Origin of the sequence: Desulfovibrio sp. Fe33 (genome assembly GCF_028532725.1) — a bacterium.
Classification (GTDB): domain Bacteria; phylum Desulfobacterota; class Desulfovibrionia; order Desulfovibrionales; family Desulfovibrionaceae; genus Pseudodesulfovibrio.
The window spans coordinates 1-57671 of sequence record NZ_JAQKGU010000004.1 but is presented as its reverse complement, the minus strand read 5'-3'; the positions used below and the strand labels follow the sequence as shown (position 1 = coordinate 57671).

Genomic DNA, 57671 nt, shown 5'->3' with positions numbered 1-57671 from the left:
GAATAAGTTTGCTCTTGATGCTCACGACAACCCCCTTTTGAATGGCAAAGTGAAATGGGTGCCGGATTGCAAAAGACATGCACAAATATATTCAATTATTTCAAGCTTAGCATCTCGCAAACCTACGCAAAATCTGTTTGCGTGATTTGCTTGACCCCTCTGTTCCCCACGACAGCAACGGCCCACAGGCTTGCGGGATTTGCTCCCACCATGGGAAAGGCGCAATACGAAAACAAAAATACGGAACCTGGCGAACTTGTAAAGAAAAGGAGATGGGGGCGAGAAAAACCGGAAGGAAATCAGAAAAGGGGTTCGGCGCAACCCGACACGGAAGCATAGGACAGAAGGTCCATCGCCTCCTCAGGAAATCCTGGAAACTCCCGGGGAGCGGGAAATCGGAAGGCTCAGAACGTCCGCCCGTCCCAGCCGAACAGGTTGCGTTCGATGTTGCCGAAGGCGATGTAGACCCGATTGGACGGGATGGCGAGTTCCCTGTTCAAAAAGCCGCAGACGGCGGCGGAAAGTTCCGGGGTGCGTGCCTCGGGAAGTCCTATGGAGTCGAGGGTGACGAATGCGGCTGGTTCCGGGGTGCCGCCGAAGAGGAGGCGTTTTGCCGGTTCGAGCACGGCCAGGACGTAGGACTCGGGCTTGCCGAGGATGTCCGCAGCCAGGGCTGAGATCGCCTTGAGGCAGGCGTTCTCATCGGAAACAGCAACGTTGGTTTCCACCTTGATGAACGGCATGGCCTCTCCTAGAGGTAAATGGTTCCGGTCATGTAGGTCACGGCTCTACCTGCGATCTTGACGCGGTCGCCGAGATATTCGCAATGGAGCGAGCCGCCCCTCGCAGAAGCCTGAAAGGCGTGGAACTCCGATTTTCCGAGGCGGTCGGCCCAGTACGGAACCAGGGTGCAATGGGCCGAGCCGGTAACCGGGTCTTCCGGGATGCTCTCTTCCGAAACGAATACGCGGGACACGAAATCGTGGTCCAGACCGGGAGCGGTACAAATAAGACAAAGGCCGTCCAGCGCCGAAACCAGGCGGAAGTCGGGAGCAAGCGCCCGGATGTCCTCCTCGGTCTCGAACACGGCCATCATGTCACGGCGGCCCATGTACAGCTCGACGGGCCTCGCCCCCAAGGCCTTGGTCACCCTCTCGGTGACTTGAATTCGGGAACAGGACCAGGCCGGAAAGTCCATGGAATAGTAGTTGTCCTCGTGGTCCACGAAGAGCCTACCGCTCTTGGTCTGGAAGACCACGGCCGGATCGGAATAATCCAGGTGCCGATAGATGACGTGGGCGCTGGCCAGGGTGGCGTGGCCGCACAAGTCGATCTCTATCTCCGGGGTGAACCAACGCAACTCGAAATACTCGCCCTTTCGAACGAAAAAGGCGGTTTCGGGCAGGTTGTTCTCCAGGGCGATCTTGCGCATGAGGTCGTCGGATAGCCACTCGTAGAGCGGAACCACCGCCGCCGGATTTCCTGAGAAAACCTCGTCCGCGAACGCGTCCACCTGGTAAAGATCGAGTTTCATGCCTTCCCCCAACACCTAGAAGGTTTGCTTGAACAAATCGTCCGCCGAAGCCGGAGCCTCCCCGTTTTCGCCGTAGGAACTGGACGTTTCCGTTGGTTCGGACCCGACCTTGAACGGCAAGAAATACTCTTCGGTCGACGACGGCGAGGCCAGTTTGCCGGTTTTGCCGTCAACTTTGACCATAACGATTCCTGGCGGCTGAGTGAAGTCCTCGTAGGGATAATCTTCCTCCACGTGCTTGCGGTAATCCACCCAGATGGGGCTGGCCGCGCGCGAGCCGGTCTCCCACTTGCCCATGGGAGTCAACTCGTCGAAGCCCACGTACACGCCGGTCAGCAGATACGGAGCAAAGCCCATGAACCAGGCGTCCTGCTCCATGTTGGAAGTGCCGGTCTTGCCTGCGACGGGCCGCTTCAACACCTTGGCGCGCCAGCCGGTTCCGTTCTGCACTACCTGCTTCATGAGGGTGGACATGATGTAGGCCGTCTGCGGGCTCATGGCGTCCACGGCCTCCGGCTTGGAGGCATAAAGCTCATCGCCCCAGGCGGACTTGACGGACAGAACCGTGCGCGGCTTGATGTAAGAACCGCCACGCGCAAAAGTGGTGTACGCCTCACAGAGATTCATGGGCGTGACCACGGCGGACCCCAGGGACACGGACAGGTCGTGCGGGAAATCCGACTCAAGGCCCATGGCCTCGGCTCGCTCGATAATAGTCCGGATGCCGAGCTTCTGGGCCACGCGGATGGTGCACAGGTTCTTGGACTTGACCAGGGCGGTGCGCAGCAGGGTCGGTCCTTCGAAGGTGCCCTCGAAGTTCTCGGGCCGCCACAGTTTGCCTTCGGCGTCGTTGGCGTACACGATGGGCGCGTCGAGGACGATGCTCGCGGCGGTGTAGCCGTTGTCCAGCGCAGCCGAGTACACGACGGGCTTGAAGGCCGAACCGGGCTGCCGCCGAGCCTGAGTGGCCCGATTGAACTGGCTTTTGGCAAAGGAATACCCGCCCACCAGGGCGACGACCTCGCCGGTGCCGGGCTTGATGGAGACAAGCGCGCCCTCGACCTCGGGCTCGCGCTCAAGGTCGAGAATCCAGGTGCCGTCTTCCTTTTCCGGGGCGCTGTCCACAGTCACCCAGACCACATCGCCCTTTTTCAAAATCTTGCGGGCGTCGGTGGGGTTCGGCACGTCCTCATGGCTCTTCCTGAAATCGGGCTCGCGCACCCACCACATGGCTTTGAGAGGAATGGTTCCCTTGAACTTGCCGAATTCGACTCGGGCTTCGCTGCTGGAAACACCGGTCACGAACGCCTTCATGAGGCGGTCCTTCTCCATGATGCCGTCGGTGGTCTGCGGGCCCTCCTCCAGGACGCCGGGCTTGTCGGCCTCGGTGAAATGCCCCACCGGACCGAGCCAGCCCCGCCGCTGGGCGGAATCGAGAAGCCCGCGCCGAAGCGCTTTTTCCGCCGCACCCTGGTGCTTGAGGCTGCACGGCGTAGTCACGGTCAGGCCGCCGTTATACACCATGTCCTCGCCGTACTGGTCGACGAGCCAACGGCGGACCTCTTCCAGATAATACGCGCCTACCTGCCAGGACGGATCGTCCATGGATTTGAGCTCGATCGGTTCGGCGAGCGCCTCCTGGTACTGCTCCTCGGTAATCCACCCCAGTCCGCGCATGTGACTGAGGACGTACTCCTGACGCTGCCTCGCCAGCTCGAAACTCTGGTAGGGATTGTACCGGGTGGGGGCCTGGGGCAGACCCGCGATCAAGGCCGCCTGGGCAATGGTCAGGTCCTTGGAGTGCTTGGCGAAATAGGTTCTGGACGCGGCTTCCACGCCGTAGGAATGCGCACCGAGGAAGATATGATTCAGATATATGGTCAGAATCTCTTCCTTGGTCAGGTAGTTCTCCAGACGAAAAGCGAGGATGGCCTCCTTGAGCTTGCGCTTGTAGCTGCGCTCGGAGGTCAGCAGCAACCGCTTGATGACCTGCTGGGTGATGGTCGAACCGCCCTGCTTGGTGCGCCCGGCCATGAGGTTGGCCTTGAAGGCGCGGACGATGGCGGTCAGATCGACGCCGTCGTGCTCGTAGAAGGACGCGTCCTCCGCGGCCAGAAACGCCTTGGGAATCCATTCGCTCATCTGATCCAGAGTGACCAGGAACCGCTTTTCCTTGTAGAAATAGCCGAGCACCTTGTCGTCCTGGGCGTAGACCGTAGTCACCAAAGGCGGCTTATAGTCCGTTATTTTCTTGAAGCTGGGCAAATCCTTGGCCGCCCATAAATAAATCGCAACGGCCGCGCAAACACCTGCCACAGCACATCCAAGAAACAATATACCAAATATTTTCAAGAATTTGTTCATATTCTATCCATCAAAAGGTTTTCTTGACCGGGCTCGCGCCCTTGGTCGGAGGCAATCCCCAGACCAGACGCAAGCGGCCGTACAAATCCTTCACGGTCGCCCTGTTGGTGTCAAGGATGTCGAGCATCCGGACCAGAGTGGCCCCTTCCCGCCGCGCGAGGCAGGTGGGGATATCGAAAAATGTAACCGTCTTCCCGGCCATCCAGAAAGGGAAAAGGCGGCAGTAATAGGGGCGCGCCTCCATCGGTATCTCGCAGCCCAGCGGGCCGAGAAACCGGCAGGCGCCCATGGAATCCACGGCCAGCCGAAAATGATCCTTGCCTTCGGGGAAAAGCTGCCTGACGAGACTCTCCTCGCCGGGGAAAAGACGGCAGGCGTAGTCGATGAAAGCCTTGGAATTGGAAGAAAGGACGAAGCCGCCGGTATACGGCACCAGCTCCTGGATGCGCTCCTTCTCGATCTGCGAGAGGGGGAAACAGAATTCCTCCTGGCCCGAAGAGATGCGGCAACAGGTCGGCCCTTGGAAGGAACACCTCCTGCAAACGTCCGAGTCGCCGCCCTGCGCCCGGGTCATCAATCGGCTCTCCCGGCGCGACCATCGGAAAATGTCAGTTCGCCCTTGCCGAGCAGGTCGTGCAGGTGGACCATGCCCGCCAACCGTCCGTCATCGCGGACCACGGGCAGGACGGTGATCTGGCTATGCTCCATGAGATCGAGAACGCGGGCCGAGGATTCTCCGGCCGAGGCGCGCCGGGGGGATCTGGTCATGACGTCATGCACGGGCAGATCCATATTCAGGCCGCCGGCGCAAACCATACGGCGAACGTCGCCGTCGGTAAGCACCCCCAGAAGGAAATTGTCTTCGTCGACCACTGCGACCAGCCCGAGCCCGCCGTCGTTCAGGGTGGACAGGGCCGACTTGAGGGCGGCGTTTTCAAGAACCACGGGCAGGCCGTCGGTGTGCATGAGCTGGTCCACGCAGGTGGCCAGCCGCTGTCCCAGCGATCCGCCGGGATGAAACCGCTTGAAATCGTCCTTGCCGAAGGATTTCCACTCCATGAGGCAAACGGCCAGCGCATCGCCCACCGCCAATTGCGCGGTGGTCGACGAGGTCGGAGCCAGCCCCATGGGGCAGGCTTCACGCGGCACATGGACCTGAATATGAATGTCGGCCAGTCCGGCCATGGTCGAAGCCGGATTGGAGGTCATGGCTATGACCTTGGCGCCGAGGGATTTCAAGGTGGGCAGAATGGCGTTGACCTCGTCGGTCGCGCCGGAGTTGGAAAGGGCAAGGACCACGTCCTCGCCCCGGATCATGCCCATGTCGCCGTGCGCTCCCTCCACGGGATGAAGAAAGAAGGAAGGCGTGCCGGTGGAAGACAGGGTGGCCGCGATCTTGCGGCCCACCAGCCCGGACTTGCCCAGTCCGGTGATGACGACCCGCCCCTTGCACTGCGCCATCGCGGTAAGGGCTTCGACGAACGGCCCGTTCAACTGGTCGCGCACGGCCTCAAGACCCTGGACCTCGATGTCCAGGACCTCGCGGGCCAGGGCGAGCCAATCCTTGCGCTCGGATGTACATGCCATGCGGTATTCTCCCGAATATGGACCGGGCAGGACGCGGTCGCGTCCATGCCCGAACCGGCGGCCCTCGCGCCGCCGCGGCCCGGCCGCCCGCTCAAGCGGGAAAAACCGGACGTTGATGATTCGCGGCCTAGCAGAATTCCTTGATGATGCCGGGGGTCGCCTCCAGGCAATCCTTGCCCATCCTGTCGGACAGGGGAACCGGATAGTTGCCGTCGAAGCACGCCAGACACCACTCGTCCTGAGTCACGGAGTCGAGCAGCCCGGGAATGGTCAAGTAGTGCAGGGAATCGAGGTCCATGAAGCGGGCGATGTCTTCCACCGCGTGGTTGGCCGCAATGAGCTCGCCCTTGGAAGAGAAGTCGATGCCGTAGAAACAGGGGAACTTGATGGGCGGGCAGCTCACGCGAAGGTGAATCTCCCGCGCGCCGAGTTCGCGCAGTTTCTTGACCCGGGCGCGAATGGTGGTGCCGCGGACGATGGAATCCTCGATTATGATGATGCGCTTGTTCTGGATCATGGACTTGACCGGATTGAGCTTCACCCGCACGGAAAAGTCCCGCATGTCCTGGGAAGGCTGGATAAAGGTCCGGCCCACGTAATGGTTGCGGATCATGGCCAGCTCAAGAGGCACGCCGGATTCCTGGGAGTAGCCCACGGCCGCGTAGTTGCCGGAATCGGGGAACGGCATGACGAAATCGGCGTCCACCGGGGCTTCCTTGGCCAGCATGGTGCCCATGGCCTTGCGCCGCTCGTAGACCACGTCGCCGAAGATGTGAGAGTCGGGACGGGCGAAGTAAATGAGCTCGAAGATGCACTTGCTGCACCGGATAGGCTCGGCGAACCTGTGGGACGTCAGCTTGTTCTTGTGGACCACGACCATCTCGCCGGGATCCAGGGGACGCAGGTAGTCGGCCTCCACCAGGTCGAAGGCGCAGGTTTCGGAGGCGAAAACATACTTGTCTCCCACCCGGCCCAGCACCAGAGGCCTGAACCCGTTGGGGTCCTTGACCGCGATCATCTTGTCGTTGGCCATGATAAGCATGGAATAGGCGCCGCGCACGCGGTTGCACGCCTTGCCGACGGCTTCTTCTATGGAATCGGACTGATGCAGATATTTGATGATGAGATGGGCGAAGACCTCGGTGTCCATGGTGGTCTGGAAAATGGACCCGCTGGCCTCCAGTTCCGAACGAAGCTCGTAGGTGTTCACCAGGTTGCCGTTATGGGCGACGGCCAGGCGCAAGTCGCCGTGGCGGACCAGAAACGGCTGGGCGTTGCGGATAAGCGACGCGCCCGTGGTGGAGTAGCGGATGTGGCCCATGGCGATGGAACCCTTGAGTTCCTTGCTCAGATGCCGCTCGTTGAATACGTCGGCAACCAGCCCCATACCCTTCTGTTCGCGAATCTTTTCTCCGTCCCAGGTAACGATGCCCGCGGACTCCTGCCCGCGGTGCTGCAACGCGTAAAGACCGAAATAGGTCATACGCGCCGCCTCCTTGTTTCCGTAGATACCGAAAAGACCGCAATACTCTTTCTTCATGAAGACTCTCTCGTGTGTCCGGCTGGTTAGCCGTAATATTCCTGCAGGCTCTTCACTTGCAGCCCGGTTTGTCTCAATTCACATATGGCCTGCACCACCGCACGCGCCCCGGATACCGTGGTGGTGTAGGGAAGACCGTACAACAACGCATTCTGGCGGATCATCTTGGCGTCGCCCACGGTCTTCTTGCCCGAGGGGGTGTTGATGACCAGGTCGAAGGCTCCGTTCTTGATATGGTCGATCACGTGAGGCCGCTGGCCTTCGTGGACCTTGTGGACCTTCTCCACATTGACGCCCTTGCTCGCCAAAAAGTCGGCGGTGCCGCCCGTTGCGGCGACCTTGAAGCCCATGGCCTCGAAGTCCTTGGCCACCAGCACGATCTTGGCCTTGTCCCAGTCGTTGACGGACATGAAGACCGTGCCCGAGGTGGGCAGCTTTTGCCCCGCGCCCAGTTGCGATTTCATGTAGGCCAGGCCGAAACTCGGATCAATGCCCATGACTTCGCCGGTGGAACGCATCTCGGGTCCGAGCAGCACGTCCACGTTGGGGAAGCGGTTGAACGGGAACACGGATTCCTTGACCGAAACGTGTCCCTTCTTGCGCATGGTCCAGGGTTTGAGGTCCTTGAGCTTCTCGCCGAGCATGACCCGGGTGGCCAGCTTGGCCAGGGGAACCCCCGTGGCCTTGGAGACGAAAGGCACCGTGCGCGAGGCGCGCGGGTTGACCTCGATGATGTAGACCTCCTGGTCCTTGATGGCGAACTGGACGTTCATCAGCCCGACCACGCCCAGCTCCTTGGCCATGGCGATGGTCTGCCGCTCGATCTCGCGGATGAGCTCGGCGGACAGGGAATACGGCGGCAGCACCGATGCGGAGTCGCCCGAATGGATGCCCGCCTCCTCGATGTGCTCCATGACCCCGCCGATGTAGACATCCTCGCCGTCGGCCAGGGCGTCCACGTCAACTTCAATGGCGTATTCGAGGAACTTGTCGATGAGGGTCGGATGTTCCGGCGAGACCAGGGCCGAATGACGGAAATAGTGATCGAACTCGTCCATGGAGTAGACGATGTCCATGCCCCGGCCGCCGAGCACGTAGGACGGGCGGAGAACCAGGGGGAAACCGAGCTTGGACGCGATCTCGCGCGCCTCGACCATGGACATGGCCGTTCCGTTGGGCGGCTGCCTGAGATTCAGCTTGTTCAGGAACTGCTTGAACCGCTCGCGGTCCTCGGCGCGGTCGATGGCGTCCGGGCTCGTGCCGATGAGCGGCACGCCCGCATTCATCAGCCGAAGCGCGAGGTTCAGCGGGGTCTGGCCGCCGAACTGGACAATGACCCCGTCCGGCTTCTCGAACTCGACGATGTTCATGACGTCCTCGAAGGTCAGGGGCTCGAAGTAGAGCTTGTCCGAGGTGTCGTAGTCGGTGGAGACGGTCTCAGGGTTGGAGTTGACCATGATCGACTCCACGCCCAGTTCCTTCAACGTGAAGGAGGAATGGCAGCAGCAGTAGTCGAATTCGATGCCCTGGCCGATGCGGTTCGGTCCGCCGCCCAGGATGATGATCTTCCTGCGGTCCTCGCGGACGTTCTCCTGTCCTGTCTCGTAGGTGGAATAATAATACGGAGTATAGGCCTCGAACTCGGCGGCGCAGGTATCGACCAGATAATAGGTGGGCTGGACGCCCAGTTCCTTTCTCAAGGAGCGCACCGTATCCTCGCTGATCCGCCACATGGCAGCCAGTTGAGGATCGGAATAGCCGTATTCCTTGGCCTTGCGGAGCATGGCGGCCATGCCGTCGGCCTCCGCCGTCACGCCCTCGCGCTTGCCGAACTTGATGAGCTCCCGCTCCATGTCGATGATGTCGCTGAACTGACGCAGGAACCACGGGTCGATCTTGGTGGCCTCGTGCAGCTCCTCCTCGGTCATGCCGCACAACAGAGCATCGCGCAGGGCGTAGATGCGCTGGGAGTTGGGACGACGCAGGAGTTTCAAAATCTCGTTCTTGTCGAAGTCCTCTTCATCGAACCGGTCGCCCAATCCGATATGGCCTGTTTCAAGCGAGCGCAGCCCCTTTTGCAGCGCCTCCTTGAAGGTCCGGCCGATGGCCATGGTTTCGCCCACGGACTTCATGGCCGTGGTCAGATAATCCTCGGTGCCGGGGAACTTCTCGAAGGTAAACCTGGGAATCTTGACCACGCAGTAGTCGATGGCCGGTTCGAAGGAGGCCATGGTCTCGCGGGTGATGTCGTTGGGAATCTCGTCCAGGGTATAGCCGACGGCCAGCTTGGCCGCGATCTTGGCGATGGGGAAACCGGTGGCCTTGGAAGCCAGGGCGGAGGAACGGGACACGCGCGGGTTCATCTCGATGATGATCAGCTCGCCGTCCTCGGGATTGATCGCGAACTGGACGTTGGACCCGCCGGTCTCCACGCCGATCTCGCGCATGACCGCCAGGGAGGCGTCGCGCAACCGCTGATACTCGTCGTCCGTCAGGGTCTGGGCCGGGGCCACGGTCACCGAGTCGCCGGTGTGCACGCCCATGGGGTCCAGGTTCTCGATGGAGCAGATGATAACGCAGTTGTCCTTCTTGTCCCGCATGACCTCCAGCTCGTACTCCTTCCAGCCGAGGATGGAGCGTTCGAGCATGATCTCATGCTTCATGGACAGGGCCAGGCCGTTGGCGCAAATCTGCTCCAGCTCTTCCATGTTGTAGGCCACGCCGCCGCCGGAGCCGCCCAGGGTGTAGGCGGGCCGGACGATGATCGGGAACGGGATTTTCTCGCCCCACTCGCGGACATCGTTCATGTTTCGGCAGATGCCGCTCTCGGGCATACCCAGGCCGATGTTCTTCATGGCGGCGCGAAATTCCTCACGGGATTCCGCCTTGTTGATGACGTCGATATTCGCGCCGATGAGCTCGACGTTGTATTTTTCGAGCACGCCCATATCGGCCACGGCCAGGGCCGTATTCAACCCGGTCTGCCCCCCCAAAGTTGGCAAAAGAGCGTCGGGACGCTCTTTCTCGATGATTCGGGCAACGGTTTCGGGCTCAATGGGCTCGATATAGGTGGCATCGGCCAGCTCCGGATCGGTCATGATGGAGGCCGGGTTGGAGTTGACCAGGACCACCTCGTACCCCTCCTCCTTAAGCGCCTTGAGGGCCTGGGTACCGGAGTAATCGAACTCGCAGGCCTGGCCGATGACGATGGGGCCGGACCCGATCAGCATGATCTTCTTAATATCTGTGCGTTTGGGCATTATGCTCGAAGTAGTTGAAGTTACGGCGGTATTCGAGGGGAGCGCGCAGCCCCGCCCCCTCCGCCCGGCGAGGCACCACCGCCGCCTGCCGGACAAGCAATCCTTATTATAAGGTTATCCCCCGAAACGCAACGGTTATATCGGCGCGACCGTAGACGGAAGAGGACAATCCATCTTCAATTCTAAGCATTCCGAACAAGTTTGCAAGGGACGTCTGAAAGTACGCAGATTCCCGTTGACAGGCCCAATGTTGATACTTATTCTCAACCTCAACGCGATATTTGAGGGAAAATTCAGCGATGCAAAAGCCTTTGACAGAATTTCCGACCGGTTCGGTAGTACGTATTTCCGGTATAGACGGCGGCCGTCAGGCGCGCTCCAGAATGCTCGCCCTGGGCATGACGCCCGGCTGCCCGGTGACGGTGCTGAGCGGCGGCTCCAAGGGGTGCCGAGTGCGCGTGCGCGGCTCCGATGTCGTATTGTGTTGCGGCCTGGCCGCAAAAATCCTGGCAGTGCTCGACGCCTCGGATGAAGGGCCCCGATGCACCTGCTGTCCCGGCCCGCGCGCCCGGGCGTCCTAACCCTTCCCTCCGACGTTTCTCGAAGGCCGCCCGCACGGGCGGCTTTTTGCTTCCCCGCCCCATTGCCGATTATACTTGTTCGTCGTTGCGGCCCGGTGCTAGCCTGGTAAAAAACCGGAGCCACCACATGCCCGACAACATCAGAATCGGCATCAGCGCCTGCCTGGCCGGACACAAGGTTCGATACGACGGGACGGCGGCCAAGGCCGAGCACCTCACCGGGTCTCTGGCCAAGTACCTGGAGTTCGTCCCGGTGTGCCCGGAAGCGGCCTGCGGCATGGGCGTGCCGAGGGAAGCCGTGCGCCTTGTCGGCGACCCGGAAAACCCGCGCCTCAAGGGACGGCAAACCGGCAAGGACTGGACCGACACCATGCGCGCGTGGGCCGAATCCTTCCTTCCCGAATTGGAAAAGGCCCGGCTTTGCGGATTCATCTTCAAGGCCAAATCCCCGTCCAACGGCATCGGCCGAGTCAAGGTCTACCGCGAGTCCGGCGGACAGCCAGCCAGTTACGCAGGCGTGGGAATCTTCGCCGCCATGGTCATGAAGCGATTCCCCCTGCTTCCGGTGGAGGACGACGGCCGACTGCACGACGCGGGCCTGCGGGCCAACTTCGTCGAACGCATTTTCACGGAGCGGCGTTGGCAGGAATTCCTGGACAACTCCACTTCCCGGCGCGGACTCATTGACTTCCACACCCGCCACAAGATGCTCATACGGTCTCACGACGTGACCGGCTACCGCGAGCTGGGTAAAATGGCGGCCGAGAACGGACGCCCGGACGATCTCTTCAGCCGCTACCACGACCGGCTGGCGCAGGCCATGGCCCTCAGGCCGACGGTGCGCAAAAATGTCGACGTGCTCATGCACATCCTCGGCTACTTCAAGAAGCAGCTCTCCTCCGATGAAAAACAGGAGTGCCTGGAACTCATCGAGAACTACCGTAACGAACTCGTCCCGCTCATCGTGCCCGTGACACTGTTCAACCACTTTGTACGCAAGTACGATGTTCAATACCTGCGGGACCAATACTACCTCAATCCCCACCCGCTGGACCTCAAGCTGCGCAATCACGCATGAAAAAGGGAACGACTACTTGAACTCCCAGAAGAGGGAAATCAGGCGTTGAAAGCCGCTTCGCGGCAATATGTCGGATGATTTCGCCTCCGGCGGGCAAGGGCTCGCACCCTTGCATCCCTTGTATGCGCCTTCGGCGCGGTTTTATTCGCTTTGCGGCGGTTTGGAGCAAAAGCGGGGAGGTGGATATTTAGGTCCTTTTTTTTTGGGGAGGCTTTCCCTTGAACTTCCTGGAGAGGGAAATCAGGCGTTGAAAGCCGCTTCGCGGCAATATGTCGGGTGATTTCGCCTCCGGCGGGCAAGGGCTCGCACCCTTGCATCCCCTTTATGCCGCCTTCGGCGCGTTTTTTCCCGCTCTGCGGGGGGAGTGGAATGAAAGGGGGGAGTTAAGCATTTATGTCTCATAAGAAAAGCCCCCGCGGCAATCGTCGCGGGGGCTTCCTGCTTCCGAAATAGTACGCGCTATGAAAACGCCGAATGCTCCGGCTCCAGCCGTAGCCGCACGCCCTTGAGATCGCCCCCGCCCGCCAGCCACGTCCGCAGCAGTTCGCGATTGCGGAAGATCACCGGATGCGGGCAGCCGTACCCGGCCTGATCCAGCAGCCCGGCGGCCTGATCCGGATAATGTTTGGCAGCGGACAGGCAGGCCAGTAGATTCAGACACAGGTCGTTCATGGGGAAACGCAGGGTCATGGCCTTGCCCAGCGGCAGCATGACGTCGCCGAGCCGCCCGGCGCGGAAGTAAGCCACGGCCAGATCGAACTGGGCCGCGTGCAGCCCCGGGAGACGGCCCGCGATGGCTTCACGTTCCTCCACGGTGTAGGCGATCCTCTCGGCGGCGTAGGACGTGCCGTCCAGATTGCGGATGCACACATCGAACCCGTAACGCCTGGCCCAGAACAAACCTTCCGCGGCCTCGTCCGGGTCAAGCCGCATGTCGAGCCGTTGACAGCCCGCAAGGCGCATGGCCTTGAGCAGCCCGTCCGTGGGCACGGTGTCCATCCGCGCGCTCCAGAGGACGTTCAAGTCACGCACGCGCATGTCCAGGCACATCTCGACGACCTTCGCATGATCCGCGAACATTGCGGCATCCTCAAAAGCCAGGGCGGACAGCTCGCGTTCGCTCACCGCGCGTTCCACCTCGTCCAGACTCCAACTCTGATCGAAACGGACAACGCCGTGCGCAAACGAATGCTTTCCCATATCGCCCCAGCCGGGCGAAATCGTCCTCGGTTCAACTCGCATACAACACCTCGGCAGCCCGTTTTTTGACGCTTCGGACATACCTGACAGGCTATAATGCAAACACTTTGCCAAAAGCTGATGCGAAAGGAAGAAACAGGGAAGATGCAATTCAACGGGATTAATTCCAGCGTGGATATTGGCCGAATACAAAACGACGAACATATCGTTCGCCCCCAAAATAGGTCTATACACCCACACTCCCCGCTGTCATGGCAGGACGCCACGAAACAAAAAAAACCGCGCCGAAGGCGCATACAAGGGATGCAAGGGTGCGAGCCCTTGCCCGCCGGAGGCGAAATCACCCGACTATCGCCGCAAAGCGGCTTTCAACACCTGATTTCCCTCTTCAAGAAAAGAAAGAGGAAACACCCCAAAAAGAAAGGCCCCCGAACGGAGGCCTTTCCACATGACATTTGATGTCGGCGGCTAGCTGACCTTGCTGCCGGGAACGACCTCCCCGGACGGAGTCAGAAGCTCCATGCCCTTGTCGGTCTTGACGGCCAGGATCATGCCCTGGGAAAGCTGCTTGCGAAGCTTGCGGGGCTTGAGGTTGGCGACCACGACCACCTGTCTGCCGACGAGGTCCTCGGGGGTGAAGAAATCGGCGATGCCCGCGACAACCTGCCGCAGATCCTTGTCGCCGGTATCGACCTTGACGAGCAGGAGCCGGTCGGCGTCGGGGTGTTTCTCCACCGACTTGACCGTGCCCACACGCAGATCAACCTTCTGGAAATCCTCGAATTCGATCTCGGGAACAGCCTCTTCGGCCGCCTTGTCGTCCTTCTTGGAAGCCTTCTTGGCCTTTTGGGCGGGCTTGTCCTGGGCCTCTTCCTCGGGCGGGTCCACGCGGGGGAAGAGATTGGAGGTCTCGGCCACGGCGATGTCGGACTCCAGCAGACCCCAGACGTCCAGCTCCTTGGGCAGGTTGACCTTTTCCGGGGCGAAAGCGATGCCCAACTGTTCCAGCATCTTCTCGGAAGCCTCGGGCATGACCGGCCACAAATGCACGGCGATCTTGCGCATGTTCTCGAGGAGCACGTAAATGACCGTGGACAGCCGCCCGGTGTTGTTTTGCTTGAAGAGCGTCCACGGGGCGGTCTCGTCGATATACTTGTTCAGGCCGCGAACCAGCTCCCAGAGTCCTTCAAGCGCGCGGGAGAACTTCAGCTCGGAGAAGAAGTCCTGGAAGGATTGCATGGCATCCTGGCCGAGCTTCTTGATCTCCGCGTCCACCACGTCCTCCACGTCGGGCCTGGGAATATGGCCGCCGAAGTACTTGTGGGTCATGGACAGGGTGCGGTTGAACAGGTTGCCCAGATCGTTGGCCAGGTCCGCGTTGAGACGGCCGACCAGAGCCTTTTCGGAGAAGCTGGAATCCTGGCCGAAGGACATTTCGCGCAGCAGGAAATAGCGGAAGGCGTCCAGGCCGTAGGCGTCTTTCATGGCCAGCGGCTCGACAACGTTGCCGATGGACTTGGACATCTTGGTATCCTCCACCAGCCAATAGCCGTGCACGTTGAGGTGCTGATACGGCTCGATGCCCGCAGCCTTGAGCATGGTCGGCCAGAAGATGGCATGGGGCTTGAGGATGTCCTTGGCCACCAGATGGTTGGCCGCGGGCCAGAACTTCTTGAACTTGTCGCCGTCGGGATACCCCAGGGCGGCCACGTAGTTGATGAGCGCGTCGAACCACACGTAGGTGACGTAATCGGAGTCGAAAGGCAGCTCAATGCCCCAGGTCAGGCGGGACTTGGGCCGGGAGATGCAGAGGTCTTCGAGTTCGCCGGATTCGAGCAGGGAAACGACTTCGTTCTTGTACCGCTCGGGCCGGATGAAATCGGGATGCGTCTTAATATGCTCCAGCAGCCAGTCGCGGTACTTGGACATCTTGAAGAAATAGTTCTTCTCGGCGATGTACTCGGGCTTGGTCAGGTGGTCCGGACACAGTCCGTCGACCAGTTCCTTCTCGGTGTAGAACCGTTCGCAGCCGAAGCAGTAGTGGCCGCCGTATTCGCCGAAGTATATGTCCCCGGCGTCGTAGACCTTCTGCAGGATCTGCTTGACCACTTCCTTGTGCCGCGGCTGGGTGGTGCGGATAAAGTCGTCGTTGGAAATCTTCATGTTCGGCCAGAGGTTTTCGAAGAGCTTGCTGATGACGTCAACATACTCCTGCGGTGTCTGGCCGTTGCTTTCCGCGGCCTGGACGATCTTGTCTCCATGTTCGTCGGTGCCGGTCAGAAAGTAGGTCTCCTCGCCCATGAGCCGGTGGAAGCGATTCAGGGAATCGGCCACGGTGGTAGTATACGCGTGACCCAGATGGGGCTTGGCGTTTACGTAATAAATGGGCGTGGTGATGTAAAAGCGTTGCAATTCGGATTCTCCTTGTCGTGGCGAAATCGTGCGCCCGAACGGGCGTTACTTCTTGGGAGGCCTGCGCCTGCGTCTTCTGGGTCTGCGTGCGCGTTTGGACTTGGCGTCGTCGCCGTCTTCGGAAACGGCGGCAGCCTGCTCGGGAACATCCGGCTTGCGCGGAACGTCCCTGCGGGGACGTCGCTTGCGTTCGTCCCTGACCGATTTGGCCTCTGTGTCGGGTTCCGCGTCCTGTTCGGGCATGGCGGGCTCACTGCCGCCGTTGCCGTTCACCGCGCCGGACGGCACGGGATGTCGGCCGCCTCGGCGCCCCTTGGGGGCGGCGGCCCGGGCCTTGGCTTCCGCCTTGGCCTCGTCGCTCGGCGGCTTGTTAACTATTTCATTCCATTCGTCAATGGAAACTTCCTGCTCTTCGAAATTTTCGTCAAGCAACGAAAGGGATTTCTTGAAGAAATTGGAACGAAGGACCTTCATCGCCCCAAGCGATGTCTGGTACTTCTTGCCTACGCGCGGGCACATGCCGTGAAACTCCTCATACCCCTTCTGTTCAAAGCTCAGGCAGCAAAGCAGACGCCCGCAAATTCCTGAAATTTTTGTAGGATTGAGGAAAAGATTTTGTTCCTTGGCCATCTTGATGGTCACGGGCACGAACTTGCGCATGAACCGGCGGCAGCAGCACATCTGGCCGCAGTTGCCGATGGCCCCGAGCATCTGGGTCTCATGGCGAACGCCGATCTGCCGAAGCTCGATGCGGGTGCGGTATTCCTTGACCAAATCCTTGATGAGCTCGCGAAAATCGATACGGCCAGGCGCGGTGAAATAGAAGACCATCTTGGATCGATCGAAAAAAACCTCCACATCCACCAGCTTCATGCCCAGCTTGTGAGTGTTGATGCAGGCGCGGCAGAACTTGAAGGCATCCCTGGAGAGAACCTCATTCTCGGCCACGGCCTCCATGTCCTTTTCGTTGGCCAGCCTGTAGATGACTTTATGGCCGTCTTCATCCTCGTCGCCCCCCTCTTTGGGGGCTTGGCGAACAAGTATGACCTTGCCCAGCCCCATGCCCTGGTCGGTCTTGACGATGACGTGCTGCCCTTCGCGGACTACGAACGGGCCGGAGCCGAAATAATACACCTGTCCGTAATCATTGAATTTAACACCAAGTATTTGGCTCATGGATAAGTATCCTATATGAAAGACCCCCTGTCTGCGGGGGGAGTGAGTATCGCGCAAAGAGAAACAACATATTAGAAAACGGCTTCAACTTCAAATCCGTTTGGAACGCGAAGCCGGATGCCGCCTCATGGCACGGCATCCGGCTGTAATATCTGCGAATCGGCCAGGAGGCTTTTTTCAGATGAGCCCCAGGCTCTTGATCTCGTCCATGAGCTTTTCCTCGTCGATGGGCTTGACCAGATAGGAGGTTGCCCCTCCGAGGAAAAAAGCGTCGTGGGTTTCCTTTTCATCCGCGAGCATGGTGGTGACGATGACTTTGGACTCGCTGTGCGGGCTGATGCCGTGCTCCTGCTCCAAGGCGCGGATTTCGCGCAGGGCCTGTTGGCCGTCCAGTTCAGGCATAAGCAGATCAAGACAGACCAGATCGTAGGGGGCCTTGTCCAGCAGACCGCGTTTAAAGGCCTCGATGGCCTCCTCGCCATTAACGGCGATGTCGCATTTGGCGACTTGGCGCAGGATCTCATGAATCATGTTCCTGCTGTAAAAATCGTCATCCACGATCAACGCTTTCATGTCTCGCCCTCCTATCTGTCTGACCATCTCGGGGTTGGAGTTACGTTTCAATCTCACTTTCTCAAGAAAAGCGCAACAGTTCGCCATGACGGGATCGGCCGGACTCCCGCCTACAATTCGAATTCCATGCCCTCACGGGCCAGCTCGAAACGCACGCCGCTTTCCTTCCATCCGGCCCGCAACCGGGCGTCCAATTCGTCCAGGTCCTCGTCCGAACGCTCCATGTCGTGGTGGGTCAGCACGACGAGTTCCGCCCCGGCGTCGCGAGCCATTTCCAGCGCGGAATCCATGGAGCCGTGGCCCCATCCCCGCTTCACGGCGAACTCCTCCGAAGTGTACTGGGCGTCGACGACCAGCAGATCGACGCCGCGCAGACGGTCGAGAATGGCCCGGTTGCGCTGTTCGACCAGCTCCGCGTACATCTCGAAATCCTTGTCGCCCGGCGAATAGATATTAACGAAAGGCTCATGATCGCCGGTAAAAAACATGGATTTGCCGTCGCATCGCACAAGGTAGCCGAAATTCGGCGCGGGATGATTCATGAGCAGCGGGGAAACCTGGGCGAACCCCAAGTCCACGGTCTCGCCTTCGGACAACGTGCGGCATTCGAGTTCTGCGGAAAGTTCGGCGGCCCGCACCGGAAAAAACGGGTATTCCATCTGCCGGTCGAGGGCGGCCTCGATACCGGTCATATTCAAGGGGTCGGCGGGGCCGTAGAGGGTCACGCGGCGGCCGGGCAGAAAAAGCGGAAGGAAAAACGGCAACCCGGAAATATGATCCCAATGGAGGTGGGAGATGAAAATGTCGCAGGACGCGACCCCTTCCGCCACCAGCTCACGCCCCAGTCCCCGGATGCCGGTTCCCGCGTCGAGAATGAGCAGCCCTCCATGGTCCCCCCGCACCTCGATGCAGGTGGTATTGCCTCCATACCGAACGGTCCTCGGCCCGGGAACAGGCAGGGAACCGCGCGTGCCTCGGAACCGAATGCGCATCAGCGGGCCTCCCCAAGCTTGATGAATATACGGGCGTTCTCCACTTCCTCGCCAAGGGAAGGCAGGTCCGCAATGAGCTCGTCCAAGGTCACGCCGAAACGGTCGGCCACCCCGGAAGGCATCGGCTCCACCTCATAGTTTCCGGCCGAACCGAAGGACAGTTTCTTGCTTATCTGGTTGGCGGCGAACAGGCAGTCGTTGACCAGGGAACATCCGCCGTCGCCAAGGGAATGGTGGGTGGCTATGGCCTCCCGAAGTTCCACGGGCAAATGCCATTTCCCGGCCAGAAGCCCGCCTATGTCGGCATGGGTGATGCCGATGGTTTTCAATTCGCAGCGGTGCAGGACGGTGCCCGGCTCCGCGCATTCGCTGGCTATGGTCGCATACTCGTCCGGCATGTAGAGGGCGAAAACCACCTTGCCGATGTCGTGCAGCAGACCGGCCGCGAAATAATTGGCCGCATCGTCGCGGGGAATGCCGAGCCTGCGGCCGAGCATGGACGCGCAGGAGGCAACGGCCAGGGAATGCAGCCAGAACGCGCCCATGTCCAACCGTTGGGATGCGGCCTTGGGGATGGCCCCCACGGCGGCAAGTCCCAGGGCCACGTTTTTGAGCGTGTTCAGGCCAAGGTAGACGCTGGCATGGCTGATGGAAGATATTTCCCTGGAAAGACCGAAAAAAGGAGAATTGACCAGACGCAGAATCTTGAGAGTGAAGACGGGGTCAAGCTTGATGACCTCCACCAGGTCCTTTTGGGAACAGTTGATGTCCCCGGCAAGCTCCACGACCTGGTGCACGCTTTCGGGAAAGGCGGGCATCCTCTCCACGGCTTCAAGCATTTTCCGTCTTATGTCATCGTTCATGAAACCATCCATCCTGGCGGGACCGGCTCCGGTTGCGGCCGGTCTCACTCATCCGTTCTCGATACAGAACCTATACGCACTCCTATATCAGGAGTGCTCCTCTGGCAAGCAGAGCCCGCAAGCCATGCCGACACCTGCAACGCGCCGTCCGGCCCATCCCACATGCAGACCACCCGGCCGTTTCTGGCCGTGGTCCAGAACCCGCCTTCCGTCGACGCGCAAGCCGCCTCCCTCACCATCCTGGCCGGAAACCCGTACCGATTCAAGTATCCGTTGGAGCAAAGAATCGCCCTCGGCCCCACCGCCGCATAAAAGCCTTTGGCGAAGCTGCCCCGGCTACCGTGGTGAGGCAGGACAAGAACCTCGGCCGCGAGGTCGGTCCCGCCGCGGAGCAATTCCCGTATGCCGCTGCGGCCCACGTCGCCGGGCAGCAAGGCCAGGGAACGGCCCTCACGCTCCAGGCGCAGGACCAGCGAACGTTCATTGGCCTTGGTCGCGGCGCACTCCTCGCCCGGATGCAGCACGAAAAATCTCGCGCCGGACGTCAACGCCACCGAATCACCGGCGGACAGGGCGACGGGCTCCACCCCGCTCCCCGGCAGGACACGCCGCAACCGCTCGCCGGTCAATCCGCGCGGCGACATGCCGTTGGTGTACAGTGCGCCGACGTCGAAACGCTCAATGAGATACGGCAGCCCATGGCTATGATCCACGTCCGGATGCGACAGGAATATCCCGTCCAGCCGGGGCGGCCTGCCAATGGTCAAACTCGGTCCGACCACGGCCTCGCCCAGATCGAAGGTCGGCGATCCGCCGCCGGTGTCCACCAGCCAACGGTGCCCGCCGGGCAGAGACACGACCAGAGACTGCCCCAGGCCCACGTCGAGCATGGCGAGGCTCGTCCGGTCGCGGCTGTCCTCGACCATGACCATGACATGCGGCGCAACGAGAAGGACAAAGCCGATTCCGGCCAACAGAGCCGGGACCCGGCGCCCCCGAAGGCAAACGGCAGCCGTGACCAGAAGCAGCGTGAAGCCGAGCAACTCGGGCCACATGGGACGAAGAACCGCGAAGACCGGCGTGAGTCCGGCCCCCTGCGCCGCATCGAGCAGGGAAATCAATCCGTCCGCGATCCTGGCGGCCCAGCCCAGCAGGAACGTTCCGGCCGGAGCGGTCCAGGCCGGAACAGCCAGCAGCATTCCGAGCAGTCCCAGGGGCATAACGGCGAAGCCGAGAACGGGCAGCCAGATCAGGTTCAGCAGCAGGTTGGGACAAAACGTTCCGAAGTAGAAGGAAACCAGCGGCATGATGGCCACGGAAGCGCAGACGCTGACCGCGATCACGCCCGCCGCCCAGTAAAAAAGGCGCGCGGGCAGGCTCCGCCCGGCGGAAAAGAAGGACCGAAAAAGCGGATAAAGCAGGCCGATCCCAGCCACGGCGGCCAGGGACATCTGCAAACCGAGATCGAACGCGGACAGGGGCGAGACGAAGACTATGGCCGCAAGGGCGAAAAACAATCCGTCCATGAGCACCCTGCCCCGCCCCTGGAGCAGGAGCGCTCCCCAGAAGCCGAACATGACGGACGCCCGGATCAGCGAAGCGGACGGCTGGCCGAGCCAGGCATAGGCGAGGACCAGAGGCGCGCCCAGAAGCACCGCCAGTTTGGGACGCGGCAGGCGCAGCAACACCCTCGGGCGCAACCGGCCGGCCAACCAGGCCAGGGCGAACCCCATAGCGGCCACAAACCCCACATGCAGGCCGGACAGGGCAAGGGTATGAGCCAGTCCCGCGCTTCTGGTGGCGTCCATGGTGGCCTGATCCAGGCGCGAACGGTCGCCCGTGGTCAGGGCCAGGACCATGGCCCCGCCCCTGGTGTCCGGGAGCCTCCCGGCCACCAGCGAACGCAAGGCCGACCGCATTCCTGCCAGGGACGCCCCGGGCCGCTCTCCCCAGACCGGATTATTCCGCCTCGCAGGCCAGGCCCGCCAAAAAACGGACTGTCGTTGCCAATACCATTCGAAATCCCACATGCCGGGATTGCCGAAACTTCGCACCGGCGCGACCCTGCACACGACGCGCGCCCGCTGTCCAGGCAGCGGCGTATAGTCGGAATTGCGGATGGACAGGGCCACCTTGCCGGGCAGCGGCTCATCCTCCGACTGGCCGTCCTCCCCCTCCAGAACCGCCTGGTCCAGGATCACCCGCAAGCGGTTCCCCGACCGGGGCTCGGCCCGGTCGACCACTCCGCGCAGGACCACCACCTCCCGGGCCGCCACCCGCTCAGGTATGGCTTCGGGCAATTCCGGCGTCCGCTGGGAGGCATACGCGAAACCGAAAACAGCGCACAGGAGCAAGGCCCACACGGGCAACCGGCACGCTGGTCCCCGCAGGACGCGATCGGCCACGGCCAACAGCGGCAAGGCTACGGCTGAAGCTAGGGGAGAACGAACTCCCAGGATTCCCAAGGTGAAGGCGAGCAGATAGGTCTGCCACGGCAACAGCCCCGGCATCGACGCGTCGTATGTCCAGCAAGCATCCCTCACCCCCCTTCCGTTATCAGGAACCCACCCGTTGAGAAAGAGGATATACTCCCTTATGTCCGCCATTTCCCGAACCTTTCATGCGCGTTGAGAACGGGTGGCCGCTTTTACGCAAGGGATGCCGACCACTGGTTTTCTCGTTTCCCGAACTTACCGGAACACGCGGCATTTCCACTGGGGGGGGGGAAATCCCGAGGCGCGAAAAAAGGCCGGACTCAGCGAAGAGCCCGGCCATTCTTTCTGCAAGCGTCGACGCCTAACCGCTGACGCGCTTGATGCGAGCGCCTACCCCGGAAAGCTTGGCTTCTATGTTCTCGTAACCCCGGTCGAGGTGGTAGATGCGCTCAATGGTGGTCGTGCCTTCGGCCGCCAGCCCGGCCAAAACCAGGGAGGCGCTGGCGCGAAGGTCGGACGCCATGACCGGCGCGCCCTTGAGCTTGCCCACACCATGGACCATGGCGGTCCGCCCCTTGAGCCGGATGTCCGCGCCCAGGCGAACCAGTTCAAGGACGTGCATGAAACGGTTTTCGAAGATTTTCTCCTCAATGGTCCCGGTGCCCTTGCCGAAGCACATGAGCGCCATGAGCTGAGCCTGCATGTCCGTGGGGTAGCCGGGGTGCGGAAGCGTGGTCACGTCCACGTTCTCAAGCAGCCCGTTGGCCCTGCGGACCAGAACGTAATTTTCCTCTTCCTGGAGCCAGATGCCCATTTCGCGGAGCTTGTAGCTGACCGCGTCCAGGTCATGGAACGGGCAGTCCAGAATCTCCAGCTCGCCGCCGGTGATGGCCGCGGCGACCATGTAGGTCCCGGCCTCGATGCGGTCAGGCATGATGCGGTAGTCACACCCTTTCAGGGAGGATACGCCCTCGACGTGCAGGACGCTGGTTCCCTGCCCGGTAATCTTCGCCCCGCAGGCGTTGAGGAAATTGGCCAGGTCAACAACCTCGGGTTCGCGGGCCGCGTTCTCGATTTCGGTCTCGCCCTCGGCCAACGTCGCGGCCATGAGGATGTTTTCGGTGCCGCCCACGGTGGGGAAGTCCAAGGTGATGCGGGCTCCCTTGAGGCCGGACTTGCAGACGCCCTTGATGTAGCCTTCGGTGATCTCGAACTCCGCGCCCATCCGCTCGAAGCCGCGCAGATGCAGGTCAACGGGACGCGCGCCGATGGCGCAGCCGCCGGGCAGCGCGACCTTGGCCTCGCCCAGCCGCGCCAGAAGCGGTCCGAGGCAGAGGACCGAGGCGCGCATGGTCTTGACAAGATCATAGGGGGCCTCGGGTTTGAGGCCTGTGCACAGGCTGGTGGCGGCGTTCTCCTCAAAGGTGGTTTCGCACCCGAGAATGTTGAGCAGCTTCAAGGAGGTGCGGATGTCCGCCAAACGCGGAACATTGGTCAGGGAGACCTTTCCTTCGGCCAGGAGACAGGCCATGAGAATAGGCAGGGCCGCGTTTTTCGCGCCGCTGACCTGAATGCTGCCCTGAAGCGGAACGCCGCCCTCAATGATAAGTTTATCCATGTGTATCCTTTTTTGATTCTTTTGCTTGACCGTGGGAAAAAGCTTGGTTAAACCAGCCCCTCACACGGTGGGTGTAGCTCAGTTGGTAGAGCACCTGGTTGTGGCCCAGGTGGCCGTGGGTTCAAGTCCCATCACTCACCCCAGACGAACTTGTCAGGACGGAACTTCGGTTCCGTCCTTTTCGTTTTCAGGGGAAGCGGAACCCGTCCCGTCGAGCAGCTCCAGCAGCCGCTCGGCGCCATGGGGCCTCGTTTTTTTCTCGAAAAGGATGGTATCGGGAGCACCGCCCTCCACGCCGCTATAGGCCTGATTCAGCCCTGTGCGATTGGAAAAACCGCCGGTGTTCAGGGCCATGCCCGCATACAGGCCGGAACGTCCTCCCACGAAATAGATATCCCCGGACTCGTAGAACTCGGGAGTCTCGTTGACGTCGTATTCGGCGTTCAGCGCGACGATCCGGGCCTGGCCGCGCAACACCGCGCCCGTCTCCAGAATATAGCGGACGTCGTCCTCATGCATGATGACCAGCAGGCCGGACTGTTTGGTCACGCCCGCCTGAAACCCCATGCCCACAGAGGTCCTCGACATGAAGACCGGGCCGGTCCATTCCCCGCCGGGCCGGGCGATCAGCAGCGCGTTGCCGCCGCCGAGCGAGAAGATGAAGCTCACGTCGCCCACCGCCGGAAGGATCACGACCCCCTTGGCCTCGCCAAGCAGACGGCGCAGACGGCCGTCCTTGTCGTCTTCCAGCAACTGCGCCAGCAGGCCGGACGATTCATCCACAAGGGCCTGAGCCGTTCCCCGGTCTGTCGCCGCATTCTTTGCGGAGGTGACGCCGCATCCGGCAAGAAGGGCCAGAAGCAGCAAAACGGACACGATGTAGCTTACGCGTATCGACATAGCCCTGCCCTAAGGTGTGCGTCCTACCCTGTCAAGAACGTTTGCGCAGGCGGCGGACGTCGCCCACGCGCACGGTCAATTTTTCCTTGTCGAAATATTCAAGAACCGGAATGAGGTACTTTCTGGACAGCCCGGTAATATCCTTGAAGTCCGGCGCGGACATCTCCTCGTGACCGGCAAAGAAACCGATGATGCTTTCCCGTATCCCGTTCAGGGCAGGCGCATGGTAATACATGTCGTCCTTGATGCGGACCAAATCCCCTTGATCCTGAAGAAGCCGCAGCACGGGCGCGGCCTGCTTGGCGTCCATGCCGAGGGATTCGAGGACGTCCTTGAGATTGGGCGGCGTGGCCCCGCCCTGGGAATAGGCGTCGAGTATGGTCTCGCGAACCTTGGCCTGGTCCGAGGCGAGGGACACCTTGTGCCCCTTGAGCCGGAAGACTTCCTGATCGGCCTCGATGTCGCCCTTCTTGAGCAGCCGCTCCAAAAGATAATGCATGAGCTTGGGAGGCAGCTCCCGGCCCCAGGACGAGGCCAGTTCGCCCCGCTGTACCCCGGGTTTCATGGATTCCCTGCGGTGATATTCCGCCAGGAAATCGAGCAGTCCGGAGGCGAGCCGATCGACCAAAGCACCGCCCGCATACCGGCGGGACTCCTTGTCGAAAAGCACGGCTCGCTGCTGACCGCCGAGCAGTCCCAGGGTCTTTTCCAGTCCCTTGGTCTCCAGGTTGGTCATGGTCAGCAGCTCGGCGAAGCTGACGCCCTTGGGCCCGGCCAGCTCCAACTGCGCCGAGGCCACTTCCTCGGGCTTGTCCGAGGCAAGTTGCCCCAGCAGCTCAACATCCTTGGAAAAACGCTTGATGCTGTGCCCGGCGGGGCCGATCACCCGCCCGCCCGCAAAGGCGCGCAGGGGCGAAAAGGAACGCAGCACGACCCGGTCGCCCCACACCCCGGCCATGGGTTCGGAAAAACGCGCCTGGCACACTGCGGTCTCGCCCGGCGCCAATTCGTCGCGGTCCAGGAGATGGATGCGCGCCAGGACTTCCCGCGCGCCATGATGGAAATGGATTTCCCGCCGATGCTTGAGGGGCAGGCGGGAGGATTCGAGCACGGTCAGCTCGATGTCCCAGACGTCGGACGGGAACAGGGAGCCGGGCCGGGCCAGCACGTCGCCCCGGCGGACGTCGTCCACTTCCAGGCCCGCCAAGTTCACGGCGGTGCGCCGCCCCGCCTGGGCGGTCTCCACGGTCTCGCCGTGGGATTGCAGCCCGCGCACCTTGGAGGTGGTCGAGCCCGGATAGAGGGTCACATCCTCGCCCAGGGAAATGGCCCCGGAAATCATGGTCCCCGTCACCACGGTGCCATGGCCCTTCATGGTGAAAACCCGGTCCACGGGCAGGCGGAACAGGTCCGAACGCCGCCTGGGCTTGAACTCCGCCACCAGCTTCCGGAGTTCGGCCTTGAGCTCGTCGAGCCCCTGCCCCGTGTGCGCGGACACGGGCAGGATGGGCGCGCCGCCAAGGAAAGTCGGTTCCAGATAGGCGGCCACCTCTTCCTTGACCATCTCCAGCCATTCCTCATCGACCATATCTATCTTTGTCAGGGCCACCAGCCCGGCGGACACGCCGAGAAGCTGGCAGATTTCCAGATGTTCGCGGGTCTGAGGCATGATGCCCTCGTCGGCGGCGATGACCAGAACCACGAAATCCACGCCCGCCGCGCCCGCGACCATGTTCTTGACGAATTTCTCGTGGCCCGGCACGTCCACGATGCCGAGGCGGTTGTCCTCGCCGAGGTCCAGGAAGGCGAACCCCAATTCTATGGTGATGCCGCGCTTCTTTTCCTCGGACAGCCGGTCGCAGTCGATGCCGGTGAGGGCCTTGATGAGCGTGGTCTTGCCATGGTCGATGTGGCCGGCGGTTCCCATGATGACGGGCATAGTGCGTTTTCCCCGTTGCGTTCTGGTTGAGATTCAGAGTGTGACGAAAAGACATGGTAGGCAAAAACGGGCCGTGTAACAAGACCGAGCCTCGTCCCGGAAGGCGAAACATAGGCCCTCGGCGATCCGGACCCGCGATCGCCGGGGCATGACAGCGCGCCCGGAAAAACAAAGGGCGGCGGAAATGCTTCCCGCCGCCCATTCATTTGCGCGTCGCCGTCCCGCCGCTACCGCTTCAGGAACTCCCTGAAGGCCAGGACGCAGGCGTAGATGTCCGCCTTGGAGACCAGCTCGAAGGGCGAGTGCATGGACAGGACCGGAACGCCCACGTCGATGACGTCCATGCCGTAGACGGCCAGGAACTTGGCCACGGTGCCGCCGCCGCCCGCGTCGACCTTGCCCAGCTCGGACATGTGCCACGGGATGCCCGCGTCGTCGAATATGGAACGCAGCCAGCCGATGAAATCGGGATGGGCGTCGTTGGCTCCGACCTTGCCCCTGTGGCCGGTGAACTTGTTGAAGCAGGGGCCGTAGCCCAGCCGCGCGGCGTTGAGCGGCTCGTACACGTCCTTATAGTCCGGGTCCATGGCGGCGGACACGTCGGCGGACAGGGCCGAACCTTTCATCAGCACGGCGGACAGGCGCGCGTCCGGCTCCCAGGCGTCCACCAGCTCCTCCATGCAGTATTCGAAGAAATAGGACTTGGCGCCGGTGGCCCCCTCGGAACCGATCTCCTCCTTGTCCCAGAAGAGGACTATCTGACAATACTCCGGCTCGGGCTCGGCCAACAGGGCCTCAAGTGCGCAAAACACGCTGGAGCGGTCATCATGGCCGTAGCCGCCTATGAGGGATTCGTCCAGGCCGACGAAACGGGCCGGACCGGCGGGCACGGCCTGCATCTCGGCGCTCAGGAAATCGGCTTCCTCGATGCCGTACCGCTGGTGCAGAATCTCCAGCACCATGCGCTTGACCGGCTCCTTGGCCTTCTCTTCGCCGTCCTCGGCCGGAACCGGGGACTGTCCCAGGACCACATTCAGCTTCTCGGCCTCGAAGGCGTCCTCCACCTTCTTGACCACTTCCTTGTACGCCAGATGCGGCAGCAGGTCGGTGATGGTGAAGACCGGATCGGACATGTCCTCGCCGATGCGCACGGAGACGGTCTCACCGGACTTCTTGACCACCGTGCCGTGCAGGGCCAGGGGGATGGTCAGCCATTGGTATTTGCGAATGCCCCCGTAGTAGTGGGTCTTGGCCAGGCAGATATCCAGGTCCTCATAGAGCGGACGCTGCTTGAGGTCCAGGCGCGGGCAGTCGGCATGGGCTCCGACCAGGCGGTAACCATCGGACAGGGGCCGCCTGCCCTTCCGGGCCAGGAAGCAGGTCTTGTTCCGATTGAATCGGAAAACCCGCGCCCCGCCGAAGTCGTCCTTGAAACCGGCTTCGCCGATCCTTTCACGCACATAATCCATGACCAGCCGTTCGGTCTTGCATTCACTCAGGAATTTCACATAATTGGCGGCCATCTCGTCCATGGCCTTCCGATGCTCGTCGGAGGCGAACGCCTCCCAGGCGGATTTGGGTTCGTATTCCAGTTGCAGCTTGCTCATTCTGAATCCTCTCTATTTTGTCAGGACGGCCACGGCCTGTTCGAGGGCGTGGGCGGCCAGCTTGAGTTCGGTGGACGCCAGGGTTCGCGGGTCCAGCAAAAATTCATCGTCCTCGATGCGTGCCACCAGAGGCGGGTCGGTGTCGAGCAGTGCGTCGCGCAGGTCCTCCACGGCCACTCCCAGAACCGTCACCGCCACCATGGTGCCGGGCAGATCATACTCGGGAAACGCGCCGCCGCCCACGCGGGAAAAGCCCTTGCGCATGTTCACCTCGCCCCGGTCCCCCAGGGACTCGCGCACGGCGTCGGCCAGCCTCCGGGCCTTGGACTTGAGCGCCTCGGGCGAAGCGGTAATCATGCTCAGCGTGGGAATCCTGCGCCGGGCCTCGCCCATGTCGAGGTACAGGCGAAGGGTCGCCTCCAGGGCGGCCAGCGTCATCTTGTCGATGCGCATGGCCCGGTTGATCGGATTCTTCTTGATGCGGTCGATGTACTCCCGGCGGCCGACGATGACGCCCGCCTGCGGACCGCCCAGAACCTTGTCGCCGGAGAAGGAGACCACGTCCGCGCCCTGAGCCACCACCTGCTGGACCGTGGGTTCGCCGAGCAGCCCTTCCCCTTCCAGGGAATAAAGGGTGCCGGACCCCAGGTCCTCGATAACCGGCAGGTTGTAGCGGTCGCCCAGCACGCGCAGTTCGGCCAGGGAAACTTCCTTGGTGAAGCCGACCACACGGAAATTCGAGGTATGCACGCGCATGAGCGCGGCGGTTTCGTCGCCGATGGCTCCCTCATAGTCATGAACATGAGTGCGGTTGGTGGCCCCGACCTCCCGAAGCGTGGCCCCGGACTTGGCCATGACGTCCGGAATTCGGAAGGAGCCGCCGATCTCCACCAACTGGCCGCGCGAAACGATGACCTCGCGCCCCTTGGCCAGGGTTTCGAGCATGATGAACACGGCGGCCGCGTTGTTGTTGACCACCAGGGCGGCCTCGGCTCCCGTGATGTCGCAGAGAATTTGCTCCACGTGGGAATAGCGGCTTCCGCGCTTGCCGGTGGACAGGTCGAATTCGCAATTCGAGTAATGCCCGCACGCCTCGGCCACGGCCTCGATGGCCGGCTTGGCCAACAGCGACCGGCCCAGGTTGGTGTGGATGACCACGCCAGTGGCGTTGAGCACCCGACGGAAATGGGGACGGGCCTTGGACCGGACATAGGCGGTCATCCGGGAAGCGAGAGCCCCCGCCGACAACTCCTCGGCCCTGGAAAACGCCCCCGCGCGGATTTCCTCGCGGCAGATATCCAGAAACTCGTTGACCAGGTTCTTGACCAGCGGCCTGGGAAGCCCGTCGATTCCCTCCGCCCCGGCCAGGACGGAAAGAACTTCGTCCACGGAGGGCAGATGCCTGAAAAGATTGCTCATGAGTAGTCCAATGTTAGGCGGTGAGAAAACGAGGATACAGAATATAGAACTCCGAAAGCAAATACAAGGACCCGCAGACCAGTGTCGGCCCGTCCGTGTCCGGTCCCGATTTCAGCGCCGCCTCCAAGGACTCCGACGCCGACGCCCGTTCCCCGATGGCCGAGGCGAGGGCATGGTTGTCGGAAGCCCGCTCCCCTTCCATGGCCGGAACCAGGATTGGGCCGTCCGTCAAGGTGCGGATGAGCGGCAGCATGTCGGTCAGGGTTTTGTCGCGCAGACAGGCGAAGATCACCCGGCCTGGCCGGATGCCGTCGGCGTCCAGTGCGGCGTTCAGGGCCTTGAGGGCATGAGCGTTGTGCGCGCCGTCCAGAATGATCTCCCGGCCGTCCAACTCCACACGCTGAAAGCGGCCCGGCAAAAAGGCGCTTTCCAGGCCGAAGGCCTCTATGACGCGATCGGTGGGGATGGACCGCCCCGCCGCGTACCAGCGCCAGCCCGCCAGGGCCAGACGCGCGTTGGCCGTCTGATGAATGCCCTTGAGGCCGAGCCGCTCGCGGTCCACAGGTCCGGCCGCGTCCACGGCATAGACCAGCCGCGCCCGAACCTGCTCGGCGCGCTCCTGCAATTGGATCATGGCCTCGGGCTCCTGGGGGCCGGTCATGGCCACTCCGCCTTCGTGGATCGCCCCGGCCTTGTCCCGGGCGATGTCGCCGAGAGTGGGGCCGAGAATTTGCTCGTGATCCATGCCGATGGGCGTGAACAGAGTCAGCCCGGGCCGGAACACGTTCGTCGCGTCGTACCGCCCGCCCAGTCCGGCCTCCATGACGGCCAAATCCACCCCGGCCCGTTCGAAGGCGACCATGGCCAGGCAGGTCTGGAACTCGAAATAGGTTAACTCCTCACCGCCGGGCACGGCCATGACTTCGTTGGCCAGATCGACCCAGGCGGCCTCCGTGAGCATACGCCGGTTAACCTGGATGCGCTCCCGAGGGGAGACGAAATGAGGAGAGGTGAATGTTCCCACCTTGAGCCCGTGCGCACGGGCCAGCGAACAGAAAAAGGTCGTGGTGGATCCCTTGCCGTTGGTGCCGACCACATGGACCGTCTCCACACCGGACAGCCCCCGGGCATCCCGGAAGGCCTCCATGCGGGCAAGGCTCAAATCCATGTGGAACAGGCCGAGCCTGTCCATGTAGTCGGTCAATTCCGAGTAGTTGCTGAAGCGTTTCACGAGGGCCTTCCTATCAGGAAAGAGATCGGTATGGAACACCCGCGTCAAGACCTGAAAAGGGCGGTGCGGCATGTTACGATCGCCACGACCCATTATAAATCGCGCACCGCCATGAAGCAAATCGGAAAAAGTGTGGTAGGCGTGAGCATCCCCACACTTCAAGGAGAAGCGAATGCTCAGAAAGCTCACGATCAAGACCAGAATTTTATTATTGATTTGCCTTATCGTGCTGTTCGTGGCGGGGTTTACCCTGGCCTTCCTCGACGGCGTGAACAAGGTCAAGAATGTCGGCGTGGATTTTGCGGCCACGGCGATGCTCGAAGGCGAAAAGCGCAAGCTTGAAGTCGCCACCCAGTCCATGGCGGAAACGGTCGGCACCGCAATCGCCGACATCGACGATGCCGACGCCAAGGTTGAGCACATCCGCAAGCTGGTGGACAAAATCCGCTTCGAAGATGACGCATCCGGCTATTTCTTCGTCTACAACGGCACCGTCAACGTCGCCCTGCCCCCCGACCACTCCAAACAGGGCAAGGATCTGTCCGGCCTCAAGGACCCCAACGGCATCGCCCTGGTTTCCGAACTGAACAAGATCGCCCATAACGGCGGCGGATTCCTGACCTACATCTGGCCCAAGCCCGGCAAGGGCGACCAGCCGAAACTTTCCTACGCGGCGCTCATTCCCGGCACCGACATGTGGATAGGCACCGGCGTGTACCTCGACAATGTCGAAGCGGAAAAGCTGAACATCACCAACAAGGTGGAAGGCATCGCCTCTTCCTACATATGGGGCATCGGCGGGGCAGTGATCGGCCTGTTCGCCCTGATTATCCTGCCCGTTTGCCTGCTCATCGTCCGCTCCATCGTCACCCCCCTGAACGAAGCCCTGGGGCTGGCCGACCAGGTAGCCTCGGGCGACCTGACCCGCGACATCGAATCCGGCTACACCGACGAACCCGGCAGGCTGACCGCCTCGCTGGGAGTCATGGTCAAACGTCTGCGGCAGATCGTGGGCCAGGCCAAGGACGGCGCTGACCAGGTGGCCTCGGGCAGTTCCGAGGTGACGGGATCGGCCACTTCCCTGGCCGACGGGGCCAACCGCCAGGCCGCATCCGTGGAAGAGGTCTCCGCCGCCATGGAAGAGATGATCGGCCAGATAGGACGAAACACCGAGAACGCCGCCCAGACCGAACGCATGGCCCACCAGACGGCCCAGGACGCCCAGAAAGGCGGCGAGACCGTCATGGAGGCGGTCCACTCGATCAAGAACATCGCCGAAAAGATCTCGATCATCGAGGAAATCGCGCGGCAGACCAACCTGCTGGCCCTGAACGCGGCCATCGAGGCGGCCCGCGCCGGTGAGGCAGGCAAGGGATTCGCCGTGGTCGCCGCCGAGGTGCGCAAACTGGCCGAACGAAGCGGCGCCGCCGCGTCGGAAATCGGAGAGCTGTCCACCGTCACCCTGGCCAAGGCTGACGAGGCCGGAGCCATGCTGACCCGCATGGTGCCGGATATCCGCAAGACGGCCGACCTGGTCCAGGAAATCTCGGCTGCCAGTTCCGAGCAGAACGCCGGAGCCAGGGAGATCAACAAGGCCATCCAGGAACTGGACGGCGTCATTCAGCAGAATGCCGGGGCTTCGGAGGAACTGGCCGCAGCGGCCCGCGAGTTCACCACCCAGGCCACCCAACTCCAGCAGGCGATGCAATTCTTCACCATCGACAACCGAACCACCGCCCGTCCCGCCCGGACGACGGTATCCCGTGCCCCCCAAGGGCAACTGCCCCCATCCCGGCCGACCGCGCCCGCAAAGACGGGAGTCGACCTCGACATGAACTCCGCCCTGGAGGACGAGGACTTCGAACGGTTCTAGACCGGGACACCCCGCGAAACAAAAAGGGCGCGCCGCAATACCGCGGTGCGCCCTTTCTTTGTGTCCTGCAAAAAACTCCCAGCTTTTTCGACCGGATAAGCCCGCGCCGAAGGCGCATACAGGGGATGCAAGGGTGCGAACCCTTGCCCGCCGGAGGCGAAATCACCCGACTGTCGCCGCAAAGCGGCTTTCAATACCTGATTTCCCTCTTACCGTGTAAAAAACAATTCCCCACTTGTATTGAGCAGACCGGATCAAACGGCCTTGAGCATCCATTGCCACAAGGACAGGTTCAGGAAGGCAAGCGGGATGCCCACCGCCAGCATTCCCGCCACGAGCCGAGGGCGGACGCCATAGGTCATCGCGACGATGCCGCCGCTAATCATGGGCCCCGTTGCGGCTTCGAAAACCGTGATGATGGTGACCATATCGGTCTTTCCAAGCACCAGGACATACAGGATGAAAATGAGGATCGGAGCCAGGACCAACTTGTAGCCCAGTCCGACAACCAGTTCTTTGCCCCTCCCCCGGATGGCCTCGAAACGCAGGGTCAGCCCCACGGAAAGCAGGGCCAGAGGACTCAGGGTCGCCCCAAGACGTCCGAGCAATCCGCTGAACCACTCGGGGTACGGCACGGGTTGGAGGGCGAAGCCCAGAACGATGGCGACCAGCGGCGGAAAGAGCAGCACCCTGCGCGCGAGCTCCCGCCCCCGCACGCCCTGTCCGGACGCCCTGGCGGCCAGGATGATGCCGGGCAGGGCCAGGACCATGAAGGACCCCGCCGTATCGCACAGCATTCCCACGCCGAGATACTGCTTGCCGAAAAAAGCCTCGATCATGGGCAGTCCCACGAAGGAGGTGTTGCCCAGTCCGCCGGTCAGGGCGAGGCAGGCCACGGTTGCGCGGTCCCACCCCAGGCGGCGGCCCCAGAAGTTGAAAAACAGCCACCCCACGCCGAACACGATCCAGGGCATGGCGGCGGGCAGCACCAATCCCGGGCTGATATGCAGGTCGTGGACGTGCAACAGCGCCAGGGCGGGTAATGACATATGGATAATGACCGCGTTCAGGCCAGCGGTCCCGCGCTCGTCGATGATGCCGGTCTTCCGCAACCCCACACCCAGCAGGAAGCAGACGCCGAGCAACAATAGATTTTCCATGAGAAACTCCGGATATGTGATTATCATTTACCGGAATTTAACGGTGATTTCAAGGAGTTCGCCGGTCACAACGGCCCGGTCTTTCCCCTTCTTCACTTTCTCCGCAAAAAGTTCTTGCAAACCGTCGGCGCGGCATATATAAGCCTTTTCGCCTTGAACGTGCCGAAGTGGTGGAATTGGTAGACACGCTAGGTTCAGGGTCTAGTGGGAGTATTCCCGTGGAAGTTCGAGTCTTCTCTTCGGCACCAGAATGAAACAAGGGTTGTGGCTAAACAGCTGCAACCCTTTTTCTTTTTTATCCGGCAAGTTACATGTCTATCTGCATTTTGGCGTGATTTGACCCCAAGGGGTCAAAGTGATGGGTCAAAGTACCCGGAATCGTCTACCGCCGGAGACGTCACATGCCCCAAATCGCGCGTTCCCCGAACCACCTTTACCGGAAGGGCTCAATCTATTACTTTCGCCACGTCATCCCGCACGACCTGCGGGACTCGTTGGGCCGCTCCGAAGTCAGGATGTCTCTCCAGACGGGCTACCTGGCCGAGGCAAGGCCCAAGGCCCGAATATTGGCCTCGGGCGTAAAACGAATACTGACCAAGATGAGGAACGGTGAACTCCCCATGGATGATTTCGACCAGATAAAAGTCTTCATGAACGACTGGCTCAAGCGTTTCCTGAAAGAAAATGAACACATTGCCATCAAAAAGCTCACACCGCCCAGCCCCCACACGCAATACGTGCCGGGAGATACCGAAAGGATTATCGAAACACTCAAGGCCCTGATGGTGTCCAAAGACTACGCCACCATGCGGAAATACACGATCATGGCGGCTGAAGACGGGGCTTTCGGCCCACCTGACTCGCTCCCCCTGTCCGATGAGTTCGCGCACGAATTCATCAAAACCCTTATCGCCTACTATCGCATCATCAGCCACCGTGCCGAAGGCGATTACACCTTTGAAAAATCCATTCTGCCGCCCGAATCAGTCGCTCCGCAGCCGACACAGGAACCCAAGCCCCAAATCCTGCTTTCCGAAGCCCTGGAACGCTACAAGGCGGACAGGATCGCCGCCAAGCGCTGGAGCGAGGGCAGTGCCAAGGACATCCTATCCACGCTCAACAGCCTGACCGACATCCTCGGGGACATTCCGGTGGATGAAGTGGACCGACAGGCAGTGCGCTATGTACGGGATACCCTGCTCCAGCTCCCCCGATTTCGGAATAGCAAACGATTCAAGGGCAAGACCATCCAAGAAATGGTCGCCCTTGAACCCGACAATACCGTTGCCGTCAGCACCGTGAATAACAACCTGACCAATATCTCATCATTTTTGACGTGGTGCGAGGATGAGCAGCTTATTCCCACCAACCCCGCTCACCGTCTGAAAATCAAAGAAGAAAAGCCGGAAACGGAACACCGATCCCCGTACACGACCAAAGACTTGGAAAACATCTTCAACGCTCCTCAATATGTCGACGACACATTCCTGCACCCGTCCGACTTCTGGTGCCCTATTCTTTCCCTTTTCACGGGCGCACGGCGTGAGGAGGTATGCCAACTCCACGTTGAAGATGTCCGACAGGAGGAAGGGGTGTGGGTCTTGGATGTCAACAAGGAAAAGAATGTTCATGGGTTCGCCAACAAGAAGCTGAAAAACCCAAGCGCCAAGCGGCTCCTCCCGCTTCATCCTTTCCTCGTTGAAACACTGCGTTTCCCCGAATTCGCTCGACAACAGGCCGAAATGGGACACCTTCGAGTCTTCCCCGAACTCGTCAAGATCAACACGAACTACGGCCACAAACTCGGCGAAAGGTTCGGTGAATTCAAGAGATCTATCGATCTGGAGGAAGCCGAAGGGGTCAAGGATTTTCATAGCTTGCGGCACACGTTCTCCAACTTCTTCAAGCAAAAGAAAATGCAAGGCGACCCGTTCGAACAGACCTTTGGCCACAAGCTCAAGAAGATGTCCGCCGAAAGATATGGGGGGCGTTTCCCGGCCTCCATGTGCTTCGAGGAGGTCATAGCTCACCTCGACTACGGGGTGGACCTGTCTCATCTGGAAAAATCGAAATACGTTCCCAAGTAGTGACCCTCATTTGGCGATAGTCCTTCCCTTCCGTCGGCCCCAAGCCGACGGGAGGAAAGGACGGTTCCATGGGGGAGATAAATCGCCTAGGCGATTTATCTCCCCCATGGAACCTCACGCCCAAAAGGAAAACCCCGCCGAAGCGGGGTCTTGTCACTGACTGCTGCCAAGGTAGGCATCGGACACGTCACGCCGCCCGGCGGAATGTCCTGCTGTCACTTCGATTTCGTCACGGGCTTCGGCATCGAGTCGGGGCCATTCATCCCCTGCCACGTCATAGGCAGCCTGTTGAAAGACTTCCACTGAAGGGTGCTGGTTGGGCGGCTGAAAGCCGGTGTGTTCGGCGTACATCCGGTGGAACCTTTCATGGCGATTGCTATGCAAAGTCCACCCGCTTTCCTTTTTGGTGAACCCGCACAACCTGGCCGCATAGGACAGCTTTTCCTGCCACTTGTCGCCCATCCCTTCAGGCATAAGGGTGTGGACCCCCGGCCTGTCCGAAGGGCTGACATATGGCAATGCCTGCTGAAGAGCATCCTGCTGCCTATCTGACAGATTGGTTAGCGTCCTCGGCCTTCCCCCTTTCGTCCCGTACTGGACAATAAGGCTGCGCCCTTCCCTGTCCCAATCGCTGACCAAATCGACCTTCGCCGATTCTTCCCGGCGCAACCCCAGTTCCCATTGCAGACGGATCTGAGCGGCGCACCGGGGACCGTATTCATACCCATGCTCGTTTTCCAGCTTGCCGATTGCCCCCTGCACGAAGGCGGGGGCAACCGCTTTGCTGTTGGCGTTGGCAATGCTGCCCCGCCGGACGTCGAACACGTCATTGGTCGGGCTGATGCCGGTATTTCCGTAGGCCTTGCAAAGGTCACGGGCCGCCGAAAAAATTTCGGCGATGCGCCCGTCACCCTTGCCTTCTTCCTGCATTTGCCGGGCAACAGCCGAAAAGTGCTTGTTCGTAACATTGGTCCATTTGCGAACCCCGAACCCTTCACGGCGAAGCCGTTTGGCAAAGGCTCGGGCATTCTGACGGACCCTGTGTTGCTTCGAGCGCGAACCGGACAGGGTTGCCCTGTTCGCGCCCAGTACCAGACTGATGGATTTTGTCATGGAATTCTCCTTCCTGAAGTTCGGGGCAGCGCCCCGGGACAAAGCAGGTCGGACCTTCCCCGTTTGCCGGGAAATGACCTGCCTATGGCGCGAATGCGCCACACAACAACCGACACGAGACAAATCAATGCCCGTTTCCCACTGAAGGAAAATTCAAGAATCCATTTAATAGGGGGTGCCACCACGCAGACTCGTTCGTCCTGCGCATAAAGGGGTGGCCGTGGGGGAATTTCGACAACGGCAGGTGTATAGATACCTGGCGTTTGTCCGGCGGGGGTGCTGTGTTCCAGCCTGGCGTTTGGATGTGAAAGCGTGCCGTTTGGAAATGAACGGCAGCGAAGTGTTTGGTGTTCCGGCACGTTAGTGCCTACTTAAGCGTTCATCAGTTTAGACTTGCGTCAAAACTTATGAACGCGCCTTGGGTGCGTTTTACCTCCTTCTAGTGACCGATTTATCCGGTGGATATGCCCTACCATATGACGCCGCAAAACCTTCGCGCAAGCTCCGGCGGCACGAATTCTTCACCTCCCGCCGTTTTCCCTGCGAGCGTGACGCAAGCAGCCGTCAAGGCAAGGCCAAGCCCTCCGGGCGGACGCTTCGCGGTCCGGCCTGGCCCCGACGACTTTGCTTGCATCGTCATCCGCGCAGGCGACGGCGAGAGGGATGGCGGTTTCGACTCCGGCTCAAGGGATGGGGAGCGCATTGGGTGCCATCGCTAATTCCAAGCCCACTTTATTTTTTCCATCGAACTGTCCGAACACCCAGTACGATCTCTTATGTGCAAAATGATTTTTGAAATTTGTACGAATGCGCTAGATTGACAAAACAATATTAATACTGCCCTCTTTCACTTCTTGCGAAGACGACAGACGGTTCCCCCATTGGGGAATCCCCGTCGTCAAATAGAAACAGATATCTGACGCGGGAGGCCGGGCCTGATGGGAAATGAAGGCATGGAAGATCCAAGCAAGCAGTTCGACGGAGTACAGGCCGTGGATAGCATCTCGTTTGCCGCGGAGCAGGGGGGGCTGTCCGAGCTCGGACCATTCCGGGCAAGCCTCAACAACACCAGGAGACGGTGGGTTGCCTGATCAATCGCAATCGCAACTCCCGGACGAGGCCCTGTTGGAAGCCTCGGGAAACGGGGACCGACAGGCCTTCGGCGAACTGGTCCGGCGGCACCAGTCCTGGGCCTGGGGTGTGGCCTGCCGTTTCCTCGGCTCCGGGGACGAGGCCGAGGACATCGTCCAGACCGCCTTCATCAAGCTGCTTGCCGCTTCGGGCCGCTATCGCCGTACAGCTCGTTTCAAGACGTATTTCCACGTCATCATATCCCGGCTCTGTCTGGATCATGCCAAAAGTAAGAAGCCAGGACAGTCGGACGCCTATCCGGAATTGGCCGATCCATCCCCCGGACAGGAGGAGGCGTTGATGACGAGCCAGGACGCGGCCCGCGTGCGCCGGGCGTTGGACGCCCTCCCCCCCAGACAGCGCATGGCTGTTGTTCTCCGTTATTACGAAGGGCTCGGCTATGATGAAATGGCCGCCGTGCTCGAAACGTCACGCAAGGGCGTCGAACGGTTGCTGTCCCGGGGAAGGGAGTCGCTGCGGAAGGAATTGGAGCCACGTTGAACTTTTTTTGTTCGAAGGCGGGGGTTTTCCCTACGTGAGTCGTTTAATGAAAACGAGGTCAGCAAACATGCATTGCCGAAATTGCCATACACGTCTTTCCGCCTACCTGGACGGCGAACTGCCCGAACAGGAACTACGGAATATGCAACGCCATCTCGACGGGTGCGCGGCCTGCCGCGCGCGCCTTGCCGAGCTGGAGGCATTGGAAGCACCTCTTGCCGCCCTGGACACTCCGGCGATGCCGGGCGATCTGGAATTCCGGATCATGGCTCGAGCTTCACGGGAATATTTCGATACCCGGGGCCAGAGCCGCTTTCGTGAGATTGCCCGCAGGTGGCTGGGGATGACAGCCACGGCATCCGCCCTAACTGTCGGCCTGCTTCTGGGAGGTCTGCTCGGGTGGAACAGTCATGGCGGATCGATCTCTGAACGGGCCATGATGCGGACGGAGAATGCGGTCTCCGCGTCCCTGAGTGCGGCTCCCGGCGGGTCGATCGAGGCCGCGGTGCTGGCCGGATTCGACGGCGGGGGGAGGCTGTAACCATGCATTATCTGAAGCGGTCGTTGCTGGCCCTGTCGCTGGGATTGAACATCGCCTTTGTCCTGTTCTGGGGCATGCAGTATTTCCCCGGGCAAAATTCGACGCCGTTGGAGGCTTCCCGCCCTTCAGGAGACCGATTTTTTGCGGCGCGGTATGAAGGCGTGCGAGTGACTCCCGAACAATGGAAAAAACTGGAGCCCTATGCCCTGGCCTTCAAGACCAACGCGGACCGTATCCGCCGGGAAACGATGCAACTGAGAAAGCGGATGCTGGAGTTGCTGGCCAAACCCGTTGCCGACGAAAAGGCGATCCGGGCTATTCAGCAAAAGATCTCTGTAAATCAGGGCGAAATGAAAGACGAGGTGCTTCGTCTTCTGCTCCACGAAAAGGCCGTGTTGCGGCCGGATCAGTTTTCCGGACTGTTGGAAGCAATCCAGCATTATGGAGGCAGCAGGCCCGGGTTTGGAGCGATGGCCGGAGGGGCCTCGAAACGGAATTAACGGCATGGCCGGGGATGTCCCCTAGGCCATGCGTACAGGAGAAAACCATGTCGCTGATCGAACTGGACGGCATTTCGAAAAAATATCTGACAGGGCAGGTCGAAACCGAAGCCTTGAAACAAATCACCGTCTCCATCGAAAAGGGAAAACTCGTCACGTTCGTGGGACCTTCGGGAAGCGGCAAGACCACACTGCTCAACATCATCGGCTGCATGGACAAGCCATCGTCCGGAGAGGTCCGGGTGACCGGCACCAGGGTGGATACCCTGGGGAAAAAGGAAGCAGCCCATTTTCGCGGTAAGCATCTCGGCTTCATCTTCCAGTCATTCAATCTTATCCCGGTCCTGAGCGTGTACGAGAACATCGAATACCCCTTGCTCATGATAACCCGGACCCCCGCAAGCGAACGGCGGGAACGCGTGATGGCCGTACTGGAGGCCGTCGGCATGACCGACCAGAAGGACAAGCGACCGGACCAGATTTCGGGCGGCCAGAAACAGCGCGTGGCCGTGGCCCGGGCGCTGGTGACCAACCCGGAGGTTGTGCTGGCGGATGAGCCAACCGCCAACCTCGACCATGACACGGCCCACAAGATCATCGATCTGATGAAAAAAATGCGGGACACCTACGGGACCACATTCGTCTTCTCCACCCATGACCCGCGAATCGTCGAACACGCCGATGTGGTGCACGGCATAGAGGACGGCAGACTGCTGAACGGGGACCCGCTTGCCCAGGGAGGCAACGACCATGCTTAACATATTCAAGATCGCCCTGCGCAATCTGGCGCGATACAAACGGCGCACCGCCCTCACCTCGCTGCTCATCGTCATCGGCGTGTGCATGGTTGTGATGTTCTCGGGCCTCGCCGGATCGTTCAAGTCCATGATGATCGGCATCATCACGGATTCGAGCATCGGCCACCTGCAGATCCACCGCAAGGGCTACTTTTCGTCCATCGACACCATGCCCCTCAATCTGAACATGAAGGGGCAGGGATACAAAAAAATTGCGGAAACCCTCGATGCCACTCCCGGCGTGGAGGCGTATGCACCGAGGCTGAAGCTCGGTGCGGTCCTCAGCAACTACATGGAAAGCACCAACGTCAGACTTTCGGCCATCGACCCGAAACGGGAAACGGCCGTCTGCACGTCCTTGGTGGGCAGGATGAAGCAGGGAGCCCCCGGCCCAGGCCAGGACCTGCTCAAGAAGGGCCAGGTTATCGTCCCCGAAAAGGTGGCCAAGAGCCTAGGCATGAAGCCCGGCGACTCCGTGGTGCTGGTCGCCACCAACAAGGACGGCTCGGTCAACGGCATGGAATTTCAGATCGCGGGAATCATCGAGGACATCATGGGGCCGGGCGGCAAGGACGCCTACATGCACATCGAAGACGCCCGCAGCCTTCTCCGCACCGAACCGGGCGAAGTTACGGAAATCGTGGTCAGGGTGTCCGACTTCAACAAGCTAAAGCCCGTCGCGGCGTCGCTTACGGCAGCCCTCGGAGGGTTCAAGAACAAGAAAGGCCACCCCGCCTTCGAACTGCACACCTGGGAAAAGCTGTCGCCGTTCTCCAATATCGCGAACATGATCGACCTGATGCTGGTCACGGTGAAGATCGTCATGGTCGCCATCGTCCTCATCAGCGTGCTCAACGTGATGCTGATGTCGGTCTTCGAGCGCGTGCGGGAAATCGGGACCATTGCCGCCATGGGGACGTCCCCCGGAACGATCATGTCGCTTTTCGTGGCCGAGGGCGTGCTCCTTGGCATACTGGGGACAGTACTCGGCCTGATCCTGGGCGTGGGCGGGCTGCTGGCCTTCAAGGCGGCCGGGGTGGCATTCTCTTTCGGCCGAATGGACAACCTGATCGTGCGTCCGGACATCAACCCCGGCGAAATGCTCTTCCTGTCGGCCATCGTCCTGGTGGCATCCGCCCTGGCCGCGCTGCAACCCGCGTGGAAGGCGAGCCGGATGGAACCCGTCGATGCGCTCGGCCACGTATAACCCCATGAGGACAAATGCGATGCATAACGTAAAACATATTCTCTTCCTGGTCGCCTTCAGCCTCCTCCTTGGCTGCGGCCAGGTGTTCGCCATGGATGCCGGGGAAGTGCTGCTGGCAGTGGACCGCAACCTTGCCCCGGTCAGCTACGAATCCTACCGCAAGCTCATCAACATCGAGCCGGACGGGAGCAAGCGGGAATACGTCCTGTACACCATCAAGAAAGGGCAGGACATGGTGGCCTCCGTCTTCCTGAAGCCTTCCAGCGAAAAGGGCCGTGCGACCCTGCGCCTGGGCGACAACATGTGGCTCCACATTCCGAGCGTGGCCAAGCCGGTCAGGATAACCAGCCTGCAATCGGTAACGGGCGGCATCTTCAATAACGCCGACATCATGCGGCTCGACTACAGCGTCGAATATGCGCCGGAGTCCATGGAAGAAAGCGGCGACGCCTACGTTCTCCGCCTCAAGGCGAAGACCAACGACGTGGCCTATGACAGGCTGGAGATGCTGGTGGCGAAGGACCAACTGGTCCCGACGGAAATCAAGTGTCTCGCGGCGTCCGGAATGCTCATCAAGACACTGCATTTCAAGAAAATGACAGACTTCGGCGACGGATTCATCCGTCCGGCCATTGTCGAGACGGACAGCCCGCTTCACAAGGGGTACCTCTCGGTGATGATTTTCGCCCGGATGAAGGCCAGGGACTTTTCGGATGAAGTCTTCACCCTCAACTACCTGCCGCGGATAGAAACCCTCCGTCAGTGATTGCGGGAAAGGGAATGACGAAAGCCGGCGTCCAGCTCGGACTGTTCTTCTGCATGGCGCTTATCCTGGTTGCCTCGGCTTCGGCCCTTGCCCAGGATGAGCCCCTGTATGATGCGGACTTCGACATTCCTACGGCGGAGGAAAAGCACTTCGAGTTCTGGGGCCAGGCCGAATTCCGAATGTACGAACGGCTCCTGAACAGGGACTCTGCGGTCTACGAGGAACGCTTCTACAACTCCCGGCAGGATGAACTCCAAGCGGACCTGTTGCTCCAGATCAAGCCAGAAATATCCATGAAATACGAGAAGTTCGGATTCTATGCCCGTCCACGTGCCGACGTCGAGTGGAGTCAGTTGCCCCTGTCGGCCTCCAGTGAGCCGGATGAACCGTCGGAACGTTTTTTCAAGAACGACCAGCACTGGGCGGGGGATATCATGCTTGAGGAAGGGGTTGCCGCCTGGAGACCGGACCCGAGATTCACGCTTGAAACAGGGAAAAAGGTCCTCAAATGGGGCAAGGGATATGCATGGAATCCCGTGAGCTTCGCCAGCCGCCCCAAGGACGTGGATGACCCGGACCAGACCCGAGAAGGCTACGTCATGGGCGTCGCCGACGCCATTTTCAGCTTCGATGGACCGTTGCAGACGTTGGCATTCACGCCGGTGGTCGTTCCCGTATGGGAGCGGGTGAACACGGGGTTGGCATCGGATACAAGCGTTCTCTACGGGGGGAAGCTCTACTTCCTGATTGCCGACGTGGACATGGACGTCATGGCCATGGCCGGAGACTATTACGATACGTCCCTCGGTTTCGATTTTGCCATGAATCTCACCGACAATTTTGCCATCCACGGCGAAACGGCGGTCCGGTTGGGCTACGAGAAAACGGTGCTCCACGATGACGGAACCCGCAGCGTCGACGAATACGACGCCTGGAGCTTTCTTCTTGGCGCGCGCTACCTGACCGAGGCCGAAACGACCTATCTCCTAGAATATTACCACAACGGAGAGGGGTACACCGCTTCGCAACTGGAAACCTACTACGACTATGTCCACACGGCGTACGACACGTATCAGGCCACGGGGAACACCGCCGACCTGAATAAAAGCAAACAGGTATCGTCCTATTACAACCAGAGCAGCGTCGGACAGGACTATCTGTATTTCCGCGTGTCCCAAAAAGAACCTTTCAATATCCTCTACCTGAACACGACAGCGACCGTGATCATGAACCTCGGGGATGGAAGCCTCTCCTTCAACCCCGAAGCATCCTACATGCTCACGTCCAACTTCGAGTTGAGGCCCCGGCTCATCCTGCCGATCGGAGGCTCCGACACCGAGTTCGGCAACAAGCTCAACGCAGCCAGGGGCGAACTTCGGTGCGTGTACTACTTCTGAACTGAAAACCGACGACTGGGCCAGCATTCGTTCCTCTCCCCGGCAGATTCTGCGTGTCACCCAAGGGTCTTTTTCAGCGGCAACTATGTGTTTTGTTGTGAATATAGCGTTTCAACCCATTGGAATAACATAGGTAAGCGACCTTCCGGTTGATTGTTTACGGCCTTTCACTCCGTTACCAACCTCTATAACTGACCCTGCCCACCACCAGTTGCTGAAGCTGGGTCAAAGTGGTAGGTCAAGGACAAATACGAAGGACACGCTGAAACAAAATAGATTCATAAAATCAACACATTGCCGCACAGCCGAAGAATCAGGACTTCCGAGTCTTCTCTTCGGCACCATGCTAGTACAAGGGTCGCGACCGACAAGGTTGCGACCCTTTTTCGTTGGAATTGTTCCTCTAACTCCCTGAAGAGTTAAATCAGGCGTTGAATGCCGCTTTGCGGCGATAGTCGGATGATTTCGCCTCCGGCGGGCAAGGGTTCGCACCCTTGCATCCCCAGTATGCGCCTTCGGCGCGGGCTTTCCCTGCTCCGCAGCGTTCTGCCGCGAAAGCGGGGAGTCAAATATATGGGTCCCTTTTTCTGTATCTTTCACGCCTTGCGCAATCGTCTCCTTTTCGGCTGAATTTGGCCACAGGATCGCCAGGGCGAGGCAACCGGAATCGCCCTCCGCCGGGAAAGCCCCATTTCTCTGACACTCGCTCCCCGAACCGGCCTTGCGGGAAAAAACATTTTTCTTCCGCATATCATCCGGCAAGACCGGAATACGGTCACACACCTCGAAAAGCTGCACCGTATTCACTTTTTCCCTTTTGCCTTGCCGCATCTATCGACTATCTTATTATAATCGCATATCAATAACGATGCAGTACAATTATTGGGGAAAAAGTTTCACAGATGGACGGTGGCACCACCTCGCGCACCACTGCCTGGACGCGGCCGCCGTAACCGAACGCCTACTGGAAACGAACACGTCCTGGCAGGCCCGCGCGGACGCACTGTCGCCCCTGCCCTCCGCTTACACCCGCTCGCTGTTGCTGTTCCTCGCCGCCTGCCACGACATCGGCAAATTCCACCCCGGATTCCAACGCCTGGTAAGACCGTTGGGCGAATCCCTGGGCCACGTCCGCGGCGCATATGCGCACCATCATACGGAATATGGGCTTGCGTTCTGGGAACAGCTCCAGCCCGAGGATTTTCTCGACTTGCCGGACCCGTATGCCCTGCAACCGCTGCTGACGGCCGCGCTGTGCCACCATGGAGCGCCGCGGGACACCCCCATGGACCTCGGCCCGTCGTACGGATACGTCATGCCCGATGTTGCGGAGTTCATCCGCGAGATGGCGGCCACTTTCCTGACTGTCCCCTGCCCCGAATGCGCGGCGTGTGAAGAAGACGCCTTCCAACCGTTGTCGTGGTTCGCGGCCGGGCTGTTCGTTCTGGCCGACTGGGTCGGCTCCAACGAGCATTGGTTCGCGGCGAACGCCAAATGGAAAGGCGTCGGGGCCTATTGGCCGCAAGCGCGGGACCGGGCCGCCGAGGCCGTGGCCGCTCTCGGACTGGCGGAAGCCGCGCCGGGCGACAAGGACGGCTTTGCCGAGCTGCTCCCCCATCTGCGGGGATGCCTGCCGACGCCGATGCAACAGGCCGTGCTCGACCTGCCCGCTCCGGCGGGACCGGAGATGCTGATAGTCGAGGACCTGACCGGCGGAGGCAAGACCGAGGCCGCATTGCTGGCCGCCCGCCGCAGCATGAGCGCCGGGCTTGCCGCGGGATTGTATGCTGCGCTGCCCACCATGGCCACGGCCAACGCCATGTACGGCCGCCTGGCCGAGGCCTACGGCACTCTGTTCCGGGACGGAAACGTATCCCTGGCGCTTGCGCACGGCGGCGCATTCTTGAACGACGAATACCTCGCGAGCATCGGCCGGAATGGTGATGCGGACGACGGCCGGGCCGTATGTTCGCACTGGCTGGCGGACAGCCGCAAGAAGGCGCTCCTGGCCCCCTGCGGCGTCGGGACCATCGATCAGGCGCTCCTCGGCGTGCTCGGCTCCAAACACCAGTCCCTGCGGCTGCTCGGCCTGTGCCGTTCTGTGCTGGTGGCGGACGAAGTCCATTCCTTTGACGTCTATACCGGGGAATTGCTGGCGAATCTTTTGCGATTCCATGCGGCCCTCGGCGGCAGCGCGGTGCTGCTTTCGGCCACGATGACCGCGAAATTGCGCGAACGGCTGATCGCAGCATGGCGGGAAGGCCGCGCCCTGGCGGGCAAGCAGACGCCGCCCCTCGCCTGTCCCCCGGAAGCCGAAGACGCTCCCTTCCCGCTCCTGACGCGGGTGACGGACGAGGGCGGCGAGGCCCGGCCCGTGACGACGCGCCGTTCGCTGAATGTGGCCGTGCGGCCGGTGAATGCGGTATCCGGGATGCTCGACGCGCTGTGTGCAGCGCGGACGGCCGGGGCCTGCGCCTGCTGGATACGCAACACCGTGGCCGACGTGCTGGAGGCGGCCCGGCTGCTGACGGAGGAGCGGGGTATCCCCGAAGACGACGTGACAGTGTTCCACGCCCGATTCACTGGCGGAGACCGGGCGGCCATCGAGCGCGGCGTCCTGGAACGATTCGGTAAGGAAAGCGGACCGGAACAGCGGGCCGGAAAAATCCTGCTTGCCTCGCAGGTCGTGGAACAATCCCTGGATCTCGATTTCGACCTTCTGCTCAGCGATCTCGCACCGATGGAACTGCTGATCCAGCGCGCGGGCCGCTGCCACCGGCATACCCGCCCGCGCCCGGCGGGGTATGCGTCCGCCGTCATGCCGGTGCTCATGCCCGAGCCCTCGAACGACGCCGGGCCGGATTGGTACGCGCGCCTGTTCGACAAGGGACAGTATGTGTATCCGCGTCCCGCCGTGCTCTGGCGAACGGCCCGGCTCCTGTGCGGCAAGGGTGCCATCGTCCTGCCGCGCGATGCTCGGGAACTGGTGGAAGGCGCCTACGCGGACGGCGCGGCGGTCGCGCCGGGCTCCCTGGATGATGCGGAGATGTCGGCCTATGCCAAGGAAAGGGCCGATGCGTCCGTCGCCCACTTCGGAATGCTCAAGTTCCCGGAAGGCTACGCGGTCGGCGATTCTCCCTGGGGTGACGACCTCACGGCCCCTACCCGCCTGGGCGAACCGGCGCGCGGCGTGCGGCTGCTTCGGGTGGATGCGAACGGCGTGCGCCTCTGGCACGACGACAGCCACGGTCCGGCCATGGACACCTGCGTACGCTCCGAAGTCCGCATCCCCTTGCGGAAGCTGGCGGAAGCCGACATCCCGGCATCCTGCGAAACCGCCGTGGCCGAACTGATGGCCGCCATGCCGGACAAGGGGAAATGGTGCATTTGCCTGCCGCTCCTGGAAACCGCGCCCGGCGTCTGGACCGGCAGCGGCACGGACGGCCTGGGCCGGACCGTGCGGTTCCGCTATGCAGCGAGAACCGGGCTGGAGGTTGACTGAAAAAAGAATCAGCCCAATTCACGGATGAAGAATCCTTAAAATATCACATCTCCCGACAACCTTTGTAAAAAGCACTGGCTGTCGGGATTATTTTCTCGTACGGTATCGTATTTTGTATATAACTTGGAGAAGGCTATGGAATATAATTTGATGAACGAACCCTGGCTGCCCGCCATCTTCGGGGACGGGCGGACCGAATGGATTCGGCCGTGGGAGATCGTCGGCGACGACCCGCCCGTGGCCTTGAATCCGCAACGGCCGGATTTCCGGGCCGCGCTCATGGAGTTTCTTGTGGGGTTGCTGCAAACGGCCTTTGCGCCGGAAAGCATGAAGGCCCGCGACGAGCTGCTGAAGAACCCGCCGGACCGGGAAACGCTCCGCTCGGCCTTCACGGCCCATGCCCCCTACTTCAACCTCTTCGGCGAACGCCCCCGGTTCATGCAGGACCTGACCATGTCCGATGCGGACAAGCCGGTCCGCAACGGGGTGGGCGCGCTGCTCATCGAGCAACCCGGCGCCATCACCCTGCGGGAGAACAAGGACCTCTTCATTAAGCGCGGACAGTTGAAGACGCTCTGCCCGGCCTGTGCGGCGGCGGCATTGCATACCCTACAGGCCTTTGCGCCGTCCGGAGGCCGCGGCAACCGCACTTCCATGCGCGGCGGCGGACCGCTTTCCACCCTGGCCGTCGGGAAAACCCTCTGGGAAAGCCTATGGTTGAACGTCTCCCCGTCCAAAGGGGAGCCGAACTTCAAGGCCGCGCCCGGGGACGACGAGCTCAAAACACGCGTCTATCCCTGGATGTCGCCCACCCGCACCAGCGACAAGAACGAGCAGGTCCACCCGGATGACATGCACCCGCTGCACGCCTTCTGGGGAATGCCGAGGCGCATCGTTCTTCGCGAGACCGACGCCACGGCCCCCTGCGACATATGCGGCAGGACGCACCCGGTAGCGGTGCGGGAATTCCTGTCCCGTCCCAACGGCTACAATTACGGGCCCGAATGGGTGCATCCGTTGACGCCCTACACCATCGAGGAGGGCAAGCCCCCTCTCTCCATCAAGGGGAGAAGCAATATCGAGGCCTACGGCAACTGGCTCGGCGTGGTCTACGGCGAACCGGACGGCAAGCGGTTCATGCGGCCCGCCCGATGCGTGCGCAACGCCCGAAGGCAAAGCCGGAAAGTTAACGTGGCAGGCTACGACATGGACAACGCCAAGGCCCGGGAATGGTGCGAACACCTGTTCCCGATCATTCCCGTGGAGGGGGACACAGCGGCCTTCAGCCGGGACGTCAACAACATGGTCACGGCAGCGGACCAGGTGCGGCGCATCCTGGTGGGGACGCTCAAGGACGCCCTGGTCAACGAGGCTGGTAAGAACCAGGCCAAGATCGACAGCGACCTATTCAAGAATACGGGCAACCGATTTTGGAGCGAAACCGAAGCGGCGTTCTACGAATGCGCAGCCAAACTGGCCGCGTTGCCGGACAACGACGAGGACCTCGCCGAACGCGACGCCCTCCGCCTGGCCTGGGGCGGCCGTCTGCTCAGGGCGGCGAAGACACTCTTCGAAGACGCCGCCGGACGGATCGGCATCCCGCCCGAACGCATGAAGCGTTACGTGGATGCGCGTTCGCAACTGATCGCCTTTACCATCAAGAAATTGCGGGACATGGAAATGCACCCGCAAAAGGAGATCCAATGACGCTTACCGACGCTCTCAAGGACGATGGTTTCTCGAAAACCGTCGAAGCATGGTGGCATTCGCTGGAAAATGACCGCGGCCAGCGGGCGGAGCTGCGCCGGGCCAGGAGCCGCACCGAGGCGTATGTCTCCCCGGCGTATCGCAACGGGCTGGCCAAAAAGCTGGCGAAATTCAAGCTGAGCGAGCCCGATCTGGAACGGCTGGCCCTGGCCGCCGGGGTGTTGGCCAACGCCCGGACGCTCTGCAAGGGCCATTTCGCCGCGGTCTTTGCCCGCGAGGGCAAGGGCAGCCCGGACATGCGCGACGTGCGCTTCCGCAAGCTGCTGGCCGTGGGCGACGACGAATACGACGAATTGTACGGCGTGCTGGTCCGCTTCGTGCGCATGTGCGACGGCAAGGCCAGCCTCGGCGGACTGATCCGCGATACCCGCCACTGGAACGACGCGGCCCGGATGCAATGGGCCACGGAATACTACCCCAACCGACCCAAGGCATAAGGAGCAATATCATGTCCCGTTTTCTTCAACTGCACGTCCTGACCACCTACCCCGCCAGCAACCTGAACCGCGACGACCTCGGCCGCCCCAAGACCGTGAAAATGGGCAACTGCCAGCGGCTGCGGGTCTCCTCCCAGAGTCTCAAGCGCGCATGGCGCACGTCGGAATACATTTCCGGCGGACTGGCCGACAACTTCGGCACCCGCACCAAGGAAATCGGCAAATACGTCTACTTCGCCCTGGTCAACGGCGTAACCTTCCACGAGGCCATGCTGGATGCCGGGGCAACCGGTGACCGCACGACCGTCAAGAAGAACGCCGCAGAGGAAATAGCCCGGGCCATCGCCGGGGCCTTCGCCAAGAACAAGGCGCAATACAAGGCCAAGCAGGACGAGTTCAACGAAAAGGCATTCCTCGATTCGCTGGAGACCGAGCAGATGGCTCACGTGAACCCCGTGGAGCTTGCCGCCGTGGCCGCCCTGGTGGAGGACTGCCGTGAAACCGGCAAGGTCCCCGAAGCGGAAAACCTCGACCTGCTGCGCGGCGAAGGCAATGCCGTGGATGTCGCCATGTTCGGCCGTATGTTGGCCAGCCGCCCCGAATTCAATGTGGAGGCCGCCGTACAGGTGGCGCACGCCATGACCGTACACAAGGGCGTGGTGGAGGACGACTTCTTCACCGCCGTGGACGACCTGAACAAGGACGATGCCGGAGCCGGGCACATGGGCGTGGCCGAATTCGGCGCGGGGGTGTTCTATCTGTATGTCTGCATCGACCGCGAATTGCTGAAGGAAAATCTGGGCGGCGATGCGGCGCTCTGCAACCGGGCGCTTGAAGCCCTGACGCGGGCCGTGGTCACCGTCAGCCCCTCGGGCAAGCAAAACAGCTTCGCCTCGCGGGCCGTGGCTTCCTACTGCCTGGCGGAAAAAGGCGACACCCACCCCCGCACGCTGGCCGAGGCCTTTTTGAAGCCCATGGATGGCGCTGATCCGCTTGCCGATGCGATTGCGGCGCTCGAAACCAAACGCGACAGCTTCGACACCATGCTCGGCGAAACGGCCGATGCCTGCGTGTACGGCCACGGCCGGGCCACGCTCCCCGAACTGTGCGGGTTCATCGCGGAGTAACCCATGCAGGACTATCTCGTATTCACTCTGCGGGGTCCCCTGCAAAGCTGGGGCGCGTCCTCGGCCGTGGGCGAGGTGCGGGCCACGGCCGGGCATCCGGGCCGCTCCGGCGTGGCGGGCCTGCTGGCCGCCGCCCTCGGCATACGGCGCGACCGGACCGCCGCCCTCGAGGCGTTGCACGGCGCGGTGCGCCTCGCCGCGCGTGCGGATGATTCCGGAGAACGGATGATCGACTACCATACCGTGCAGACGCCGCCGAACCAGAAAAAGGTGACGTACTACACCCGCCGGGACGAACTGCTGACCAAGGTGACGCCGCAACAGCTATCCACCATCCTGTCCGAACGGGAGTATCTGGCCGGAGCCGCCTTCACGGTCTGCGTCTGGCTGGAGGGCGATGCCGGATACGGCCTCGCTGCCATGCGGGAAGCGCTGCGCCATCCCCGGCTGACCCTCTACCTGGGCCGCAAATCCTGCCCGCCCGGATTCCCGTTGCTGCCCGAGGTGATTTCGGCGCGGGACGCGGCAGCGGCCCTTGCCCTCTACGACGCCCAGCACGGCAAAACATGCGCCGCAGGCCGAGGCTTCGCCAGGCCGACCGACCGACCGGTCTGGTCCGACGAAGGACACGGCATCGAAGGCGTGGAGGAACGCACAACACGCTACTCGGTGCGCGACGTGCTGAGCAACGCCGCGAAACGGCAGTTCGCCCTTCGACGCGAGTGCCATTTTCTCCTTCCGGAGGAACAGGAGGCCGATCATGTTCATGAGTAAGATAGAGCTGGACATGGCTGCATCCGCCCGGCTCGGCGTATACGAGGCGCACCAGCTCCTCTGGCGTCTTTTTTCGGACGCGGCGGATCGGCGGCGCGACTTCCTGTACCGGCAGCTCGGCCGCGACACGTTCCTGGCGGTATCCGAGCGGGAGCCGCAACGACGGAAGTTCGTCCGCCGCCTGGAGGTGAAGCCCTATGCGCCGCAGCTCGCGGAAGGCGAGCGGGTGCTGTTCTCCCTGCGGCTCAATCCCGTGGTGAAGCGGCGCGAGCCGATCCCGGGCGACGAGCGGGGCCGCCAGGTCCGGGTGGACATGGTGCAGGACGAACGCAAACGGCTGATGCGCGAAGGAGCCCCCCTGCCGCCGCGCTCGGAGATCGCCCAACGCGTCGCCCTGCAATGGCTGGAAAAACGGCAGGAGCGCCTGGGGGTTTCGCTTGATCCGGACTCGGTCATGGCCGAGGCCTACGACCAGGCCCGGTTCGGCAAACGGGGCGGGACTAAACCCATGGTGCTGTCGCGCATCGACGTGCGCGGATTTGCCTCGGTCACAGGTCCCGAGCGGCTGCGGCAGGCCCTTTTCCAAGGCGTGGGATGTGCCAAGGGACTCGGATTCGGGCTGCTCATGGTCAGGCGGGCCTGATGCTGCCGAAGCTGTCGCCATTGCCGCTGAAGGAGCGGTCCAGCATGGTCTTTCTGGAAAAGGGCCGACTGGACGTGCTGGACGGCTCCTTCGTGCTGGTGGATGCGGAAGGGGTTCGGGTGCATGTGCCGGTCGGCGGCGTATGCTGCATCCTGCTCGAACCCGGCATCCGCGTGTCCCATGCGGCGGTGGTGTTGGCCGCCCGCTCCGGCACCCTGCTCGTCTGGGTGGGAGAGGCGGGAGTGCGGCTGTATGCCGTCGGTCAGCCGGGCGGGGCCAGGAGCGATAAACTGCTCTGGCAGGCTTCGTTGGCGCTCGACGACACGGCGCGGCTGAACGTGGTCCGGCGGATGTACGCCCTGCGTTTCGACGGCGACGTCCCTGCCGGACGCAGCGTGGACCAACTTCGCGGCATGGAGGGCGCCCGCGTGCGCGCCATGTACGCGCAGTTGGCGAAGCTCTATCACGTGTCCTGGTCCGGGCGTAACTACGACCCGCGCGCGTTTTCGAGCGGCGACGTTCCCAACCAGTGCCTCAGCGCGGCCACCTCGTGCCTGTACGGCATCAGTGAGGCGGCCATCCTGGCGGCTGGATACGCTCCGGCCATCGGATTCCTGCATACGGGCAAGCCTCGTTCATTCGTCTACGATGTGGCGGATTTGATCAAATTCGAAACCGTGGTGCCCGCCGCCTTTTCCGTGGCGGCGAAGAATCCGTCGGAACCGGAACGGGAGACGCGTCAAGCCTGCCGGGACATGTTCCGCAGGAAACGGGTGCTCAAACGCATCATTCCGCTAATTGAGGACGTCCTTTCGGCGGGCGGCAAGCCCATGCCCGAACCCGCTCCCGAAGCGGCGGGTCCGGCTTTTGAGGAGGAACGCGGCCATGGCGATGACGGTCATCGTGGTTGAAAACGTACCGCCGCGCCTTCGCGGCCGCCTGGCGGTCTGGATGCTGGAAATCCGTGCCGGCGTGTATGTCGGGGACCTTTCGGCACGCACACGGGAGATGATCTGGTCCACGGTGGAGGGCGGCGTGGAGGAAGGCAACGGCGTAATGGCTTGGCAAAGCCCCGAGGAACAGGGATTTTCCTTTGCCACGACAGGCGTCAACCGGCGCATTCCCGTGGACTTCGACGGAATGACGCTGGTAAGCTTCCTGCCGCTGTCGGAAAAGGAGTAAGCAAGAACCGAACCATAAAACGGCAAAATATTCGGCATTTTTCCTGTCGACAATTTCCGTCAATGGTTCCGCCTGCTTTTCGTTAGAGTGTTCCCCACGTGCGTGGGGATGAACCGGCAACATTCTTCCGTGACTTTTCGCTTGAGTCGTGTTCCCCACGTGCGTGGGGATGAACCGGTTGAAGCACTGGCGAGCAATCCCTTGGTGAGGTGTTCCCCACGTGCGTGGGGATGAACCGCAGGTGTCCGCGCCCATCCGTGAATTTGAAAGGTGTTCCCCACGTGCGTGGGGATGAACCGGCCGCCACCCAATCGTTGGCGTCTCTGGCTGTGTGTTCCCCACGTGCGTGGGGATGAACCGTCTGGCTTCCCTGTTCAGCCGGAAGGGATGAAGTGTTCCCCACGTGCGTGGGGATGAACCGTCCCTTGAAGACTACTTCTCGGAGATTGACGAGTGTTCCCCACGTGCGTGGGGATGAACCGACGTAGCCGTCGCTGACGGCAGAGACCTGATAGTGTTCCCCACGTGCGTGGGGATGAACCGGAACATGAATGGACCGAAGGCATAGCCAAAGCGTGTTCCCCACGTGCGTGGGGATGAACCGATAATCAATTGGGGGGGGCAAAAAGTTCAATGGTGTTCCCCACGTGCGTGGGGATGAACCGAGCTATAATATCTGTCGCCGTGGTGCCGGTAGGTGTTCCCCACGTGCGTGGGGATGAACCGTCGAAGGGAATCACGCTACCCACGGCGCACCTGTGTTCCCCACGTGCGTGGGGATGAACCGGTCACGCCCCGAACCTCGCGGCGGAACGGGGGGTGTTCCCCACGTGCGTGGGGATGAACCGGACCACTTCGTCTATTCCGTCTGCGGCCATTGGTGTTCCCCACGTGCGTGGGGATGAACCGGATCCTACGGGCTGGCGGCCGGTGATGGCGTAGTGTTCCCCACGTGCGTGGGGATGAACCGGCAGGGCTCGATCTGCTGATCCCGGCCATGAAGTGTTCCCCACGTGCGTGGGGATGAACCGATGGTCCAATACATCCCGACACCCGCAAAACCGTGTTCCCCACGTGCGTGGGGATGAACCGCCATTTCGTCGGTCAGGAACTTGACGTGCATGGTGTTCCCCACGTGCGTGGGGATGAACCGGTGACCGGGTTCGCGCCGGGGTTGTGGCAGTAGTGTTCCCCACGTGCGTGGGGATGAACCGCAACCGCGCATCAGTCCGGGGCCACGAATCTCGTGTTCCCCACGTGCGTGGGGATGAACCGAAAACACGACCCGACGAAACTCCACCGGGTCAGTGTTCCCCACGTGCGTGGGGATGAACCGAAATGATAGTCAAATTTACCGCCGTTGTGAGCGTGTTCCCCACGTGCGTGGGGATGAACCGAGGTCCCGCATCAGCACATCCCGAGACAGGCCGTGTTCCCCACGTGCGTGGGGATGAACCGGGGACGCGATCATGTCCCAAGCGGATTGATCCGTGTTCCCCACGTGCGTGGGGATGAACCGAACGAGCTTCCCCGTTGCCAGATTTGCGGCAAGTGTTCCCCACGTGCGTGGGGATGAACCGATTGGTTTGATTCCCTTTGGAGGGGAGGGGGGGGTGTTCCCCACGTGCGTGGGGATGAACCGCGGCACATGTGGCTACTTGTCGCCCTGGCCTCGTGTTCCCCACGTGCGTGGGGATGAACCGCACGCCGGTCGCCGCCAGCACACACGCCTTGTGTGTTCCCCACGTGCGTGGGGATGAACCGGCGTCCAAAAAGACGTTGAGAGTTGAGGAGATGTGTTCCCCACGTGCGTGGGGATGAACCGGGGAATATAGTAGTTGAGTAAAGGAATGGTGCGTGTTCCCCACGTGCGTGGGGATGAACCGTACCAGGCGGGGAATTTGGAAATCCCGGTTGGGTGTTCCCCACGTGCGTGGGGATGAACCGCGGGTATAGCCGTGGGATTTGTAGACGTCAGCGTGTTCCCCACGTGCGTGGGGATGAACCGCACCTGACACGTCGCGCCGACAGGAACGGGGCGTGTTCCCCACGTGCGTGGGGATGAACCGAATACCCCGCGAACCCCACCGAGGCTTTCCAGGTGTTCCCCACGTGCGTGGGGATGAACCGTCGTGGCCCTTCTGCGAGTTCACCGGCGAGCCGTGTTCCCCACGTGCGTGGGGATGAACCGTGGTAATAATTGCGGGATATTCCCAAGATCGGGTGTTCCCCACGTGCGTGGGGATGAACCGTAGCGGGCGGGCTTGTCGTGGTGCCATTCGTAGGTGTTCCCCACGTGCGTGGGGATGAACCGTGGCGTCGGAATTAATCGAGGGGATGCCTGCGGTGTTCCCCACGTGCGTGGGGATGAACCGGGACGCCAGCAAGGAATGTTCACCTATGTTGGGTGTTCCCCACGTGCGTGGGGATGAACCGAACACGAGCAACGGCAAGCTGCTCCTGGAATCGTGTTCCCCACGTGCGTGGGGATGAACCGATCGTTGAGCGATTTTTCCGCACCTTCGACTCGTGTTCCCCACGTGCGTGGGGATGAACCGGAGCTTTCGCATGTGATCACCATGTCGTGCCCGTGTTCCCCACGTGCGTGGGGATGAACCGCGACGAAAACCGACTACCCATCTGGTCGGCGTGTGTTCCCCACGTGCGTGGGGATGAACCGAGCGCATGTGCACGTGCGCCTTGCCTTGGGCCGTGTTCCCCACGTGCGTGGGGATGAACCATAGCAGGGCTTGCCCAGGCTGGCCTGGGTGACGTGTTCCCCACGTGCGTGGGGATGAACCGAATCTGATGGTTACTTATTCGGAAATTGAATCGTGTTCCCCACGTGCGTGGGGATGAACCGCTCCGGCAACTGGACCTGAAAGACGTCGAGAGGTGTTCCCCACGTGCGTGGGGATGAACCTGTCTACGTTCATCGAGAACAATTGTTTTCCCGGTGTTCCCCACGTGCGTGGGGATGAACCGGCCGTGGGCGGCACGGACGGAACTTACCTGATGTGTTCCCCACGTGCGTGGGGATGAACCGAGCAGCGTGGCCCTGTATCCTACCCGTCCATCGTGTTCCCCACGTGCGTGGGGATGAACCGGCCGCATAGAGTCTCCCAGGCCTCAAAAACAGGTGTTCCCCACGTGCGTGGGGATGAACAAACAATAAAGCTCGGCACCTCGACAGCTCTCCATGGGTAATTTTCGCAAACTGGGAATTATTCACCACGACCGGTTCCCGCCCACCTTGTCTATTACAATATTATATCTGAATCACCTCGCAGGACCCGGGATCAACCCGTTCGCCAAACGACTCGGCAAGATTTTAAACATTTTTTATCTAATAAACACAAAATGTTATATCATCAGCGTCAGACCAGTTCGGGCTATCCCTTAAGTGCCGGAGTTACGGAGCGTCTTTTGTGGTCCGAAAATCGAAAAGATTTCTCCCCAATAAATACCCATTTAGTTCGATGGCAACGATAACTAAACTTTTTATATTTTATTTCAAGAAGTTAAGGTCCTAAATATCGCCGACGCGCATGAGGAAAACAGGTACAGCCATTAAAACTTATACACAGCCATCTGTTAATAACTTATCATAATCAGTCATATTTACCATTTATCCACGAATTAAGCAGGTCACGAAATTTATGGACAAATCGACCGAAGAATACCTTTATCCACACCGTATCATACTGATATAATAATTTTTTTCAGCATTGACTTAAAGCATGCGCATGGCTATACATTTGATATCTAATAGTACAACAGGAATTATTTCCAATTTCATACTTTAGTATCGGAGGAAACCATGGCTGACCAAACAACCCGCGCCCTTCATATATCCCTTCCCGGCGCCGGCGAGATGCAAAGATACACGCTCACGTCGGAGTTTCCGATCCAGTTCGACTTTGATCTCTCCTCCGCCGAATTCGTCGGCAAGGATGGCAATCTCGAAATCGCTGTCGAAAACGGGGGCACCATTGTCCTCGAAAACTACCAGGCGCTGGCCGAAAGCAACTCGCTCCCCTCCTTCGCTACGGTCAGCGGCGAGGTAGTAGCTGGCGATGTCTACCTTTTCGCTTTTGAAAACATGGACCAGACCGCCGAAGACATGGAGACTGCCGCAGACGCCGCCGCCTCCGGTTCCGGGGCGGGTACCTACAGCGACGACGCTGGGAACCTGTTTGACGGCCTGACTGCCTTAGGCGGCCAGGGTGACGCCTACGACAAGGCCGCCTTCACGGAGGAGAATACCAACATAGGTCTCGAGGCCACACAGATTTCCGGCAAGGTCACCATCGGCGATGTGACGGTGGCCGAAGGCGGCTCCGTCACCATCACCGCCTCCGTGACCAACGCTCCGCAGTCCGACCTGACCCTGACCCTGGACAACGGCGAGACAATCACAATCCCCGCGGGCGCGACCATCGGCAGCGTGACATTCGCCGTCCAGGGTGACGACCCATACATTGACGCCGAACAATATGAGCTTTCCATCTCCGGCTACACGGGCGGCAATTATTCTGATCTGGATATCTCCGACACGGCCACGGTCACTGTCAGCGACACCGTGGACACCACCACCGTGACCCTCGGCGACGTCTCCGTGGACGAGGGCGGCAACGCCACCATCACCGCCACGGTGGACAACGCCCCGCAGACCGACCTCACCCTGAACCTGAGCAACGGCGAGACCGTGACCATCGCGGCCGGCACCACCACCGGCAGCGCCACCTTCGCGGTCCAGGGCGACGATCCCTACGTGGACGGCGGCTCCTTTACCGTCGGCATCGATTCCGCGACCGGCGGCAACTACGAGAATCTGAACACCGACGACACGGCCAC

General features: G+C 61.2%; 43 protein-coding genes, 2 tRNA genes, 1 pseudogene and 1 CRISPR repeat array. Of the genes and pseudogenes, 23 read left to right on the top strand and 23 right to left on the bottom strand.

All coding sequences use genetic code 11. From position 1 onward, the window contains the following. Positions 1-404: 404 nt before the first annotated feature. The 7 genes from PSN43_RS07210 to carB all read right to left on the bottom strand — a co-directional run bounded on the left by PSN43_RS07210 (position 405) and on the right by carB (position 10285). Entirely contained in the window at positions 405-743 is a 339-nt protein-coding gene (locus tag PSN43_RS07210) for a phenylpyruvate tautomerase MIF-related protein (protein WP_272700055.1), read from the bottom strand. An 8-nt stretch (positions 744-751) separates the two neighbouring features. Further along, positions 752-1534: a PhzF family phenazine biosynthesis protein gene (locus PSN43_RS07205; protein WP_272700054.1), complete on the bottom strand. Its 783-nt coding sequence runs from the start codon at positions 1532-1534 to the stop codon at positions 752-754. Positions 1535-1549: 15 nt separating this feature from the next. Further along, entirely contained in the window at positions 1550-3898 is a 2349-nt protein-coding gene (locus PSN43_RS07200; protein ID WP_272700053.1) for a penicillin-binding protein 1A, read from the bottom strand. Between the two features lie 10 nt (positions 3899-3908). Next, positions 3909-4472 carry a YkgJ family cysteine cluster protein gene (locus PSN43_RS07195; protein ID WP_272700052.1) on the bottom strand — a complete coding sequence of 188 codons (564 nt, stop codon included), beginning with the start codon at positions 4470-4472 and terminating at the stop codon, positions 3909-3911. Then, the gene (locus PSN43_RS07190) at positions 4472-5485 is read right to left on the bottom strand and encodes a KpsF/GutQ family sugar-phosphate isomerase (protein ID WP_272700051.1); all 1014 of its coding nucleotides are present in this window, start codon (positions 5483-5485) and stop codon (positions 4472-4474) included. Before PSN43_RS07190 ends, PSN43_RS07195 begins: the two co-directional genes overlap by 1 nt. Positions 5486-5612: 127 nt before the next feature. Continuing rightward, positions 5613-7025, bottom strand: coding sequence for an amidophosphoribosyltransferase (purF, locus tag PSN43_RS07185; RefSeq protein WP_272700050.1), 1413 nt, complete (start codon positions 7023-7025; stop codon positions 5613-5615). A 26-nt stretch (positions 7026-7051) separates the two neighbouring features. Next, the gene (gene carB, locus PSN43_RS07180) at positions 7052-10285 is read right to left on the bottom strand and encodes a carbamoyl-phosphate synthase large subunit (protein WP_272700049.1); all 3234 of its coding nucleotides are present in this window, start codon (positions 10283-10285) and stop codon (positions 7052-7054) included. A gap of 311 nt (positions 10286-10596) precedes the next feature. On the opposite strand from carB, the gene PSN43_RS07175 reads away from it, so the two are divergent. Further along, positions 10597-10866 (top strand): FeoA family protein, encoded by a 270-nt coding sequence (locus PSN43_RS07175; protein ID WP_272700048.1) that lies wholly within the window; start codon positions 10597-10599, stop codon positions 10864-10866. Between the two features lie 127 nt (positions 10867-10993). Then, a complete protein-coding gene (locus tag PSN43_RS07170) occupies positions 10994-11944 on the top strand; it encodes a YbgA family protein (protein ID WP_272700047.1) in 951 nt (316 codons plus the stop codon). A gap of 459 nt (positions 11945-12403) precedes the next feature. Here the strand turns inward: PSN43_RS07170 and PSN43_RS07165 are convergent, their stop codons facing one another. The 8 genes from PSN43_RS07165 to murA form a co-directional block, all read right to left on the bottom strand. Next, complete coding sequence (locus PSN43_RS07165) at positions 12404-13144, bottom strand: hypothetical protein (protein ID WP_272700046.1); 741 nt, start codon at positions 13142-13144, stop codon at positions 12404-12406. A gap of 468 nt (positions 13145-13612) precedes the next feature. Continuing rightward, on the bottom strand, positions 13613-15556 hold the full coding sequence (gene metG, locus PSN43_RS07160; RefSeq protein ID WP_272700045.1) for a methionine--tRNA ligase: 1944 nt from the start codon (positions 15554-15556) through the stop codon (positions 13613-13615). A 45-nt stretch (positions 15557-15601) separates the two neighbouring features. Further along, the gene (locus PSN43_RS07155; protein WP_272700044.1) at positions 15602-16732 is read right to left on the bottom strand and encodes a PSP1 domain-containing protein; all 1131 of its coding nucleotides are present in this window, start codon (positions 16730-16732) and stop codon (positions 15602-15604) included. 177 nt (positions 16733-16909) lie between these two features. After that, a complete protein-coding gene (locus tag PSN43_RS07150; RefSeq protein WP_272700043.1) occupies positions 16910-17305 on the bottom strand; it encodes a response regulator in 396 nt (131 codons plus the stop codon). Positions 17306-17415: 110 nt separating this feature from the next. Further along, positions 17416-18297, bottom strand: a complete 882-nt coding sequence (locus tag PSN43_RS07145; RefSeq protein ID WP_272700042.1) for an MBL fold metallo-hydrolase — start codon at positions 18295-18297, stop codon at positions 17416-17418. Continuing rightward, on the bottom strand, positions 18297-19160 hold the full coding sequence (locus PSN43_RS07140; RefSeq protein ID WP_272700041.1) for an HDOD domain-containing protein: 864 nt from the start codon (positions 19158-19160) through the stop codon (positions 18297-18299). Before PSN43_RS07140 ends, PSN43_RS07145 begins: the two co-directional genes overlap by 1 nt. A gap of 44 nt (positions 19161-19204) precedes the next feature. Beyond that, a complete protein-coding gene (locus PSN43_RS07135) occupies positions 19205-21670 on the bottom strand; it encodes a DNA internalization-related competence protein ComEC/Rec2 (protein ID WP_272700040.1) in 2466 nt (821 codons plus the stop codon). 286 nt (positions 21671-21956) lie between these two features. Next, positions 21957-23213 carry a UDP-N-acetylglucosamine 1-carboxyvinyltransferase gene (gene murA, locus PSN43_RS07130; protein ID WP_272700039.1) on the bottom strand — a complete coding sequence of 419 codons (1257 nt, stop codon included), beginning with the start codon at positions 23211-23213 and terminating at the stop codon, positions 21957-21959. A 67-nt stretch (positions 23214-23280) separates the two neighbouring features. Between murA and PSN43_RS07125 the strand changes: the two genes are divergently transcribed. Beyond that, positions 23281-23356 (top strand) — tRNA-His (locus tag PSN43_RS07125). A 10-nt stretch (positions 23357-23366) separates the two neighbouring features. Here the strand turns inward: PSN43_RS07125 and PSN43_RS07120 are convergent. From PSN43_RS07120 to PSN43_RS07100, 5 genes are all read right to left on the bottom strand, one after another. Continuing rightward, the gene (locus tag PSN43_RS07120; RefSeq protein ID WP_272700038.1) at positions 23367-24113 is read right to left on the bottom strand and encodes a lipid-binding SYLF domain-containing protein; all 747 of its coding nucleotides are present in this window, start codon (positions 24111-24113) and stop codon (positions 23367-23369) included. A gap of 31 nt (positions 24114-24144) precedes the next feature. Further along, positions 24145-26052, bottom strand: coding sequence for a selenocysteine-specific translation elongation factor (gene selB, locus PSN43_RS07115; RefSeq protein WP_272700037.1), 1908 nt, complete (start codon positions 26050-26052; stop codon positions 24145-24147). Between the two features lie 227 nt (positions 26053-26279). After that, positions 26280-27659, bottom strand: a complete 1380-nt coding sequence (locus PSN43_RS07110; protein WP_272700036.1) for an aminopeptidase — start codon at positions 27657-27659, stop codon at positions 26280-26282. Between the two features lie 12 nt (positions 27660-27671). Further along, positions 27672-29078 (bottom strand): L-seryl-tRNA(Sec) selenium transferase, encoded by a 1407-nt coding sequence (gene selA, locus PSN43_RS07105; protein WP_272700035.1) that lies wholly within the window; start codon positions 29076-29078, stop codon positions 27672-27674. Between the two features lie 13 nt (positions 29079-29091). Continuing rightward, positions 29092-30309, bottom strand: coding sequence for a bifunctional folylpolyglutamate synthase/dihydrofolate synthase (locus tag PSN43_RS07100; protein ID WP_272700034.1), 1218 nt, complete (start codon positions 30307-30309; stop codon positions 29092-29094). 172 nt (positions 30310-30481) lie between these two features. Between PSN43_RS07100 and PSN43_RS07095 the strand changes: the two genes are divergently transcribed. Then, positions 30482-32182: a methyl-accepting chemotaxis protein gene (locus PSN43_RS07095; RefSeq protein ID WP_272700033.1), complete on the top strand. Its 1701-nt coding sequence runs from the start codon at positions 30482-30484 to the stop codon at positions 32180-32182. Positions 32183-32436: 254 nt separating this feature from the next. On the opposite strand, the gene PSN43_RS07090 is transcribed toward PSN43_RS07095, so the two are convergent. Then, a complete protein-coding gene (locus PSN43_RS07090; RefSeq protein WP_272700032.1) occupies positions 32437-33342 on the bottom strand; it encodes an AEC family transporter in 906 nt (301 codons plus the stop codon). A gap of 161 nt (positions 33343-33503) precedes the next feature. Here PSN43_RS07090 and PSN43_RS07085 point away from each other — a divergent pair. The 3 genes and pseudogenes from PSN43_RS07085 to PSN43_RS07080 all read left to right on the top strand — a co-directional run bounded on the left by PSN43_RS07085 (position 33504) and on the right by PSN43_RS07080 (position 35429). Continuing rightward, positions 33504-33590 (top strand) — tRNA-Leu (locus PSN43_RS07085). Positions 33591-33743: 153 nt separating this feature from the next. Next, positions 33744-33938: pseudogene (locus tag PSN43_RS15975) on the top strand (DUF6538 domain-containing protein); the annotation flags it as partial. A gap of 24 nt (positions 33939-33962) precedes the next feature. Beyond that, a complete protein-coding gene (locus tag PSN43_RS07080) occupies positions 33963-35429 on the top strand; it encodes a site-specific integrase (protein ID WP_272700031.1) in 1467 nt (488 codons plus the stop codon). Positions 35430-35582: 153 nt separating this feature from the next. Here PSN43_RS07080 and PSN43_RS07075 read toward each other — a convergent pair whose 3' ends face one another. After that, on the bottom strand, positions 35583-36542 hold the full coding sequence (locus PSN43_RS07075; protein WP_272700030.1) for an integrase domain-containing protein: 960 nt from the start codon (positions 36540-36542) through the stop codon (positions 35583-35585). Positions 36543-37625: 1083 nt separating this feature from the next. Between PSN43_RS07075 and PSN43_RS07070 the strand changes: the two genes are divergently transcribed. The 7 genes from PSN43_RS07070 to PSN43_RS07040 are packed head-to-tail and all read left to right on the top strand — an operon-like array spanning position 37626 to position 43382. Then, positions 37626-38174 (top strand): RNA polymerase sigma factor, encoded by a 549-nt coding sequence (locus PSN43_RS07070; protein ID WP_272700029.1) that lies wholly within the window; start codon positions 37626-37628, stop codon positions 38172-38174. After that, positions 38074-38715, top strand: a complete 642-nt coding sequence (locus tag PSN43_RS07065; protein WP_336314026.1) for an anti-sigma factor family protein — start codon at positions 38074-38076, stop codon at positions 38713-38715. Before PSN43_RS07070 ends, PSN43_RS07065 begins: the two co-directional genes overlap by 101 nt. Positions 38716-38717: 2 nt before the next feature. Next, positions 38718-39215 carry a Spy/CpxP family protein refolding chaperone gene (locus tag PSN43_RS07060; protein ID WP_272700027.1) on the top strand — a complete coding sequence of 166 codons (498 nt, stop codon included), beginning with the start codon at positions 38718-38720 and terminating at the stop codon, positions 39213-39215. 47 nt (positions 39216-39262) lie between these two features. Further along, positions 39263-39973: an ABC transporter ATP-binding protein gene (locus PSN43_RS07055; RefSeq protein WP_272700026.1), complete on the top strand. Its 711-nt coding sequence runs from the start codon at positions 39263-39265 to the stop codon at positions 39971-39973. After that, a complete protein-coding gene (locus tag PSN43_RS07050; RefSeq protein ID WP_272700025.1) occupies positions 39966-41219 on the top strand; it encodes an ABC transporter permease in 1254 nt (417 codons plus the stop codon). The genes PSN43_RS07055 and PSN43_RS07050 overlap by 8 nt, the downstream gene beginning before the upstream one ends. Positions 41220-41238: 19 nt before the next feature. Continuing rightward, the gene (locus PSN43_RS07045) at positions 41239-41985 is read left to right on the top strand and encodes an outer membrane lipoprotein-sorting protein (protein ID WP_272700024.1); all 747 of its coding nucleotides are present in this window, start codon (positions 41239-41241) and stop codon (positions 41983-41985) included. Between the two features lie 14 nt (positions 41986-41999). Beyond that, complete coding sequence (locus PSN43_RS07040) at positions 42000-43382, top strand: hypothetical protein (protein ID WP_272700023.1); 1383 nt, start codon at positions 42000-42002, stop codon at positions 43380-43382. Between the two features lie 225 nt (positions 43383-43607). On the opposite strand, the gene PSN43_RS07035 is transcribed toward PSN43_RS07040, so the two are convergent. Further along, on the bottom strand, positions 43608-44213 hold the full coding sequence (locus PSN43_RS07035) for a hypothetical protein (RefSeq protein WP_272700022.1): 606 nt from the start codon (positions 44211-44213) through the stop codon (positions 43608-43610). A gap of 37 nt (positions 44214-44250) precedes the next feature. Here PSN43_RS07035 and cas3 point away from each other — a divergent pair, with 37 nt between their 5' ends. From cas3 to PSN43_RS06990, 9 genes are all read left to right on the top strand, one after another. Next, positions 44251-46884, top strand: a complete 2634-nt coding sequence (gene cas3, locus PSN43_RS07030) for a CRISPR-associated helicase Cas3' (protein ID WP_272700021.1) — start codon at positions 44251-44253, stop codon at positions 46882-46884. Between the two features lie 135 nt (positions 46885-47019). After that, positions 47020-48591 (top strand): type I-E CRISPR-associated protein Cse1/CasA, encoded by a 1572-nt coding sequence (gene casA, locus PSN43_RS07025; RefSeq protein ID WP_272700020.1) that lies wholly within the window; start codon positions 47020-47022, stop codon positions 48589-48591. After that, positions 48588-49088 carry a type I-E CRISPR-associated protein Cse2/CasB gene (gene casB, locus PSN43_RS07020; RefSeq protein WP_272700019.1) on the top strand — a complete coding sequence of 167 codons (501 nt, stop codon included), beginning with the start codon at positions 48588-48590 and terminating at the stop codon, positions 49086-49088. The genes casA and casB overlap by 4 nt, the downstream gene beginning before the upstream one ends. Before the next feature lie 11 nt (positions 49089-49099). Next, positions 49100-50215, top strand: a complete 1116-nt coding sequence (gene cas7e / locus PSN43_RS07015; protein WP_272700018.1) for a type I-E CRISPR-associated protein Cas7/Cse4/CasC — start codon at positions 49100-49102, stop codon at positions 50213-50215. Between the two features lie 3 nt (positions 50216-50218). Further along, positions 50219-50989 carry a type I-E CRISPR-associated protein Cas5/CasD gene (gene cas5e / locus PSN43_RS07010; RefSeq protein ID WP_272700017.1) on the top strand — a complete coding sequence of 257 codons (771 nt, stop codon included), beginning with the start codon at positions 50219-50221 and terminating at the stop codon, positions 50987-50989. Further along, positions 50982-51632: a type I-E CRISPR-associated protein Cas6/Cse3/CasE gene (gene cas6e / locus PSN43_RS07005; protein ID WP_272700016.1), complete on the top strand. Its 651-nt coding sequence runs from the start codon at positions 50982-50984 to the stop codon at positions 51630-51632. Before cas5e ends, cas6e begins: the two co-directional genes overlap by 8 nt. Beyond that, complete coding sequence (cas1e, locus tag PSN43_RS07000; protein WP_272700015.1) at positions 51632-52543, top strand: type I-E CRISPR-associated endonuclease Cas1e; 912 nt, start codon at positions 51632-51634, stop codon at positions 52541-52543. The genes cas6e and cas1e overlap by 1 nt, the downstream gene beginning before the upstream one ends. Then, positions 52518-52814, top strand: coding sequence for a type I-E CRISPR-associated endoribonuclease Cas2e (gene cas2e / locus PSN43_RS06995; protein ID WP_272700014.1), 297 nt, complete (start codon positions 52518-52520; stop codon positions 52812-52814). Before cas1e ends, cas2e begins: the two co-directional genes overlap by 26 nt. Positions 52815-52901: 87 nt before the next feature. Next, positions 52902-55982: a CRISPR direct-repeat array (repeat unit 29 nt; unit sequence GTGTTCCCCACGTGCGTGGGGATGAACCG). A gap of 652 nt (positions 55983-56634) precedes the next feature. After that, positions 56635-57671 (top strand): immunoglobulin-like domain-containing protein (locus PSN43_RS06990; RefSeq protein ID WP_272700013.1); only part of this gene is annotated, 1037 nt, incomplete at its 3' end.

Excerpts from the sequence above, each read along its gene's own strand:
- PSN43_RS07210 (WP_272700055.1), bottom strand. The coding sequence starts at position 743 with ATGCCGTTCATCAAGGTGGAAACCAACGTTGCTGTTTCCGATGAGAAC.
- PSN43_RS07205 (WP_272700054.1), bottom strand. The coding sequence starts at position 1,534 with ATGAAACTCGATCTTTACCAGGTGGACGCGTTCGCGGACGAGGTTTTC.
- PSN43_RS07200 (WP_272700053.1), bottom strand. The coding sequence starts at position 3,898 with ATGAACAAATTCTTGAAAATATTTGGTATATTGTTTCTTGGATGTGCT.
- PSN43_RS07195 (WP_272700052.1), bottom strand. The coding sequence starts at position 4,472 with ATGACCCGGGCGCAGGGCGGCGACTCGGACGTTTGCAGGAGGTGTTCC.
- PSN43_RS07190 (WP_272700051.1), bottom strand. The coding sequence starts at position 5,485 with ATGGCATGTACATCCGAGCGCAAGGATTGGCTCGCCCTGGCCCGCGAG.
- purF (WP_272700050.1), bottom strand. The coding sequence starts at position 7,025 with ATGAAGAAAGAGTATTGCGGTCTTTTCGGTATCTACGGAAACAAGGAG.
- carB (WP_272700049.1), bottom strand. The coding sequence starts at position 10,285 with ATGCCCAAACGCACAGATATTAAGAAGATCATGCTGATCGGGTCCGGC.
- PSN43_RS07170 (WP_272700047.1), top strand. The coding sequence starts at position 10,994 with ATGCCCGACAACATCAGAATCGGCATCAGCGCCTGCCTGGCCGGACAC.
- PSN43_RS07165 (WP_272700046.1), bottom strand. The coding sequence starts at position 13,144 with ATGGGAAAGCATTCGTTTGCGCACGGCGTTGTCCGTTTCGATCAGAGT.
- PSN43_RS07155 (WP_272700044.1), bottom strand. The coding sequence starts at position 16,732 with ATGAGCCAAATACTTGGTGTTAAATTCAATGATTACGGACAGGTGTAT.
- PSN43_RS07150 (WP_272700043.1), bottom strand. The coding sequence starts at position 17,305 with ATGAAAGCGTTGATCGTGGATGACGATTTTTACAGCAGGAACATGATT.
- PSN43_RS07145 (WP_272700042.1), bottom strand. The coding sequence starts at position 18,297 with ATGCGCATTCGGTTCCGAGGCACGCGCGGTTCCCTGCCTGTTCCCGGG.
- PSN43_RS07140 (WP_272700041.1), bottom strand. The coding sequence starts at position 19,160 with ATGAACGATGACATAAGACGGAAAATGCTTGAAGCCGTGGAGAGGATG.
- PSN43_RS07135 (WP_272700040.1), bottom strand. The coding sequence starts at position 21,670 with ATGCCGGGGCTGTTGCCGTGGCAGACCTATCTGCTCGCCTTCACCTTG.
- murA (WP_272700039.1), bottom strand. The coding sequence starts at position 23,213 with ATGGATAAACTTATCATTGAGGGCGGCGTTCCGCTTCAGGGCAGCATT.
- PSN43_RS07120 (WP_272700038.1), bottom strand. The coding sequence starts at position 24,113 with ATGTCGATACGCGTAAGCTACATCGTGTCCGTTTTGCTGCTTCTGGCC.
- selB (WP_272700037.1), bottom strand. The coding sequence starts at position 26,052 with ATGCCCGTCATCATGGGAACCGCCGGCCACATCGACCATGGCAAGACC.
- PSN43_RS07110 (WP_272700036.1), bottom strand. The coding sequence starts at position 27,659 with ATGAGCAAGCTGCAACTGGAATACGAACCCAAATCCGCCTGGGAGGCG.
- selA (WP_272700035.1), bottom strand. The coding sequence starts at position 29,078 with ATGAGCAATCTTTTCAGGCATCTGCCCTCCGTGGACGAAGTTCTTTCC.
- PSN43_RS07095 (WP_272700033.1), top strand. The coding sequence starts at position 30,482 with ATGCTCAGAAAGCTCACGATCAAGACCAGAATTTTATTATTGATTTGC.
- PSN43_RS07090 (WP_272700032.1), bottom strand. The coding sequence starts at position 33,342 with ATGGAAAATCTATTGTTGCTCGGCGTCTGCTTCCTGCTGGGTGTGGGG.
- PSN43_RS07080 (WP_272700031.1), top strand. The coding sequence starts at position 33,963 with ATGGATGATTTCGACCAGATAAAAGTCTTCATGAACGACTGGCTCAAG.
- PSN43_RS07075 (WP_272700030.1), bottom strand. The coding sequence starts at position 36,542 with ATGACAAAATCCATCAGTCTGGTACTGGGCGCGAACAGGGCAACCCTG.
- PSN43_RS07065 (WP_336314026.1), top strand. The coding sequence starts at position 38,074 with ATGATGAAATGGCCGCCGTGCTCGAAACGTCACGCAAGGGCGTCGAAC.
- PSN43_RS07060 (WP_272700027.1), top strand. The coding sequence starts at position 38,718 with ATGCATTATCTGAAGCGGTCGTTGCTGGCCCTGTCGCTGGGATTGAAC.
- PSN43_RS07055 (WP_272700026.1), top strand. The coding sequence starts at position 39,263 with ATGTCGCTGATCGAACTGGACGGCATTTCGAAAAAATATCTGACAGGG.
- PSN43_RS07050 (WP_272700025.1), top strand. The coding sequence starts at position 39,966 with ATGCTTAACATATTCAAGATCGCCCTGCGCAATCTGGCGCGATACAAA.
- PSN43_RS07045 (WP_272700024.1), top strand. The coding sequence starts at position 41,239 with ATGCATAACGTAAAACATATTCTCTTCCTGGTCGCCTTCAGCCTCCTC.
- PSN43_RS07040 (WP_272700023.1), top strand. The coding sequence starts at position 42,000 with ATGACGAAAGCCGGCGTCCAGCTCGGACTGTTCTTCTGCATGGCGCTT.
- PSN43_RS07035 (WP_272700022.1), bottom strand. The coding sequence starts at position 44,213 with ATGCGGCAAGGCAAAAGGGAAAAAGTGAATACGGTGCAGCTTTTCGAG.
- cas3 (WP_272700021.1), top strand. The coding sequence starts at position 44,251 with ATGCAGTACAATTATTGGGGAAAAAGTTTCACAGATGGACGGTGGCAC.
- casA (WP_272700020.1), top strand. The coding sequence starts at position 47,020 with ATGGAATATAATTTGATGAACGAACCCTGGCTGCCCGCCATCTTCGGG.
- casB (WP_272700019.1), top strand. The coding sequence starts at position 48,588 with ATGACGCTTACCGACGCTCTCAAGGACGATGGTTTCTCGAAAACCGTC.
- cas7e (WP_272700018.1), top strand. The coding sequence starts at position 49,100 with ATGTCCCGTTTTCTTCAACTGCACGTCCTGACCACCTACCCCGCCAGC.
- cas5e (WP_272700017.1), top strand. The coding sequence starts at position 50,219 with ATGCAGGACTATCTCGTATTCACTCTGCGGGGTCCCCTGCAAAGCTGG.
- cas6e (WP_272700016.1), top strand. The coding sequence starts at position 50,982 with ATGAGTAAGATAGAGCTGGACATGGCTGCATCCGCCCGGCTCGGCGTA.
- cas1e (WP_272700015.1), top strand. The coding sequence starts at position 51,632 with ATGCTGCCGAAGCTGTCGCCATTGCCGCTGAAGGAGCGGTCCAGCATG.
- cas2e (WP_272700014.1), top strand. The coding sequence starts at position 52,518 with ATGGCGATGACGGTCATCGTGGTTGAAAACGTACCGCCGCGCCTTCGC.